Source organism: Campylobacter sp. BCW_6889, from assembly GCF_001762535.1.
In the GTDB taxonomy this organism is placed as follows: Bacteria; Campylobacterota; Campylobacteria; order Campylobacterales; family Campylobacteraceae; genus Campylobacter_D; species Campylobacter_D jejuni.
In genome coordinates this window covers 1-49421 of the sequence record NZ_MJWZ01000006.1, presented here as the reverse complement: position 1 = coordinate 49421, position 49421 = coordinate 1, and the positions used below count along the sequence as shown (strand labels likewise).

Annotated in this window: 47 protein-coding genes and 1 tRNA gene; 10 read left to right on the top strand and 38 right to left on the bottom strand. The window is 30.2% G+C overall.

Going from position 1 to position 49421, the window contains the following annotated elements; genetic code table 11:
• On the bottom strand, positions 1-541 hold a 541-nt coding region (locus AJ939_RS00565; protein ID WP_148124043.1), incomplete at its 3' end, for an AMP-binding protein.
• A 169-nt stretch (positions 542-710) separates the two neighbouring features.
• Here AJ939_RS00565 and AJ939_RS00560 point away from each other — a divergent pair.
• The 7 genes from AJ939_RS00560 to AJ939_RS00530 all read left to right on the top strand — a co-directional run bounded on the left by AJ939_RS00560 (position 711) and on the right by AJ939_RS00530 (position 6218).
• A complete protein-coding gene (locus tag AJ939_RS00560) occupies positions 711-1757 on the top strand; it encodes a flagellar basal body P-ring protein FlgI (RefSeq protein ID WP_002870893.1) in 1047 nt (348 codons plus the stop codon).
• Positions 1757-2098, top strand: coding sequence for a hypothetical protein (locus AJ939_RS00555; RefSeq protein ID WP_002862122.1), 342 nt, complete (start codon positions 1757-1759; stop codon positions 2096-2098). The genes AJ939_RS00560 and AJ939_RS00555 overlap by 1 nt, the downstream gene beginning before the upstream one ends.
• 62 nt (positions 2099-2160) lie before the next feature.
• Positions 2161-2358: a flagellar biosynthesis anti-sigma factor FlgM gene (gene flgM, locus AJ939_RS00550; protein WP_002779262.1), complete on the top strand. Its 198-nt coding sequence runs from the start codon at positions 2161-2163 to the stop codon at positions 2356-2358.
• 40 nt (positions 2359-2398) lie between these two features.
• Positions 2399-2833 carry a flagellar protein FlgN gene (locus AJ939_RS00545; protein ID WP_044778880.1) on the top strand — a complete coding sequence of 145 codons (435 nt, stop codon included), beginning with the start codon at positions 2399-2401 and terminating at the stop codon, positions 2831-2833.
• Positions 2834-2842: 9 nt separating this feature from the next.
• Positions 2843-4669 (top strand): flagellar hook-associated protein FlgK, encoded by a 1827-nt coding sequence (gene flgK, locus AJ939_RS00540; RefSeq protein ID WP_070252595.1) that lies wholly within the window; start codon positions 2843-2845, stop codon positions 4667-4669.
• Between the two features lie 16 nt (positions 4670-4685).
• A complete protein-coding gene (locus AJ939_RS00535; RefSeq protein WP_044778882.1) occupies positions 4686-5450 on the top strand; it encodes a TIGR02757 family protein in 765 nt (254 codons plus the stop codon).
• A 3-nt stretch (positions 5451-5453) separates the two neighbouring features.
• Positions 5454-6218 (top strand): TSUP family transporter, encoded by a 765-nt coding sequence (locus AJ939_RS00530; protein WP_002855301.1) that lies wholly within the window; start codon positions 5454-5456, stop codon positions 6216-6218.
• On the opposite strand, the gene AJ939_RS00525 is transcribed toward AJ939_RS00530, so the two are convergent.
• The 30 genes from AJ939_RS00525 to AJ939_RS00380 form a co-directional block, all read right to left on the bottom strand.
• Positions 6211-7392, bottom strand: coding sequence for a type II secretion system F family protein (locus tag AJ939_RS00525; protein ID WP_002870890.1), 1182 nt, complete (start codon positions 7390-7392; stop codon positions 6211-6213). The genes AJ939_RS00530 and AJ939_RS00525 overlap by 8 nt on opposite strands.
• Positions 7389-8948, bottom strand: a complete 1560-nt coding sequence (locus AJ939_RS00520) for a GspE/PulE family protein (protein ID WP_070275965.1) — start codon at positions 8946-8948, stop codon at positions 7389-7391. Before AJ939_RS00520 ends, AJ939_RS00525 begins: the two co-directional genes overlap by 4 nt.
• Positions 8938-9525, bottom strand: coding sequence for a hypothetical protein (locus tag AJ939_RS00515; protein ID WP_002921278.1), 588 nt, complete (start codon positions 9523-9525; stop codon positions 8938-8940). Before AJ939_RS00515 ends, AJ939_RS00520 begins: the two co-directional genes overlap by 11 nt.
• 3 nt (positions 9526-9528) lie before the next feature.
• Complete coding sequence (locus AJ939_RS00510) at positions 9529-10137, bottom strand: ATP-binding protein (protein WP_002921280.1); 609 nt, start codon at positions 10135-10137, stop codon at positions 9529-9531.
• Positions 10130-11542, bottom strand: coding sequence for a pilus (MSHA type) biogenesis protein MshL (gene mshL, locus AJ939_RS00505; RefSeq protein WP_044779973.1), 1413 nt, complete (start codon positions 11540-11542; stop codon positions 10130-10132). Before mshL ends, AJ939_RS00510 begins: the two co-directional genes overlap by 8 nt.
• A complete protein-coding gene (locus AJ939_RS00500; protein WP_002855438.1) occupies positions 11520-11831 on the bottom strand; it encodes a hypothetical protein in 312 nt (103 codons plus the stop codon). Before AJ939_RS00500 ends, mshL begins: the two co-directional genes overlap by 23 nt.
• A gap of 23 nt (positions 11832-11854) precedes the next feature.
• On the bottom strand, positions 11855-15415 hold the full coding sequence (gene nifJ, locus AJ939_RS00495) for a pyruvate:ferredoxin (flavodoxin) oxidoreductase (RefSeq protein ID WP_044779974.1): 3561 nt from the start codon (positions 15413-15415) through the stop codon (positions 11855-11857).
• Positions 15416-15507: 92 nt separating this feature from the next.
• Positions 15508-16149, bottom strand: coding sequence for an HAD family hydrolase (locus AJ939_RS00490; RefSeq protein ID WP_044779975.1), 642 nt, complete (start codon positions 16147-16149; stop codon positions 15508-15510).
• The gene (gene cadF / locus AJ939_RS00485) at positions 16149-17108 is read right to left on the bottom strand and encodes a fibronectin-binding outer membrane protein CadF (protein WP_070275964.1); all 960 of its coding nucleotides are present in this window, start codon (positions 17106-17108) and stop codon (positions 16149-16151) included. The genes AJ939_RS00490 and cadF overlap by 1 nt, the downstream gene beginning before the upstream one ends.
• Positions 17109-17232: 124 nt before the next feature.
• On the bottom strand, positions 17233-17622 hold the full coding sequence (gene rpsI, locus AJ939_RS00480; RefSeq protein WP_002851459.1) for a 30S ribosomal protein S9: 390 nt from the start codon (positions 17620-17622) through the stop codon (positions 17233-17235).
• Between the two features lie 2 nt (positions 17623-17624).
• On the bottom strand, positions 17625-18050 hold the full coding sequence (gene rplM, locus AJ939_RS00475; RefSeq protein ID WP_002779321.1) for a 50S ribosomal protein L13: 426 nt from the start codon (positions 18048-18050) through the stop codon (positions 17625-17627).
• An 83-nt stretch (positions 18051-18133) separates the two neighbouring features.
• The gene (locus AJ939_RS00470; RefSeq protein ID WP_070275963.1) at positions 18134-20899 is read right to left on the bottom strand and encodes a RecB-like helicase; all 2766 of its coding nucleotides are present in this window, start codon (positions 20897-20899) and stop codon (positions 18134-18136) included.
• The gene (locus tag AJ939_RS00465; protein ID WP_044779977.1) at positions 20896-23262 is read right to left on the bottom strand and encodes a PD-(D/E)XK nuclease family protein; all 2367 of its coding nucleotides are present in this window, start codon (positions 23260-23262) and stop codon (positions 20896-20898) included. Before AJ939_RS00465 ends, AJ939_RS00470 begins: the two co-directional genes overlap by 4 nt.
• Complete coding sequence (locus AJ939_RS00460) at positions 23259-23780, bottom strand: FixH family protein (protein WP_002862138.1); 522 nt, start codon at positions 23778-23780, stop codon at positions 23259-23261. Before AJ939_RS00460 ends, AJ939_RS00465 begins: the two co-directional genes overlap by 4 nt.
• Positions 23767-24369 carry a hypothetical protein gene (locus AJ939_RS00455; protein ID WP_002870878.1) on the bottom strand — a complete coding sequence of 201 codons (603 nt, stop codon included), beginning with the start codon at positions 24367-24369 and terminating at the stop codon, positions 23767-23769. Before AJ939_RS00455 ends, AJ939_RS00460 begins: the two co-directional genes overlap by 14 nt.
• Positions 24366-24467, bottom strand: a complete 102-nt coding sequence (locus AJ939_RS00450) for a hypothetical protein (RefSeq protein ID WP_002858872.1) — start codon at positions 24465-24467, stop codon at positions 24366-24368. Before AJ939_RS00450 ends, AJ939_RS00455 begins: the two co-directional genes overlap by 4 nt.
• Entirely contained in the window at positions 24464-24685 is a 222-nt protein-coding gene (locus AJ939_RS00445; RefSeq protein WP_072223679.1) for a DUF4006 family protein, read from the bottom strand. The genes AJ939_RS00450 and AJ939_RS00445 overlap by 4 nt, the downstream gene beginning before the upstream one ends.
• The gene (locus AJ939_RS00440; RefSeq protein ID WP_044779978.1) at positions 24682-25545 is read right to left on the bottom strand and encodes a cbb3-type cytochrome c oxidase N-terminal domain-containing protein; all 864 of its coding nucleotides are present in this window, start codon (positions 25543-25545) and stop codon (positions 24682-24684) included. The genes AJ939_RS00445 and AJ939_RS00440 overlap by 4 nt, the downstream gene beginning before the upstream one ends.
• Complete coding sequence (locus tag AJ939_RS00435) at positions 25545-25808, bottom strand: cytochrome c oxidase, cbb3-type, CcoQ subunit (RefSeq protein WP_002851307.1); 264 nt, start codon at positions 25806-25808, stop codon at positions 25545-25547. Before AJ939_RS00435 ends, AJ939_RS00440 begins: the two co-directional genes overlap by 1 nt.
• Positions 25809-25812: 4 nt before the next feature.
• On the bottom strand, positions 25813-26478 hold the full coding sequence (ccoO, locus tag AJ939_RS00430; RefSeq protein ID WP_002855439.1) for a cytochrome-c oxidase, cbb3-type subunit II: 666 nt from the start codon (positions 26476-26478) through the stop codon (positions 25813-25815).
• Between the two features lie 12 nt (positions 26479-26490).
• Complete coding sequence (gene ccoN / locus AJ939_RS00425) at positions 26491-27957, bottom strand: cytochrome-c oxidase, cbb3-type subunit I (RefSeq protein ID WP_044779979.1); 1467 nt, start codon at positions 27955-27957, stop codon at positions 26491-26493.
• 125 nt (positions 27958-28082) lie between these two features.
• The gene (gene bumR, locus AJ939_RS00420) at positions 28083-28763 is read right to left on the bottom strand and encodes a butyrate response regulator transcription factor BumR (RefSeq protein WP_070275962.1); all 681 of its coding nucleotides are present in this window, start codon (positions 28761-28763) and stop codon (positions 28083-28085) included.
• 2 nt (positions 28764-28765) lie between these two features.
• Positions 28766-29977, bottom strand: a complete 1212-nt coding sequence (gene bumS, locus AJ939_RS00415; RefSeq protein ID WP_002862144.1) for a butyrate sensor histidiine kinase-like phosphatase BumS — start codon at positions 29975-29977, stop codon at positions 28766-28768.
• Complete coding sequence (locus AJ939_RS00410; RefSeq protein WP_002870873.1) at positions 29974-30633, bottom strand: sulfite exporter TauE/SafE family protein; 660 nt, start codon at positions 30631-30633, stop codon at positions 29974-29976. The genes bumS and AJ939_RS00410 overlap by 4 nt, the downstream gene beginning before the upstream one ends.
• Positions 30630-31748 carry a glutamine-hydrolyzing carbamoyl-phosphate synthase small subunit gene (gene carA / locus AJ939_RS00405; RefSeq protein ID WP_002851156.1) on the bottom strand — a complete coding sequence of 373 codons (1119 nt, stop codon included), beginning with the start codon at positions 31746-31748 and terminating at the stop codon, positions 30630-30632. Before carA ends, AJ939_RS00410 begins: the two co-directional genes overlap by 4 nt.
• Positions 31748-32299 (bottom strand): DUF507 family protein, encoded by a 552-nt coding sequence (locus AJ939_RS00400; protein WP_002851269.1) that lies wholly within the window; start codon positions 32297-32299, stop codon positions 31748-31750. Before AJ939_RS00400 ends, carA begins: the two co-directional genes overlap by 1 nt.
• 93 nt (positions 32300-32392) lie before the next feature.
• The gene (locus tag AJ939_RS00395) at positions 32393-32911 is read right to left on the bottom strand and encodes a MotE family protein (protein ID WP_070275961.1); all 519 of its coding nucleotides are present in this window, start codon (positions 32909-32911) and stop codon (positions 32393-32395) included.
• The gene (locus AJ939_RS00390) at positions 32904-33332 is read right to left on the bottom strand and encodes a flagellar export protein FliJ (RefSeq protein ID WP_002880459.1); all 429 of its coding nucleotides are present in this window, start codon (positions 33330-33332) and stop codon (positions 32904-32906) included. Before AJ939_RS00390 ends, AJ939_RS00395 begins: the two co-directional genes overlap by 8 nt.
• On the bottom strand, positions 33329-34579 hold the full coding sequence (locus AJ939_RS00385; RefSeq protein WP_002862151.1) for an adenylosuccinate synthase: 1251 nt from the start codon (positions 34577-34579) through the stop codon (positions 33329-33331). The genes AJ939_RS00390 and AJ939_RS00385 overlap by 4 nt, the downstream gene beginning before the upstream one ends.
• Before the next feature lie 28 nt (positions 34580-34607).
• A tRNA-Sec gene (locus tag AJ939_RS00380) sits at positions 34608-34705 on the bottom strand.
• A 139-nt stretch (positions 34706-34844) separates the two neighbouring features.
• On the opposite strand from AJ939_RS00380, the gene yedE reads away from it, so the two are divergent.
• Together yedE and yedF (AJ939_RS00370) are read left to right on the top strand one after the other, a co-directional pair.
• A complete protein-coding gene (yedE, locus tag AJ939_RS00375; protein ID WP_070275960.1) occupies positions 34845-36053 on the top strand; it encodes a selenium metabolism membrane protein YedE/FdhT in 1209 nt (402 codons plus the stop codon).
• A gap of 3 nt (positions 36054-36056) precedes the next feature.
• Positions 36057-36284: a sulfurtransferase-like selenium metabolism protein YedF gene (gene yedF / locus AJ939_RS00370; RefSeq protein WP_002867050.1), complete on the top strand. Its 228-nt coding sequence runs from the start codon at positions 36057-36059 to the stop codon at positions 36282-36284.
• Between the two features lie 15 nt (positions 36285-36299).
• Here the strand turns inward: yedF (AJ939_RS00370) and putP are convergent, their stop codons facing one another.
• The 7 genes from putP to fdhD form a co-directional block, all read right to left on the bottom strand.
• Positions 36300-37769 (bottom strand): sodium/proline symporter PutP, encoded by a 1470-nt coding sequence (putP, locus tag AJ939_RS00365; protein WP_070275959.1) that lies wholly within the window; start codon positions 37767-37769, stop codon positions 36300-36302.
• A gap of 17 nt (positions 37770-37786) precedes the next feature.
• Entirely contained in the window at positions 37787-41275 is a 3489-nt protein-coding gene (locus AJ939_RS00360; RefSeq protein ID WP_070275958.1) for a proline dehydrogenase family protein, read from the bottom strand.
• A 130-nt stretch (positions 41276-41405) separates the two neighbouring features.
• Positions 41406-42428, bottom strand: coding sequence for a selenide, water dikinase SelD (gene selD / locus AJ939_RS00355; protein WP_079860378.1), 1023 nt, complete (start codon positions 42426-42428; stop codon positions 41406-41408).
• Between the two features lie 10 nt (positions 42429-42438).
• Positions 42439-43011: a sulfurtransferase-like selenium metabolism protein YedF gene (yedF, locus tag AJ939_RS00350; protein WP_070275957.1), complete on the bottom strand. Its 573-nt coding sequence runs from the start codon at positions 43009-43011 to the stop codon at positions 42439-42441.
• A 109-nt stretch (positions 43012-43120) separates the two neighbouring features.
• Positions 43121-45223, bottom strand: a complete 2103-nt coding sequence (gene ccaA, locus AJ939_RS00345) for an aspartate chemotaxis receptor CcaA (RefSeq protein WP_070275956.1) — start codon at positions 45221-45223, stop codon at positions 43121-43123.
• 107 nt (positions 45224-45330) lie between these two features.
• Entirely contained in the window at positions 45331-46068 is a 738-nt protein-coding gene (locus tag AJ939_RS00340) for a winged helix-turn-helix domain-containing protein (RefSeq protein WP_002870865.1), read from the bottom strand.
• Complete coding sequence (gene fdhD / locus AJ939_RS00335; protein WP_052794950.1) at positions 46061-46843, bottom strand: formate dehydrogenase accessory sulfurtransferase FdhD; 783 nt, start codon at positions 46841-46843, stop codon at positions 46061-46063. Before fdhD ends, AJ939_RS00340 begins: the two co-directional genes overlap by 8 nt.
• 660 nt (positions 46844-47503) lie before the next feature.
• On the opposite strand from fdhD, the gene AJ939_RS00330 reads away from it, so the two are divergent.
• Positions 47504-49414, top strand: coding sequence for an autotransporter outer membrane beta-barrel domain-containing protein (locus tag AJ939_RS00330; protein WP_410002381.1), 1911 nt, complete (start codon positions 47504-47506; stop codon positions 49412-49414).
• Positions 49415-49421: the final 7 nt, after the last annotated feature.

Sequence of the window (49421 nt, the reverse complement as noted above, 5' to 3'; positions counted from 1 at the left end):
AAGTATAATCAATCACACTCTTATGTGCTATGCTTACTCCTTTAGGAATGCCTGTACTCCCACTGGTAAAAAGAACATAGAGTAAATTAGTATCTATGTGTTTTTCTTTTGCAGTTTTTATTAAACTTTCATCTATATTAAAACTTTCAAAGTCTTGTGTATAAAGCGTAGGCAAATCTAAGTTAAATTCTAAATCTTTTGAAGTGATAAAAAGTTTAGGTTTTAAAACTTCTATAACTTTTTCTACTCTTTCTTTAGGACTTTTTTCATCTAAAAGGGTATAAAAATTTCCACTTAATGCCACTCCAAAAAATGAAATTAAACAATCAATCCCTTTAGGCAAGATGATTAAAACAGGAGCTTGAGTAGGGTTATCATTTCCTAAAGTTTTTAAAATTTCACTGGCTAGTTTTTTAGAAAAAAGATTAAAGTCTTTGTAAGTGATTTCTTTTCTTTCTTTGGCAAAAGGTTCAATAAAGGCAGTTTTTTTACTAAATTTGATTAAATTTTTTTCTAAAAAATCGTAGATATGGGTTGTCATTTATGGCTCCTTTTATTTAGTATAACATATTTATAACTAATTACAATTAAATAAATTATAAAAAAATAAAAAAGATTTAATTCAACAAACATTAAATTTTACGCTTCTTAACTTACTTGGAACACTTCTTGCTTGATCTATCATCAACAATAGATTAAAGGAAGAATCCATGAGAGTTTTAACGATATTTTTACTCTTTATGACAAGCATTTTTGCAGTACAAATCAAGGATGTAGCAAACACTGTAGGTGTAAGAGATAACCAACTTATAGGTTATGGACTTGTTGTAGGGCTTAATGGAAGCGGCGATGGAACAAGCTCTAAATTTACACTACAATCCATCTCAAACCTTTTGCAAGGTATGAATATCAAAGTAGATCCTAACGATATCAAATCAAAAAATACCGCAGCTGTTATGGTTACAGCCAAACTTCCAGCCTTTGCAAAAAGCGGAGATAAACTTGATATTACCGTTTCATCTATGGGTGATGCAAAATCTTTACAAGGCGGAACACTTTTACTGACTGCACTTCGTGGGATTGATGGTGAAATTTATGCTATAGCACAAGGCTCTATCTCAACAGGAGGTTTAACACCTAGACCAGGAGGAGCAGGTTCTCACTCAACTGCTGCAACCGTAATGGGCGGAGCTAATGTAGAAAGAGAAATTCCACAAAATTTTAGTCAAAATAATGATCTAACCTTAAGCTTAAAAGTAGCAGACTTTAAAACCGCAAACGATATAGAAAGAGTTTTAAATACTGTCTTTGGCGAAGAAGTGGCTAAAGCCATCGACTCTCGCACAGTAAAACTCAAAAAACCTGAAGATCTTTCAAATGTTGATTTTATGGCAAGAGTTTTAGAACAAGATATAGCTTATAAACCACAAAGCAAAGTTATCATTGATGAAAGAACAGGAACAGTGATCGCCGGAGTTGATGTAGAGGTAGAACCTGTTTTAATCACTCATAAAGATATCACCATAAAAATAGATCCAAATAATAACTCAGTAGCTAATCAAAATGAAATCGATATGAAAGACGGTGGTTTTGTAGATCCAAGTTCAAATACCTTAAGAATCAACAATGCAAAAAGCACAGTTGCAAATATAGCTAGAATGCTTAACAAACTTGGAGCAACCCCAAATGACATTATCGCTATTATGGAAAATTTAAAGCGTGCAGGTGCAATTAACGCGGATTTGGAGATCATCTAATGAAAATCGATAATTTTTTAAATACTTATAGTATGAATAGTGCTTTACTTGATCGTGCAGCTAAAGCAAGAAGTTTAGAATCAAGCATCAAAATAAATGATAATGATATAGTTACAAAGAGCAAAGAAGATGAAGCCTTAAAAGAACAAACGGATGCTTTTGAAGCATTTTTTTTAAAGCAAGTTTTAGATGTATCTTTAAAAAGTCAAAATTCACTCTTTGGAAAAGATGCCAGCGATGAAATATACTCTTCCATGTATAACGATACCATGAGTAAAGCTTTAAGTGGAGGTATGGGTTTTTCAAAATTATTATACGATTTTTTAAAAGAAAGGGGTTAAGTTTTTTAAATTTGGGTCGATATAGTTTGTAGAGGATTATAACTAAGATCAAGGAGGCAGAAATGATCAATCCTATACAACAAAGTTATGTGGCAAATACCGCATTAAATACAAATAGAATAGATAAAGAAACAAAAACAAACGATACTCAAAAAACGGAAAATGATAAAGCGAGTAAAATCGCAGAGCAGATTAAAAACGGTACTTATAAAATCGATACAAAAGCTACAGCTGCTGCGATTGCTGACTCTTTAATCTAAATTTTCATTCTCCTTTTTTTGAGAGAGAAAAGGAGAAAATATGCTTAAACAAAGACTTGATGAAGTAAATGCTATCTTAGCAAAACTTATTGCTTTAACCGAAGAAGATATAGAAAATATCAAAGTGGCTAAACATGAGAGTGTAACGCCAAGTGTAGAAGAAAAAAACAAACTTATCGCCGAATTTATTACAGCTAAAAAACAACTTGATGTTGCCTTGGTTGAGCTAAATAATAGCTCTACAAAAGGGCTTAGTGAACTCTTAGATAATGAAGATAAACAAAAACTAGATCTACTTAAAAAAAATCTTCAAAACCTTCATAGTAAAAACAAAGAGTATGCTAAATTTGTTCTTATTGTCAAAGATTTTCTTGATAGCTTAGTAAATAAAATGTTTGATATCAATGATGGAACAAATAATGCTTATGGAGATAAAAAGACAAATCCAGAGTCAATTTTCAAGATCAATGTATAAGGATTTATAATGGGTATTTTTGGAACATTATACACAGGTGTTACAGGCTTAAAGGCAAGCGAAGTTCAAATCGCAACAACTGGAAATAATATCTCAAATGCTAATGCAACTTTTTATACACGCCAAAGAGTAGTGCAAACTACAAATGGGTATATTACCACAGGTGGAGTTCAAGTAGGCACAGGAACTGCTATAGAAAGTATAGTGCGTTTGCATGATGAGTATTCTTACTATAAATTAAAAGGTGCATCAAACCAACTAGAATACACTAAATATATGGCTTCAACCTTACAAGAAATCGCTCAGCGTTTTCCAGACTTACAAAATACTGGAATTTTGAAAGATTTAGAAAATTATAACAAAGCTTGGAATGATTTTGCATCTAACCCCAATGAAAATGCCACAAAAATAGCCCTTGTAAAAGCTTCTCAAACCTTAACAGAAAGCGTTAATAACACTTTTGCAACCTTGGATAAAATCCAAAAAAAAGTAAATGATGATATTAAAAATACGGTTGATGAGATTAATAGAATCGGTGAAGAAATTGCCACTATAAATAAACAAATTTATGGACAAGAAGCCTTACCAACAGAACACGCAAATGAGCTTAGGGATAGAAGAGATGAGCTTGAGCTTACTCTTTCAAAGCTAGTTAGTGCAGTTGCAAGCAAAAATGAAATCAATCAAGACAATCGCCTTGATACAACCATCACTGATCCAGGACATCAATACAATCTAAGTATAGAAGGTTTTAGTATAGTAGATGGGATAAATTTTCATCCTTTAAAGCTTGATTATGATGATAAGAATAAATCTTATAGCATTTATTATGAAACTCCTGATGAAAAAGTTCGCGATCTTACTGCAAAGATTAACGGTGGACAGCTTGGTGCTCAACTTGACTTACGCGGTAGAAACTATAGCAAAAGCGAAGGAAAATATGAAGATGGAATTATCCAAGGTTATATGGATTCTTTAGATACTTTTGCTAAGACCATGATCAACGAAACTAACAATCTTTATGCGAGTTCTGCGAAAAGTTCTGTTACTTCTGATTATCTATCTGGACTTAAGGGAGATATTCCTTTAGTTAATTACGACAGAACCATACAACCAGGAAGTTTTGATATAGTCATTTATGATGATAAAGGCGATAAAAAACTCACCAAAACCATCACCATAGATGTAAATACAACCATGAATGATATCATGCGTCAAATCAATGCTAATACAGATGATAATAACGATCACAATGCAAATAATGATGTTGATGATCATATCAATGCAAGTTTTAGCTACGATGCAAAAACTGGAGATGGTTTATTTCAAATCAATGCAAAATCAGGTTTTAAAGTAGCCATTGAAGATAAGGGCACAAATTTCGCAGGTGCGTTTAGCATAGGTGGTTTTTTCAGTGGAACTGATGCAAGTGACATGAAAGTAAAAGATTCTATCTTAAATGATCCAAGCACAGTAAGAGCAAGCTCAAATGGGGTTGATAGTGGCAATGACATGGCAAATAAAATCATCCAACTTCAATATGAAAAAGTTAATTTTTATAATGAAGATGGTACTATCGATAATCTTACTATGGAAGAATATTACCGCAAACTTACAGGTAAAATAGCCTCAGATGGTGAAAATAACAATGTTGTAAATTCAAGCAATGAAACTCTTTATAATTCTGTTTATAGCGAATACCAATCTAAAAGTGGCGTAAATACAAATGAAGAATTAGCCGCTCTTATACAATACCAATCAAGTTACGGTGCTGCAGCAAAAATCGTCTCAACTGTAGATCAAATGCTTGATACCTTACTAGGACTTAAATCTTAAGCTCTAGTAATATCAAGTGAAAAATTTTATCCATCTTAAAGCCAAGCTTGATTTTTTAGCCAATCAAAAAAACACCAATCATTCCCTTTTTGAAACTCCAGATCCTTTGCAAATTGCTAAAATTCACAATGATGAATTTACTGCCTTAATTTGTGCTTTATTTGCCTATGGAAATGCTAAAAATATAGTAAATTTTCTAAAAAAACTTGATTTTTCTTTATTAAACCTTCAAGAAAAACAAATAAAAAAAGAACTTAAAAATTTAAAATACCGCTTCCAAAATGAGAAAGATATACAAGAAATTTTTATCACTCTTTCAAGACTTAAAAATGAAATTTCACTCTACGAACTTTTTTATCAAGCCTATCAAAAAAGAGAAAATACCACAGATGCCATCTTAGCTTTTATGCAAAAAATCAAAACCTTAAATTCATATTCAAGTTATGGGTATGATTTTTTCTTTGGAAAAATTTGGCAAAACACCCCTACTTCACCTCTTAAACGCTATAATATGTATCTAAGATGGATGGTTAGAAAAGATGAACTTGATCTTGGACTTTTTACCAAAATTCACACCAAAGATCTTTTAATTCCACTTGATACACATACACATAAAATTTCCTTGACTTTAGGACTTCTAAAGCGTAAAATATATGATTATAAAAGTGTTTTAGAACTCACGCAAAATTTAAAAAAATTAGATGCAAATGATCCCATAAAATATGACTTTGCACTCTATCGTTTAGGGCAAAGTAAGGAAATTGACAAATTTAAGGAGTGAAAAATGGGCTTTGAGCACTTAGATACAATTTATTATTTCATACTTTTTTTTGTAGCTCTTTTTGCTGGTTTTATAGATTCTATTGTAGGTGGAGGAGGGCTTATTACTCTACCAGCGCTCATAGCCTGTGGGATTCCTGCGCATTTATCTTTAGCAACAAACAAACTCCAAAGCGTCTTTGGTTCTTTTACGGCTACTTTAACTTATTTTAAATCCACCACTCTACCTCATCTTGCTTGGGGTGTTTTTTTTACAGCCTTAGGAGCAGCTATAGGAAGTTATAGCGTTCTTTTTGTAAAAGATGAGCAATTAAAGCTTATTATCTTAATCTTTTTAACTCTTACTTTCCTATATACAGCCTTGCGTCCTAACTTAGGTAAACACGAAAGCGAACCTAAAATAAAAAATATCAAAATTTTTCATTTAATTTGTGGCTTAACTTTAGGATTTTATGATGGATTTTTAGGGCCTGGAACGGGTTCATTTTGGATTTTTGCTTGTGTGATGCTACTAGGTTTTAATATGAGAAAAGCAAGCATTAATACTAAAATTTTAAATTTCACTAGTAATATCATTGCTCTTGCTATATTTTTATGGCAGTACGAACTTTTATGGGCTGTAGGTTTGCTTATGGGTGTAGGACAAGTTTTAGGAGCTTATTTAGGCTCAAAACTTGTGTTAAAAACTAATGGAAAGTTTATAAAAACTTTATTTTTAATCGTTGTAGGAGCTACTATCATTAAAGTAGCTTGGGATTATTTTAGTTAAAATTGACCCCTGAGCTAAGCTCCCACATAGGTAAGAATATACCTAAAGCCAAAAACAAAACTAAAAGCGCTACAAATAAAGTCATCATAGGTTCTAAAAAAACCAAAAATCTATCCATCAAATTTTCGCTTTTTTGTTGATAATATTTGGCAATTTCTTCACTTAATACTTCAAGTCTTCCACTTTTCATCGCGACACTAAGCATAGAAAATACCAAAGAATCAAAAATATCAATCTTTTTAAAAACCTGACTTAACTCAAGACCAGAATCTATAAAACTAAAAAGTTTTTTATACTGAAAAATTAAAAATTTATTTTCAAGCCCTATAATAGCTAAATCAAAAGCTTTAGATATTGAAATTCCATTTTTTAAAAGTAAAGAAAAAACCATAAAAAAATAATAATTTTGATTATAAATAATCAAACGAGAAATCAAAGGTATTTTTAAAAATAAAAAATCGCAAGAAAAAGCAAAAGAATGAAAATTTTTATAAGCTAAAATAAGCATAACAATAAAAATAACAAACAAAAATATGCAAAAAATTCCATAGCCATCTAAAAAATTATAAATTTCTAACATTACATGCGTGATAAAAGGCAAACTCGCGCCTAAATTTTCAAATAAATCTTTAAAATTAGGCACTACAAAAAGCATTAAAAACAAAAATGCTCCGATAATACTTAAAAAAACCAAAGTAGGATATCTAAAAGCCTTTTTTAATTGTTTTTGACTCTCTAAGCTTTTTTCTCGAAGTTTAGAAATTTGACTAAACACTTCGCTGATTTTTCCTGTCTTTTCAGCCGTTTTAATCAAGGCTAACTCCGCACGATTTAATCCAAAATTAGCATTTTCAAAAGCTTGATTTAGATTTTGAGCTAAAATTAAATTGTCTAATATTTTTTTCATAATCTTGCAAGAATGCATAAGATATAATTCTCTAATCGCTTCTTGAACACTTAATCCAACTTCACACAACAAAGCCAGCTCTTTAAAAAAGAGTATAAAATTTTCATCTTTTAATCTCTGAAAATTAGATTTTTGAATTTCTTTTATATCAATGATTTTCCAATTCTTTGATAAGGCTTTTGCTTGTGCTGTATTTAAATTTTCAGCTTTTATAGTTTTTGTATAATTTTGATTGTTTTTAAGAAATTCTACTTCATAAAATTTCATCTTACAACCCTTAAAAGCTCATCTATACTTGTAAGACCTTCTTTGGCTTTTTTTAAACCTTGTTCAAACATAGTTTGAAAGCCATATTTTTTTGCAAGCTCCATTAAAATCGTTTTATCTTGATTTTCCCTAATTGCACAAGCTAAATCTTCATTGATCTCTAAGCACTCAGCGATTAATTCTCTGCCAAAAAATCCACTATGATGACAACGCTCACATCCTTTTGGTTCAAAAAATTCACCTTCAAATTCAATATAATGTTTTTTGCTTTTTTGCTTACACCAAGGACAAAGTTTTCTAACCAAACGCTGTGCTATAACAAGACTTAAAGCCGATGCTATCAAGTAACTTTTTGCTTGCATATCCAAAAGCCTATCAATGGTACTAAGAGCATCATTAGTATGCAAGGTGCTTAAAAGCAAATGACCTGTTAAAGAAGCTTTAATTGCAATATCTAAACTTTCTTCATCGCGGATTTCTCCTATCATGATAATATCAGGATCTTGCCTTAAAATTGCTCTTAAAATACTATTAAACTCGACTCCAACTTTTGAATTAAGCAAAATTTGCTGCACTAAAGGAATTTTATATTCTATAGGATCTTCCGCTGAAATAATCTTTTTTTCAATACTTTTCAACTCATTTAAACACGCGTATAAAGTTGTACTTTTACCACTGCCAGTAGGGCCGGTTAATAAAATCATTCCATTGGGACGATGTAAAATCTTTTTTAAAATTTCTAAATTTTTATTTCCAAGATTTAGTTTATACAAATCCAAAATTTCTTTATCATGTTTTAAAATTCTTATAACAACACTTTCGCCATAAATCAAAGGCAAACATGAAACACGAAAATCATATCTTTCATTTTCAAAATCTAATTCAAAACTTCCATCTTGTGTTTTTCTTGATTCAGCTAAATTCAAACAAGCTAAAAATTTGACATGAAAAACCAAAGCTTCATAAACATCCTTCTCAAAAATAGCAAATTCACGCAAAATTCCATCAACCCTAAACCTAATCAAAGCATCATCATTCCTTGCTTCTATGTGAATATCACTCGCATGAAAAGATAAAATTTCATGTAATAAAAAATCAAAAATTTGACTGATGCAACTTTGATCATCTCTTTTTTGATTTTCTTGCCATTCAAGTCTAAGCTTAATGCTTAATCTTTTAATCTCCTCTTGAATACGAATTTGATTTAAAATTTTAGCTATCTTTAATTCATCGGCAATTGCAGTGACGATTTTTTCACAAATCATAAAAGTCTTAACTTGCTCTAAAAGCTCTAAAGAACAAGGTTTGGATCTAATAATCATAAAGCCGTCATTATTTTTAATAAGCAGAAATTTAAATTTTAAAAGTAAAGAAAAAGGTATACCTTCATAAATAAAATCATTATCTTCATCTAAATCAACAAAATGTAAATTACAAAAATTTGCTAATTTTTTAAAAAAATCCCAAGAAGTGATATTAAATTTAGTGCAAATTTCATCAAGACTTATTTCATTATCAATATAAGCTTGAAAAATTTTATCCATTCTACTTTCCATCTAATTCCATTAAACCATAATAATTTATATAAGCATCTAAAGCACTTTGAGCTTCTTTTTCTTCACCTAAAGCTCTTTTAGCCTGAGCAAAAATCAGCCAAGAATCTTGTTTTTGCTTGTCAAGTTCATTGGCTTTTAAAGCCCAAAATATTGTCTTTTGATAAGCTTTAATATCAAAATACTTCTTAGCTAAATTTAATGCCTTTTCATAGCTTGGATTTTGATAAAAAGATTTTTTTAAATCAGAAATATTTAAAATTTTAGAATCAATTTCTATCTTACTAATGTGTGTATTTTCCCGCACCGCTTTAACTTCTTCTAGTTCTTTATATAACTTTTCCCTAGAAATCTTATTTTTTTCTTGTAAAATTTGCGCTTGAAGAATCTTTTGCTCTAAATGCTTTTTATGTTCAATAGCTTGCAAATAAATATTTTTTTGCTTATTATATTTTTGCATTAGCACAAAAAAACAAAATGCTATCACTAAGATTAAAACAATTAAAAATAAATATTTTAAATATTTTTTAAGTAAAAAATATTTATACCTAAGCTCAAGTTCTTTAATTCTTTCTTGCATACCTTACCTTAATAAGCCATTCTCTAAAGCACTAAGCTTTAAAATATACTCTTGACTTTTGTTTGTATCAAAAAAACTATTTATCTCATAAAAACTTTTTAAAGTTTTATCAATATATCTTAAATTTCCTTGAGAAATTTTTTGTAAAAACTTAAGACATTTATTTGAAAAATTCATTCCGAATTTCAATTTAATATAATCATCAAGCTCTAAAAGACTAATATTTTTCAATTCAAAACAAGCACTTAAACGACTTTTAAAATGCTCTTTTTTAAGTATATTTAACTTTTTATGAGAACTTAAAACAAAACTTATAGAATCACTATAAATCCTAATGCTTTCTAGCATTGCATAATCATACATTCCTACTTCATCAAGAATGATTAAACTCTGACCTTGTGAAATCAAAAACTCAATTTTTTCTTTTAAGAAACTCTGATCTTTAAAATTTTCATTAATAAAATCAACATTATATTTTTTTGCCAATCTTTGCAACAATACACTTTTACCGCTACCACTTTTTCCCCATAAAAAAATAAAAGCTTTTTGGCTTTCTAAAATTTGATTGATTTGATGAAAAATTTCTTCTCTAAATGGAATAATTTTACTCATAATGCTTAAATCCTAGATCTTTAAGACTTGGAGCGTTTACACTATCTACTATACTTGGAGTGATAATAAAAACAATTTCGGTTGCTTTAGAATTTAAAACTTCTCCTTTAAACAAAGAACCTAGAATTGGAATTTTTGATAGAAAATTGATAGAATTTTTCTCATTAGATTTATCGTGAGAAATCAATCCACCTAAAATTAAAGTTTGATTATTCTCTACTTGCACAACACTAGAAAGCTTTTTTTGTATGGTATCAGGAGCAATAGTTCTTGGTTCTTTTTGTCGTTTATTATCTTCTGGATACTTAAAATCACTTAAGCTTGGATTAATTCTAAGCATTATTTTTCCATCATCAGAAATTTCAGGCAAGATATTGAGTAAAATGCCTATAAAAATAGAATAATTATTATAACTTTCACTAACAGTAGTCCCATTTTCAGTACCTTTAGAACTTTCTTTGACTTGATAATTTATAGTATCGCCTACAGAAATAATGGCTTGTTGGTTGTTTAAAGCCATAAGCTTTGGATTAGAAAGCACGCTAGTTTTTCCATTTTGAGAAAGAAAGTTAATAATAGAATCAAAATTTAAATTCGCCCTTAAACCCAAATTCTTAACAAAACCTTGCCCATTTTGAAACTGAATAAAAGAATTTTCATTATTTACTTGCGAATTTAAACCTATATTAAAATTTTGCCAATTAATCCCACTAGAATGGCTTTCATTTAAACTCACAGCAAGTATGCTAACATCGATAATAACTTGTTTTTTAAGACGATTTTCTAGTTTTTGCAAATAATTTTTCACACTTTTTAACTGAGAATTTGTTCCAGTTACTATAATAAGACCTGCATTGGGATTTATGATGGGAGTTTTAGCCTCATAATCTTCATGAGAATTTTTTAATAATACAATAATCTCTTTTTCTATATTTTGCCAAAAATCAAATTTTTCCATACTTTTAATCATATTGTCTTCTGCATCATCAAAACTACCGCTATATTCACTTTGCCTTGGTTTAGCGTCTACAGACGCTTTAGTTATGCTTTGTCCTTCTCTGATAGAAGTGATATAACTTATCTTAAAAATCTTCGTATTAATACCTGAAATTCTTAAAATTTTACCATCAAAATCATAGCTAAGATCATGCTCTTTGATAAAAAAATTAAAAATTTCGTCTAAACTCATTTGATGAATATTGACAGAATTTTGCAATGTTTCTAATTTTTCTTTGGCAATTTTATCTTTAACAATAATACTAAAAGAACAATATTTTGCAAGCTCATCAAGACTTTCTTGTATGCTTAATTTTTCATTAATACTGATATCAAAAAGACGCTTTTGACAATCTAAAGCATAAAGATAATGGCAAAAAAGAATGTTAATTAATATTAATCTTATCATTTTTATTTATTTGGATTGCAATTTCTAAATTATCATATTGGAATTTAATCTCTTTAGTATTTATTTCATATATTATAGCATCATCAATCATATCACCTTTTTTATACCATCGATCATAAATTTTTACTTTATCAAGCATAATTGCAGTAATTTTAATATGTCTTAATTTTTCAAAAGTAGGATTCACAAATGGGTTTTGAAGAGTATTAAAATTTATGCGATTTTCTTTATCTATAAGTTTAAAATACTCTTCAAAATTATCTTGTGCAAACAAAGTGCTAAAACACAATGTAGCACTAAAAATATATTTTATCAGCTTTCAACCTCATTGCTATAATCAGCCATAGCGATACGCTTAAGCTGTCTATAGCGACGTTGAGCGTCTTTTTTATTGCGTTCAAAAAGCTCAGCAGCGTGTTCAGGATTTGCTTTTTTAAGTGAATTATAACGCACTTCATTCATTAAAAATTGCTCATATAAATCCCAATCAGGCTCTTTTCCTGTTAGAGTTAAAGGATTTTTTCCTTGCTCTTCTAAACGAGGATCAAAGGTATAAAGTGGCCAATAACCACATTTTGTAGCAAGCTCACCTTGCTCTCCTGAGTAACCCAGCCCACCTTTAATACCATGAGCTATACAAGGAGAATAACAAATCACCAAAGATGGTCCATCATAGGCCTCAGCTGCAGTGATAGCTTTGATAAGATGAGTATAATTTGCCGTTGAATTTACTTGTGCTACAAAAATATAACCATAAGTCATAGCAATTTGACCTAGATCTTTTTTCTGTATAGGTTTACCTGCTGCTGCAAACTGTGCTACAGCTCCTGTTCTAGAAGATTTTGAACTTTGACCGCCTGTATTAGAATAAACTTCTGTATCAAGCACTAAAATATTTACATTTTCTCCACTTGCTAAAACATGATCAAGTCCGCCATAGCCTATATCATAAGCCCAACCATCACCACCAAAAATCCAGTGAGATTTTTTACTTAAATACTGTTTAAGCTCTAATATATCTTGCACAGCTTTGATATTTTTATTTTGATCTAAAATAGGGATCATTTTATCTTTAATTTCCACAGACATAGCACCATTGTCTTTATTTGCAATCCAATCTTTAAAAAGAGCTGATAAAGCATTTGGAACTTCTTGCATACTTTCATTCATGATATGTTCAATGCGGTGTCTTGTATTTTCAGTTGCAATTTTCATACCCAAACCAAACTCAGCATTGTCTTCAAAAAGTGAATTTCCCCAAGCAGGACCGTGTCCATTTTTCACACTTTTTCTATAAGGAGTTGATGGAGCTGAACCCCCATAAATAGAACTACAACCTGTAGCATTAGCCACAATCATTCTTTCACCGAACAATCTTGTAATTAAAGTAATATAAGGAGTTTCCCCACATCCAGGACATGCCCCATGAAATTCAAATAAAGGTTGGGCAAATTGCGCTCCTTTTGTGGTTTCTTTATTTAAAATATCATCTTTATAAGTAATTTCTTTAAATAAATAATCCGCATTTTCTTGCTCACCAAAATCCATCTCTTCTTGAAGTGGTACCATAACCAAAGATTTTTCTTTAGTAGGACACTCATGAACACAAAGCTCACAGCCTGTACAATCAAGTGGAGAAACTTGAATTTTAAAGCTTAATTTTTCTCCTTTGGTTCCTTTAGCTTCTAAAGCATGATCTTTTACACCGCGAGGTGCATTTGCCATTTCTTCATCATTAATCAAAAATGGCCTGATAACAGCATGCGGACAAACTGAAGCACATTGATTACATTGGATACAATTTGCCTCTATCCATCTTGGTACCATAACCCCAACACCGCGTTTTTCGTATTCGGTTGTGCCGTGTTCAAAACTTCCATCTTCATAACCTAAAAAGGCTGAAACAGGTAAATCATCACCCTTAGCCGCATTCATAGGTTTTACGATTTTTTCAACAAATTCAGTACCTTTATAGGCATTGGTTTGTTCTTTTTCTTTAAGCTCTAAATTTTTCCAATTTGGATCTACTTCAACTTTTACAAGTCCATCAGCACCCACATCAATAGCCTTGTAATTCATTTCTACAATAGCATCGCCTTTTTTACTATAAGATTTATACGCAAGCTCTTTCATGTATTTTTGTGCGTCTTCATAAGGAATGATTTTTGCAAGTTTGAAAAAGGCTGATTGCATAATGGTATTTGTACGATTTCCCAAACCTATATCACGAGCTAGTTTGGTTGCATTGATGATATAAAAATTTACTTCTTTTTCAGCTAAAGTTTTCTTTACTGCATCTGGAAGTTGTCTTATGGTTTCTTCAGCATTCCAAATACTATTTAAAAGGAAAGTTCCTCCTTTGCGAATTCCTGCTAAAACATCATAAATTTCCAAATAAGCCGCTACCGAACAAGCGATAAAATGCGGAGTTGAAACAAGATAAGTTGAACGGATAGGTTTTTTAGAAAATCTTAAATGGCTTCTTGTATAACCCCCTGATTTTTTAGAATCATAAGCAAAATAAGCTTGAGCGTAAAAATCCGTTTTATCTCCGATGATTTTAATCGAGTTTTTATTTGCGCCCACAGTTCCATCAGCACCAAGTCCGTAAAATAAACATTCGATCGTACTTTCATCTCCAAGTGAAATTTTCTCTCCAGTACTCAGTGAAGTATGAGTTACATCATCAACTATACCTACAGTAAAGCCATCTTTTGGATTATCAAGTTTAAGATTTTCAAATACTGCTATCATTTGAGCAGGATCAACATCCTTTGAAGAAAGTCCGTATCTTCCACCCACTATAACAGGAGCATTTTCTCTTCCATAGAAAGCTGATTTTACATCAAGATAAAGTGGTTCTCCAAGACTTCCTGGTTCTTTGGTTCTATCTAAAACCGCGATTTTTTTTACTGATTTTGGCATAACATCAAAGAAATATTTTAAACTAAATGGGCGATAAAGATAAACTTTTAAAATCCCTACCTTTTCACCCTTGGCATTAAGATAGTCCACCACTTCTTCAAGTGCTTGAGTTACAGAACCCATAGCAACAATCACACGCTCTGGCTCTTTGTGACCATAATAAGTAAATGGTTTGTATTCTCTACCTGTAATTTTTGAAATTTCTTGCATATATTCATTAACAACATCAGGTAAAGCATCATAAAAACGATTGCTTACTTCTCTAGTTTGAAAATAAATATCATCATTTTGTGCTGTTCCACGTGTTTTTGGATTTTCTGGATTTAAAGCATTATTTCTAAATTCAAGCAAAGCTTCTCTATCTAATAATCTATCAAAATGCGCATAATCCATTACTTCAACTTTTTGAATTTCATGGCTTGTTCTAAAACCATCAAAAAAATGTAAAAATGGCACTCTTCCCTTAATTGCAGCTAAATGTGCTACACCAGCTAAGTCCATGGTTTCTTGCACAGAATGCGAACAAAGCATAGCAAAACCAATTTGTCTTGCTGCATAAATATCTTGATGATCACCAAAGATAGACAAAGCTTGAGCAGCCAAAGAACGCGCTGCTACATGGATTACACAGGGGAGTAATTGACCTGCTATTTTATACATATTTGGAATTTTAAGGAGTAATCCTTGAGAAGCCGTATAAGTTGTAGTCAAAGCCCCGGCTTGTAAAGATCCATGCACACTACCTGCAGCTCCTGCTTCACTTTGCATTTCTACGATTTTTACAGGAACTCCAAAAAGATTTTTTTTTCCTGCAGCTGCCCACATATCGGTGTAATCAGCCATAGGAGAACTAGGTGTAATAGGATAAATTCCAGCAACTTCAGTAAAAGCATACGCAGCGTATGCAGCAGCCTCATTTCCATCCATAGTTTTCATAATTTTACCCATTGAGACCTTCCTTTATATTGATAATTTTTATAATTTTTTAGCTATCAATTTACTATAAATTCTCTTAAAAGGCGTTTAACGAAAACTTGAAATTAGTTTAATCTAGCTATATAATTAACAGCCTCATATGCATTTAAAAATACCATAGAATGGGCTTTTAATTCATTTTCATTGCCATAGCCGCAAGTTAAGGCCAAAGGAGTGATATTAGCAGAAATTGCAGCTTGAATATCTAGTATTGTATCGCCTATCATATAGGCATTTTCTTGAGTTTTATTGAGTCTTTTTAAGGCTAAAATTATAGGTTCAGAACTTGGCTTTGGATTCGTGGCATCTTCAAGAGTAATTAAAGTTTTAAAGAATTTTTTAACTCCCAAATAATCAAGTAGAATCGGAGTAAATTTACCTCCTTTTGTTGTAACTATACCAAGATCTGCAATTTCACTTCCAAGCTCTAATGCTTCTTTTGCTTTAGGTAAAAGAGTGGTTTGTTCTAAATAAATTTGTGCATAAATTTCACGATAAGCTAATACAAATTCTTTACTTAAAATTAATTTATCTGGATAAAGCATTCTAAACATTTGCTCTAAAGGATAACCTATGAGATTTTTGATTTCTTCATTATTTTTAGAAGTTAATCCAAGGGCTTTAAAAGCTCCTTGGAAAGAATTTAAAATAGCATCAGTAGAATCAATTAAAGTGCCATCTAAATCAAATAAAATAGTTTTATTCATTATCTTAAAATAAATTTAGCATCCACTCTTCTATTATCCGCTCTACCTTCTTTAGTATCATTGCTTGAGCGAGGATTATCTTGACCATAACCTACTGTTTTTATGCGACTTTTTTCTACACCATATTTTTCAAGTTCATTAGCAACACTTTTAGCACGTCTTTCTGAAAGCTTTTGATTATAAGCCCTTGAACCGATATTATCTGTATGTCCTTCAAGAATAGTATCATATCTTTCATTTTCATCTAAAACTTTTGCAATTTCTTTGATTTTTTCTTGAAAAGTTGGATTTATAGTAGTTTTATCAAAACCAAAATGACCTTCCAAAGAAATAGTTTTTTCGCAACCATTTTCATCTAACAAAGCACCTTCTTTTGGTTCTACAGGACATTTTGCTTGTGGAGCTGGACGAGTATCAGCAACTTCTTCTACAGCTTTTTCCTTTTTGCCACCAAAACCAAAACTAATACCTAAAGTTGAAACCCAATTATGGTTTGCATGATTAAAATTAATTTGATCTCTAGTTTCAAGTTTTAAAGCCAAAGAATCGCTAAGACGGAATTTTACACCCGCGCCATAATGCCCAAATCCACCGCTTTTATTATCATAAGCAGCATTTGAAAAATCCTCATATCCTCCACCTGCTAAACCATAGAAATAAAATTTCTCACCTACATCAATACCTTTAATAGCACTCAAATAAGTTCTTGTAATATCTGTAGTTTTATTTGTATTTGTATATTTAACATCAGAATAATGCTCTAACCCAAATTCTAATTGATCAAGCCAAAAATCGTCAAAATGATAACCAAGTCTAATCCCTGGTGCATAACGATTATCCATATCTAAATTACCCTCAAAGTAATTATAGTTTAAAGTTGGAGTGATTTCAAATTTTACATTGTTATCAGCACCAAATAAAACACTTGCCAAACCTAAACATAAGAATATTTTTTTCATAGAAAAAACCTTTCATTGTGTTATAAAATAAAAATTTAAATTTCGCAATTATAACATAAATGATAGAAAAAAGGATGAGTTTTATAAAAAATTGTAGAAAGGTGGGAAAATCCCACCAAAAATATTAACGTTTAGAGAATTGTGGGCTTCTTCTTGCTTTGCGGCGTCCATATTTTTTACGCTCAACAGTTCTACTATCTCTAGTAAGAAGTCCTTTAGGTTTTAATAAGGCTCTAAAATCAGCATCCATAGCTGCTAAAGCTCTTGAAATTCCATGTCTTAAAGCTTCAGCTTGAGCACTATAGCCCCCGCCTAAAGTAGTTGCTTTAATATCCATTGAAGTTTCTTGTTTAGTCACAAGTAAAGGTTGAACCACTTTAAGCTTAATCGCCTCGTGTCCACCAAGCCAAGTGTTTAAATCAACACCATTAACACTAATTTTACCACTACCTGGTTTTACCCATACCTTTGCGATAGCAGTTTTTCTCTTACCTGTTGCGTATGTTGTTGCCATGATTATTTTCCTTCTTTAGCAATTTGCGCAGTGTGTGGGTGCTCACTACCCGCATAGATTTTTAATTTTTTAAGCATAGCTCTGCCCAAATTTGTTTTAGGAAGCATACCTCTAACTGCTAATTTATATAATTTTGCAGGATTTTTTTCAAGTAAATCACCAAATTTTTCGCTTTTTACACTTCCAAAATATCCTGAATGTCTATGATAAAGCTTATCTTCTGCTTTATTAGCACCTGTAAATACAGCTTTTGAAGCATTGATGATAATTACATAATCACCACAATCAACATTTGGAGTAAAGCAAGGCTTGTTTTTACCTCTCAAAATTGTTGCTACTTCAGTTAAAAGACGACCAAAGCGTTTGCCTTCTGCGTCTAAAACAATCCATTCTCGTTTTACTTCGTTTGGCTTTGTTATCTTTGTCATAATTTTTACCTTTGCCAAAAATTTAAAATGTGATTGTATAAAAAATAATATTAATTTTTACTTAATTTAAGTAAAAATAAAGTTTATATTTCCAAAATTTGAATTTCATTTTCCAAACAATAAACTATAAAAGCACGCACTTTATCTTTTTTCAAAATTTCACTAATGGCGATCTTATAAGTTCTTACCTGCTCTTTATGTTTATCTTGCATAGCAAGACCTGTTTTATAATCAATTATGAAAGCTTCTTCATCTTTTAAGGCAAGCAAGTCTAATTGTTTAATTTCTCCATTAAAACTCAAAGCTTGTTCTTTTAAAAGCTTTCCATCACCAATCAAATTTTGAAATTGAGTATTTTTAAGTAAAATTTCAATTCTTTTAAAAAGCTTTTCAAAATCACTCTCATCTAAAAAATGTCTAAATTTGTTCTTGCATCTTTGAGTAAGCATTTGAAAATTTTCACCCTTAGGAAGTTTTAAATTTTGCATAAAAAAGTGAAAAGCATTTCCAAAATATAGCTCTTTACTATCAAGCTTTTCTTCGCTTTGAACTTCTTGTGGGCTAATTTTTTCAAATTTTTGTAAAGCTTGAATACTTTCTTTTTTAACACTTAAAATTTGTTCTTTGCTTTCTAAAAAACCTCTCTCTTGAGAGTGTATATTTAAAAATCCCCCCTTAAAATAACTTGGATAATTTCCATTTACACTTTCTTCATTTCTTTTTATGATAATCAAACTTTCCTTAGCTCTTGTAAAAGCCACATAAAGTTTATTAATATCATCTTCATAATTTGCTCTTATAATATTTTCTTTAAAAAGAGTATAAATAGGCTCTTTAGTAAGCTCTCGAATTTTATCTTTAATATAGAGTTGCCAACCTTGATTGATATCATATTCAAGCATGATATCTTCATTGTTTGAATTGTTTTTAGATAAACTATCAAGCAAAATCACATGATCAAATTCCAAACCCTTAGATTTATGCACACTCATAATACTAATACCCATATTTTGTTCGCTTACTATTTTCAAAGTACAAGGCTCAAATAAAAGCTTTAAAAAATTCTCCTTAGTTTTAGCATATTCGATAAATTGTATTAAAGCGATATCATTTAAATCAAGTTTTAATTCCTTTATTAAAAAAAGTACATTTTCCATAGCATTTTTTGAAAAATCAAGGGTGATTTTTCTCGGCTCAAAACCTAAAAGTTCTTTTAAAAATACCAAGTAAAATTCATCACCAAAAATACAATATTTAGCATATTCTAAAACAAGTCTTACGCTTGCTTTATTTTCAAGCAAAACATTGCTTTGAGTAAACGCAGGAATTTTTTGCTCTCTTAAAAAATCCAAAACCATATCTGCATCGCTATTTTTCCAACACAAAATACAAATATCATCATAAGAAATATTTTTAGATCTTAAAAAATTAATTTGCTCAAATAAAGTTTCTAAAGTCTTTTCCTTGATTTCTTGGGCTTGGTTTTTAACCTTTTGTTCTTTAGATTCCACAATACGCACAAAACCACCTTTTTTACTTTCTAAGGCAAATTGCTCTTTATAATCTTTGATTTTTTCTTTAAAAGTTTCATTAACAAAATCAACCAAAAGCTCTTTAGAACGATAGTTAGTATTTAAACTATCACTTTTAATTTGACTAAATTCTTGTTTTAACAAATCAAATAATTCTTTTTTTCCTTTACGAAAGCGATAAATACTTTGTTTTTTATCTCCTACGTAAAAAAAAGTGCGATTTTTCTTAACTCCTTCTCCTGAAACAAGCTCAGCGATCAAAGGGCGTAAAATTTGATATTGAATCACGCTTGTATCTTGAAATTCATCAATAAGCAAATGCGAAATAAAACCATCTAAACGAAAATAAATCATATCCTTAAATTCACTGGTTATTAGCTCATAAACTTTTTTACTCACATCTTGAAAATTTAAGGTATTTTTATCTTTATGAAATATATTTTTAGCTTCACTATAATGATTTAAAAGATTCATTAAATTAGCAATTTTATAATTTTCAAGCTCTATGGCATAGGTATTTAAAGCATTTATAAGCTCGATTCTTTTTGTACTAAAATGCAAGTTAGTACTTTCTAAATCTTGTAAATATTTTGTACTTTCAAATTTTGTCATAAAACTTGATTGCATAAACACGGATAAATCTAAAACTTCACTTTTGAAATTGTCGCACAAATTTTTATAATTTTTTACATGAGTAAGACCCAAACAATAACTTCTTAACTCACTATAAGCTTTATTGATATAAGCTTTAGATGGATTTGGAATTTTAGGACGATTTTGAAAATAAGCATTCTCATAAAATTTTTCAAGCTCGTTAAAAAAATTTTCTTTCTCATCAACTAAATTAATATAATAAGCCAAATCTTTTAATTCATCTTTTTTAAGAAGTTTTAAAAAAATCTCTCTTACATCAAGCTTCTCTTCACTCATTGTAAAATCACTACTTAAGCCCAAATTTAAAGCAAAAACACGCAAAATTTTTCCGAAAAAAGCATCAAAAGTACTGATTTTTAACTCTGTTCTTAAAAATTCTTCTTTTTTAGCATCTCTTAAAGAAATAAGCTCTTCTTTATCTTTACCTAAAAGCTTGCAAAGTTCATTGCATTCACTGGTTTTATTTTCTTTTTCTAAATTTAAAAAAGTCTCAATAATTCTTTTTTGCATTTCATTAGCAGCTTTTTTGGTAAAAGTTAAAGCTAAAATTTCATTAATCCTAGCTCCTTTTAAAATAAGTGCTACAAAACGCACACTCAAGGCAAAGGTTTTTCCGCTTCCCGCACTCGCTTCTAATGCCAAAAAAGGCTCAAATTGACTCATTTTAATTCCTTTTTATAAATGAGTTTATAAGGACAGTACTCATCTTGTTCATTTTCAAACTCTATTTCTTCCTTGCTCATAAGAACTAAGTCTTTAAGTCTTTCTCTCAGCTCATCTAAACTTTTAGCTTTTTGGTGCAATATTTGCATACTATTTAAATCATAAAAACCTACGCTTGCATTTTCATCATATAAGGCTTGGTAAAAAGCAAGTTGATAAGAATTACTTGGTACTTTTCCACTTTTATAATCAATGACCAAATTACCTTCTTTTGAACTATCGATACGATCTATAGTGCCCTTAAGTTTTATACTATCTGCTCCAAGCTTTAAAATATTGTTTAACTCAAGCTCTGTATGTGCGACATAAAAGCCTTTTGAAAAATGCTCTTTTTCGTTTTTAGCAAATTGTATAAATTTTAATTTAAATACTTCAAGATCAAGTTCACTGATATTGTATTTTTGATATTCTTTATCCAATAAATTTGTAAAAACTTTTATATCAAAATCATTATTTGCATAATTTTTATAATAAATTTCAAGCATTTTATGGATGAAATTTCCTTGATTTTTCGCTTTGCTTTCCTCGCTTAAAACCCTAGGTTCTGCTAAATTTAAAATATAACGATAATAATAAGTTCTTTTTTGATTTTCCAATAAATTAAAACGACTAAAAGAAAGCGAAAACTCGAAAGGATTATGCTTTAAAATAGGAGCTTTTATAGGAGTTAGATTAGGTTTTATACCTTCATAGTCTAATTTTAAAGCATTAAGATAAGCTTTTTGGTGGATATGAGTTTCATAAAAAAAGTCAAAATCAAGTTCATCTAAAAAACGTGATTTGCTTTTTTCTTCATTTTCCACAAAGCAAATACTTACTTCTAAAGCATTCTTCATCAAGCTTTCATAATAAAATCTTTGTAAATTTTCTCTTCTATCATAGCTAATCAATCCTGCTTTTTTACGCACTTCATTGTTTAAAAAAAGTTCATTAACACTTCTTTTGGGAATAAATTCTTCATTAAAATCAACCAAAATCACCCCATCAAAACAAAGCCCACGACTTTCTAAAAGTCCCATTACCGTAACCTTACCTCCACCTACATCACTAAGGGAAAGTTGTGAAATTTGCATGAAAAAAAGATGAATCAACTCTTTAAGAGTTAAAGACTGATTTTTTAATAAATCTTTAATAAAATAAAGTTCTTTTCGTATCAAATAAATAAGTTCTTGCTTTTCATTTTCTAAAAATAAAGCAAGTAATTTTTCAAAATATTCAAAATCACATTTCTCATCAAAATACTTTTTAAACTCTATAAAATCAAGCTTTAAAGAATGTAAAAGTGTATTGTGATAATCAAAAATCATCTGCGTATCTTCAAAATAATCCTCTTGATTTTTATAAACAAAAGAAGCACTACTAGCACTTTCATAAAGTGCTTGAAATTTTTGATAAAATAAACTTTCTTTAATACTAATCCCACTTGCAAAATTAAGCATATTGTCTTTATCAAAAAGCCTTAAAAACTCACAAAAACTTTCATCTGGAGTTATAACTACAATATTTTCAGGCTTTAAACCTTTGCGTACAAAATGCGAAATTTCATCCATAACAAAGGCGCATTGTAAAGCCCTTAATTCAAAAGATTTGAGTTTAATTTTTGAATTTTTTGTTTTAAAAATTTCTTCTTTTAAGATCTCTTGTTTTGAAAGATTGATTTCATAATGAGTGTTTATTTTTAAATCAAATGTTTTTAAAAAATCAAGTTTTAAAAGATATTCGAGATTAAATTTACTTGTTTTAAAACTTAAAACCACTTCTTTAATCTGAGAAATTTCACTTAATAAATTTTCTTCAAATTTACTCAAAAAACCTTGCAAATCATAAACTATAGCTTCATACTCATCTAAAAAATCTTTATTAAGAGTGTAATTTTTAGGCAAAGAAAGATCATCATAAAAAGAATTCTTTTCAAGCAAAACAAGATAATTCTTATATACCTCATCTAAAATTTCCAAATGTTCATTATAGGTGGCATAATAATCATTATTTTTAAGATCTTCTATGCTTTTTTTTTCTAAACTAAGTTCTTTGAAAAAGGAAAAAAGATATTCGTTATTTTTCAAAAAAGCAAAAAATTCTACCGAAATTCCTAGTTTTTTTTCTAAATCCTTACTTTTTAGACAAGCTTCTTGCATTAAAAGTAAGCTTTCATAAGAACTTGCCTTATGAAAATTACTCAAACAAACTTTATCTAAAAATTCACCTATATGAATAGCACTATCTAATAAAGCATTTTGCTGTTTTTTTTGGTTATAATACTCTCTAATTTGTCTTGAAGAACTAAAAATTCTTAATTTCATTGAGCATTTAATTCGTAGCTAAAAAAACCCACTGTTTCTTGATTTGCATAAAACTTTAGCTTAAGCTCCCATCTACCTTTATCTAATTTAGGTAAAGCGATACTTAAAATTCCATTTTTAACTTGTCCTTCTAACTTTTGATCAAAATTTTTAGTGAATGGTCTTGTAAGAAGAACTTGAACTTTTAAATCATCAGAATTTATATTTTGTAATGCAGAAATTTTAAAATTTGCAACATAGGAATTTTGATCCACTTCATAACTAGGAATTTTTCTTTTACCTATAAAAGTGATTTTATCATTTTGAAAATTTACTTTAAAAAATTTATCAAAATTTACTTGTTGTTTTTGTATTTGATTGTAATTATTTTCAACATTTTGATAAGAGTCAAAATAAAAATCATCCTCATATACAGGATGGTGACTTGCTATAAAAATCGTTACAATACAAGCAATAATTATAGCCAAAAGTGAAAGCAAAATACCATAAGGCCAAAAACTTCTTTTAGTTTCTAACATTTTTTTTCCTCTTTATTCTTCTTTGTGCATAGTATAACAATGCAAAGCAAATAAATCCATAGATAAGTATTCTTAAGATATTGATAGTATCACGATTTGCATTGCCTATAGAATGTTCTAATTGTAATCCCAAGGATTTTGCCACACGATCTACAATATCTGCATAACCATTAAGTATAGCAGCATTATAAATATCACCTTTATTTGTAGCTAATATCGGCAAAATAGATCCTGTTCCAGGATAAGGACTAAGCACGGATTCTTTATCAATCAAAGCTAAAGCACCTTTTGAGCCCACTATATCAACTTTGTGAGAATTTTTTGACAAAAGAAGCAATATATAAGATTGAGGAAGTTCTTTTTGTTTATTTAATAAAGTTTCAATTTCAGTTTCATCACCAACCATAACGCCGATAAAAATATTACTTTTTTGGTAAAGCTCTTTTCCTATAAGATTAATCTCATTACTTACTTTTTGACTTAAAATATTTTCATTAAAAAGTACAGCATCAAGAGCAAAAACCCTAGAAGGCAATAAAACAAAGAAGAAGATGGCTAAAAAAAAGCCATCTTGTAATATTTTTTTCATCCTATATGAAGATGATTTACAGTTAAAACCGACCAAGCGGTGATTGCAGCAGCAACAACTAAACCAATAACAATTAAATATTCCAAAGCCTTACTCATTGTGCTTCCTTTATACTTCTATGATCTTGTTCTTTTGAACCAAACATCTTTACACTTTGTGCATCTTTAAGACTATATGGCTTTTGCATCACTTCTTGCTGAGCTTTAAGACCCCAAATAGTTAAAACTACTAAGATAGCAAGTAATAAAACCGTAGCAATTAACATACCTGTAACACCTGAAAGAGAAAACACGCATCTATTATTATTTTCCATCATTCACCCCTTGAAAGAGAAATTACATACTCGCCAACAGCTTCTTTTTGAATATCATTAAGTGTTGGAAAACTCGGCATTGTTCCTATAAAACCAGCCTTACCACTATGTAAAACATCTACTACAAAAGCTGCAGAACCGTATTTTGTAAGATCTGGGAACATTCCATCTTGACCTTTTCCATCTTCTCCATGGCATGCTGCACAAGTTGCATAAGCTTCTTTACCTTTTGCTACTAAATTTTCATTTGCAGTTTTCTTAATAGCTGAAAGATCTTTTGCTACATAAGCAGCAATAGCAGGAATATCTTCTTCTGCCACACCTAAATCAGCAGCACCAAGCATTTCTCCACCTGGAAAATTCATACCTTTTGAACCATGTTTAATTACATTGATTATACCTTCTTCGCTACCCCAAATATTTAAATTTTGAGCTTTACCATTGATACCATCGCCTGTAATTCCATGACAAGCTGAACACTGAACTAAAAAGATATTTTGACCCATTGCTATTTTATCTTCAGGAGATAAATTTTTAAATTTTTCTTCGAATTTTGTATTATGAGTTGCTACTTCTTCATTGTATTGACCTATACTTGAAAAAGAATTTAAAGGATATCCCCATAGAAAATACCAAATAGCCCAAACAATAGTCAGGAAAAATACCACAGCCCAACCAATAGGAACAGCATTTTTATACTCTCCTATTCCATCCCAACTATGTTCACTAAGCTCTGACTCGCCCTTTTTTTCTTTCATTTGCTTAAACATTCTACTCACAATAACTAGTGTGATTAAAATGATAAGAATAGCTCCAATTAAAGATAAGAGATTAACATTGTCTTCTAAATTTAACCATTGCATTAAGCACTCCTTTTACTTTCTAATACACTATCATCAATATCATCTTTTAAGGCAAGGTTTGCATAATTTTCATAATTTCTCTCACCTTTTTTTTCTGTTCTATATAAATGATACCAATACGCATATAATACTATTGACAAAAACATCACGAGTGCAAAAAAACCATAACCTTGAAAAATCTCCCACTCATGTTTTTGAACTGTTGCTAAATCAAATGTGATTAAATTTTTAATCACATCAAAAACTATTGATAAATGTTCCATCATCTTACTTTAAGCTATTTAAATAAGCGATCAAAGCAACTATTTCTTTGATTTCACCTTTAGCAAAAGCATCTTTTACTTCTTGATTTTTCATTTGATCAACTATAGCCTGAGCTTCAGCTTTTACTTCAGCTTGCGCATCCTCCCAAGAACCAAGTTTTGTTCCATTTTCTGTATCATAAGGAACATTGAAAACTTTTTTCACGGTTAAAGCCTCAGCATAAGCAGTTTCAATATCTGCATTATTTTTAAACATATGCTTATATGAAGGCATAATAGAATCTGGAACAACAGAAGTAGGATCCCACATATGATTTTCATGCCAATCAGCTGTTCTATAATTTCCTACACGAGCAAGATCAGGTCCTGTTCTTTTTGAACCCCAAAGAAAAGGTCTATCATAAGCAAATTCACCACTTACAGAATACATACCATAACGATCTGTTTCTGATTTAAATGGACGAATAAGCTGTGAATGACAAGCATTACAACTATCTTTAATATATACTGCACGCCCTGCAAGTTGTAAAACCGTATAAGGTTTTTTACCTTCAATTGGTCTTGCATTTTCTGCAAAATTTGGTAAAACTTCAACTATGCCTGCATAAGCAATCACTACAAAAACAGCTACAGCAAAAAAGAATGGATTTTTTTCTAACCAACTAAACATATTTTCTCCTTTTTATGCTGCCATAGGCGAAGCGCTTTTTGGTTCTTTATCAAGCACTCTTCCACAAGCAATTGTTTTGTAAATATTATAAGTAAACATAAAGAAACCGATAAGATACAACAATCCACCAATCGCTCTAATCCAATAATAAGGAATAATAGCCACAACAGTATCAATAAAGCTATAAAGCAAGTTACCATACTCATCTGTCGCTCTCCACATCATACCTTGAGTAATACCCGCAATCCACATTGAAGCAAAATAAAGAACTATACCTGTGGTTTGGATCCAAAATTGAGCTTCCATTAAAGATTTACTATAAAGCTCTCTTTTGAAAACTCTAGGAGTCATATGATAAAGAGCAGCCATAGTCATAAATCCTACCCAACCTAATGTTCCATCATGAACATGTCCTGGAATCCAATCTGTAAAGTGTGCTAAAGCATTAACAGACTTAATTGAAAGAATTGGCCCTTCAAGTGTTGAGAACATATAGAAAGTTGATGCCAGAATCATAAATTTAATCAATGGACTCTCGCGAAGCTGGCTCCACTCACCTTTCATAGTAAGTAAGATATTAATCGCTGAACCCCAAGAAGGTAAAATCAATACTATAGAGAAAACCGAACCCATAGTTTGCATCCAATCAGGTACAGTTGAATAAATCAAATGGTGACCACCTGCCCAAAGATAAACAAACATTAAGCCCCAAAATGCAAATAAAGAGAGTTTATAAGAGAAAATCGGCTGACCACTTTCTTTTGGCAAGAAGTAATAAATTTGGGCAATAATACCCACAGTAAATACAAATGCCACAGCATTATGTCCATACCACCATTGTACTAAAGCATCATTTGTTCCTGCATACATTGATACACTATGCCACCATTTACCCATTCCAGTAACAAAATAAGTTGGTACTTCCATGTTGTTAAAAAGATAAAGCATAGCTATACCTAAAAATGTAGCTATATAATACCATAAAGAAATATAAAGAGTTTTTTCACGGCGAATTCCAATAAGTCCAAAAATACTTACACCCCATAAAACCCAAACAAGAACAACAAGAATATCTAAAGGCCACTCAAGCTCTGCATATTCTTTAGATGTAGTCACACCCATAAACAAAGATATAACAGCTAAAACCATAGTAAGCATATAAAGCCAAAAATGAAGCTTACCAACAGCCATTAAAAATCTTGACTCAGCCATACTTACCTTAAGAACACGCTGACCTATATAATACCAAGTTGCCCAAATCCCTGAAAGCATAAAACCAAAAATCACACCTGAAGTATGAAGTGGTCTAAGTCTTGAAAAAGTAGCATATTCTCCTGCTAAATAATTTAAGTTAGGATATGCCATTTGAAAAGCTATAAGAGTTCCTATAGCCATACCAACAATGCCAAACAATACGGTTGTAAACATAAAATATCTTGCAACCGTATAGTCGTAATTTAATACATTACCTGGATGCATCGACTTTCTCCTTAAAATTTTTGATAACAAGAGAATATTATAGAATATTAATTATACATTTTTTCTTAAAAATGATAATTTTGTTAATCATTTGTTATGCTTTATATTTTAAGGCTAAATCAGTCTTATTTATTGATATTTATCTTATAACCTAAACTTGGTACATTTTTTATAAAATCTTCACCCACTTTATCTCTTACTCTTTTAATAAAAGTTCTAACAGCAGTATCACTTACATGTTCACCTATCCAAACATTTTTCTTTATATCTTCATGCAAAACCAAAGCTCCAGGTTGCTTTAAAAGCAAAGAAATAAAAGCTAATTCTTTTTTAGTTAAAACAATTTCTTCACCATTGTAAATCAAAGTTCTTTTAGTTTTGTTAAATTGATATTCTTCAGAAATTTTTACAAGCATATTTGCTTCAATTTTTTCGCCTATCAGATAATCTAAAACTTTAAACAACTCTTCTATATCAACAGGTTTGATCAAATATTTATCTATACCAATATCAATAGAACGCAAAAGTCTCTCTTTCTCTGAATGCGCACTAAGAACAACAATTGGGACATCATCTGAAATTTCCTTAATCTCTCTTGCCATATCAAGCCCATCCATAATAGGCATAGCAATATCTGTGATAACTAAATCCGGCTTAAATTTTTTAAATTTTTTAAGCCCCTCATCTCCATTTTGAGCTCCGATTACTTTACTAAAGCGTTCGCTTAATACATTAATCAATGATTCTCTAGTCTTAATTTCATCTTCAACTACTAATATTATCAATTCTTTACATTCTTGTGACATTTCTACTCTACCCTCTCTTTTAGTTTTAAAAATACCTCAAAACAAGCCCCATCTTTTCCATTCTTAACTTTTATTTTTCCTTGGAAACTTTCAATAATTTGTCTACTTATATAAAGTCCTACTCCTATACCCTGACTGGGATGTTTTGTTGTAAAATAAGGTTGAAAAATTTTATCTAAATTTTCTTTATCAATCCCACCAGCATTATCTTTTATTGTAATTTTCAGATAGTTTTTTCCAAATTTTGAAAAATTTATTGTTATGATTTTCCTTTTTTTGTTTTTAAATGCCTCTATTGAATTTAAAATCAAATTAAGAAAAACTCTTATTAAACCATTCTCATACGCTAAAACTTCATAATCACTTTTCGAAACAATATTAATATTTACATGATTTTTTTCTATAGTTTCAAAAGCAATTTCTAAGGCTTTATTTAAAGTCTCTTTTATAAATACACACTGCTCTACTCCTTTGTTAAACAAAGTTCTAAACACATCAATTGTTTCTGACATATTTTTAATCATATCTTTTGATTGTGAATAAATTTCAGCAAATCCTTTTTCATCTTTAAGATTTTGCTTCATTTGAAACATGGCAATACCAAGCTCATTTAACGGTTGTCTCCATTGATGTGCTATATCACTAATCATTTGTTCTAATGAAGATTTCAAAATCTCTTCATATGCTATTTTAATATCTTTTTCATTTTTTTCCAAGGCAATTTTCATTTTTTTCTCAAATTTTTTACCTAACTGTATAAATTCTTGTTGGTGATTTTTAACTGTATTTTCAAGATTAATACTTAATTCTCTTAATTTAGCGTGATTTAGAGCAAGCTCTTCATTAAGCTTAAAAGAATTACTGACATCATGAGAAAGTGCTACTATTTCTATTAATTCATTATTTTTATCCAATATAGGGATTAACAAAGTTTCAAGATAGAAGGTTTTGCCTAATTTATCAATATTTTTAAAAATAACCTGATAAGGCTTTTTATATGAAAGATCTTTTAAAAGCTTCTCAACATAACATTCATCAACATCTGGATGTTTAAATATTGAATGTTTTTTTCCTATAAGCTCTTTTTTGCTATATCCACTTATTTGACAAAGCTTATCACTGACAAAAATTAAATTTCCTTGCACATCAGCTCTTGAAAAAATTGTATTTTTTTCCAGAGCTTTAAAAAACTGATCTTTAAAAAAATCTTTCATTGAAAAGCCTTAAAACCTATATAGGCAAGATTTATACCGTAACAAACAATAATGCCATACGATAAATAATTAAACAAATTTTTCAAAAAATCACTAAAAAATTGTGAAATTTTAGAAAAAAATAACATCGCAGGTAAAGTTGATATTCCAAAAATCATCATTACTAAAATACCTTCAAAAATATTTTGCTTACTTATTGCATTGGCTATAAAAAAATACACCAATCCACAAGGAACAAAACCATTTGAAAATCCTAAAAATATAGCTGATTTTAATCCTTTAAAATTTTTAGATTTTTTAATAATTTTCTTTACAAAACTATCAAAAAAAACATTATTTTCAATAAAAGATAACATATTGCCTCTAAAAATAAGAGCAAAACCCAAAATCATCATAAATATACCAAGAATAAAAAATGACAAACTTTGAACCTTAGCATTGATTGCCAAGATATTCCCAAAAGTCCCAAAAATTATCCCTAAAACAATATAAGCAAAAATTCTAAACAAATGATAAATAAAAGTTAATAAAAATAAATTATTGCTTTTTGAATTTAAATTTATAAAAAGTAAATTAAAACCACCACACATAGAATAGCAGTGTCCAAAACTAGATAAAAAAGCAACGCTGATAATAGCTAAAAAATCTATACTCACATCAAATTCATAAATTCTTTAAAAATGTACTTACTTTCATGAGGACCTGAAGAACTTTCCGGGTGATGTTGCACTGAAATAATAGGATAGTCTTTATATCTTACTCCTTCAACATTATCGCCAAATAAATTTCTATGAGTGATATGAGCCACTTGAGCTAATTCTTCTGGAACATTATAATTATGATTTTGTGCGGTAATTTCTACCGTTTTTGTATCAAGATTGATCACAGGATGATTTGCTCCATGTTGTCCAAATTTCATTTTATAAGTTTCATATCCAAAAGCATTACTTAAAAGCTGGTGACCTAAGCAAATTCCAAGCATAGGAATTTTAGCTTCTGCAAGTTTTTTAATCTCTGCAATCTCTTGTTTTAAAATCCTTGGCTCACCTGGACCATTAGAAAGAAACACGCCTTGAATTTCACCTTTTTTATACAGAGTAATCAACTCATCTGCTTTAACATTATATGGATAAACTTCTACTTCAAAACCTACTTCTACAAGTTCATTTAGGATATTTGTTTTAACACCATAGTCTATAACAGCAACTTTTTTCTCACTTCTTTTAGCATCATTAAATTTTTGAAAACTAGCGTTCCAAACACCTTGTTTATGAGAATAATTTTTCTTAGTGCTAACTTCTTTTACAAAATTTACTTCATCAATTTTTGCTGATTTTTCTAAGGCGATTTTTAAATCTTCTTTATTTGAAATTTCAGTTGAAATTACAGCTCTTAAATTGCCATTATTTCTTATCATTTTTACTAGATATCTCGTATCAAGTTCATAAATTCCTATTTTTCCATGTTTTTCAAGATAATCTTGCAGACTTTCTTTAGCGCGAAAATTTGAAAAACTGGAACTTAATTCACGCATTAAAACACCGCTTGCAAAAATTTCCTTACTTTCATTATCATTTTCATTGGTTCCCACTATACCAATTTCTGGCATGGAAAATACGATAAATTGCCCTGCATAAGAAGGATCTGAAATAATTTCTTGATACCCTGTTAAAGAAGTATTAAATACAAGCTCTCCAAAAAAAGTACCACTCTTCCCAAAAGCCTTAGCACTTAAAAAAATATCATTTTCTAAATAAATATAAGCCTTCATTAAAACATACCTTTTTTTCTAAGCTCTTCTTGATAGAGTTTTTCAAAGATAAGATCGTATTCTTCGCTACCTGGAATAGGTTTTGTTTTATAATTACTAATTTTCTCATAAACCTCATCTTCAAGTTTTTCATAAATTTTAAGATAAGACTCTATGCTTGAAAAGATTAAATTTTTAACTCTATTTTCACTCACTATAAAATTAATATAATCATTCTCTACAAGTTCTTCTAAAATTTGATGCGCTAGATGATTATGTCTATCTTCAGAATCTAAAATCACATTAAATTCAGGAGCTAACTTTTTCTTCACAAGCCAAAACATATTTTTACGATCTACTTGCATAAGCTCCATTTCATCTTCTTGTTGCTCTAAAAGCTCTTTGACTCTTTCATCTAATTTTCTTTCATTTAGAATATCTTTCTCTAAAACTTCTATTATACATACCTTAAGCTTTTCTAACTGATCTTTAATTTCTACAAAAGAAGAATTAGCTATATCTAACATCATTTTATTTGCGATATAAGGAATATGTGGTAATTTTATACGCATCTTAAAAACCTTTTATTTAATAATATTTAAAATAATAGCTTATTTTTGGTAAAAGAATGTTAAAAATGAAAAATTTTCATTTTTTTTAATCACCTAATTACTAGCATTATTATCTAAATTTTTCAAAAGTAAAGTAAGCTCGCTGGCTTTTTTTGGATCCATTTTAGATAAAACACCTGAAATTTTACGCGATTCCAAAGAAAGCATTATTTTGCTTGCATCCTCTGCATCCATTTGACTTAAAACATCTGCAATGGCTGCATCTTTCATTTGGGAGTAAATTTCTTTAACCCTACCTTGAGTTTTATCATTGATTGAATTTAAAATCTTTTGTTGTTCTTCTACAAGCCTTGCGTTTTCAAGTTTTAATTCTTCAATTTTTACCAAAGTCGCATTAACCTCAGCCTCTTTTTTTTCTAAATTTTCAAGCCTTTCTTTTTGCAAAGCTTCAAAAGAGGCTTTATAAGCTTCTAAAGATTGTCTTGCTTCATCAAATTCTCTAGTTTGCAATTCAATTTGAGCTTTTCTAGCTTCAAAATACTGCTCACAATCTTGTTCAGCTCCAAAAACTACACTTGAAATAAAAACTAACAATATAAATTTTTTAATCATCTTTTTCCCCTTTGAAAAAACGACTGATTGCAATTTCATCTAAAAATTTTTCTTCAGCCTTCGCAAGTTCTTTTTGTTTTTGTTTAATTTCTTCAGTTTCCAAAGCCTTCATTTTTTCATAATCTAAATGCGCTTTTTGATATAAAAACTGATAATGGTTCATTTCTTTTTTAGAAAGTTCTACTTTCTCCTTAGCTCTTGCCAAAGCCTCGCGTCCTACTTGCGCCATACTTAAATTTGATCTTAACTCTGCTATAGATCCTGATTTTGGCAATACGCCTAAACTTTCACACTCTTGGCGTGAAAGTTCATAAGCTTTTTCATGTTCAAGCTGTCTTTGTTTGGCTTGATTAAGATTTGATTCTGCTTTATCAAGTTGTTGTTTTCTTACTTTTACAACAGAATTATATTTACTTTTCATAAGATGATAGTATCATCTCTTTCAGGGCTAGTGGAAATATACTTTACTTTAACCCCTGCAAGCTCTTCAAGTCTTGCTATATATTTTTTAGCATTTTCTGGCAATAAATCATAATCTTTTATACCAAAAACTTTATCCCAACCATCCATTTCTTCATAAATAGGTTGAACATTTTCTAAATCACTTGGTATATAGTCGATTTCCATGCCCTTATATTCATAAGCACGACAAATTTTTATCTTTTCAAAACCATCTAAAACATCAAGCTTCATCAAAGATAAAGCATCAAGACCATTAAGCCTTGCTGTATATCTTACAGCAACCGCATCAAACCATCCACAGCGTCTTTTACGTCCTGTGCTTACGCCAATTTCTTTTCCAATTTGTGCAATTTTTTCTCCATCTTCGCCCTTATCCTCAGTAGGAAAAGCTCCATTTCCCACACGCGTTGCATAAGCTTTTACAATACCTATAATATTTCCCGCTTCTTTAGGATTTAACCCAAGTCCTGTTAAAGCGCCTGCTGAAATAGTACTTGAACTTGTAACATAAGGATAAGTTCCATGATCAATATCAAGCATAGAACCCTGAGCTCCTTCTAAAAGTACTCTTTTATCTTCATCTAAAGCCTTCCAAAGCATTCTTGTAGTATCTGTAATATAAGGAGTTAAAATTTCATTAAAGCGTTTTAAATCAGCAAGCAATTCTTCAGCACTTGGAATTTCAATTTCAAGCATTTCAAAAAAAGTTTTATTAGCTTCAAAATCTTTCATCAAAGCCTCACAAAGTCTTTGTGGTTCTAAAAGCTCTCCAACTCTATGTCCTGTACGATTAATCTTATCTGCATAAGAAGGTCCTATACCCTTACCTGTTGTTCCTATGGCATTTTTGCCTTTGAGTTTTTCTTTTGCAATGTCTATTAAAGAATGATGTTTTAAATTTAAATGAGCTCTATCACTGATATATAATCTACCTTTTAAATTTTCAAATTGAGCCATTTCAGCAATCAATACTTCAGGAGAAACCACAACTCCATTTCCGATAATATTAATACATCTTGGATGCAAAACTCCACTTGGCATAAGATGAAGCGCATATCTTACACCATTTACCCAAATCGTATGTCCTGCATTGTGTCCACCTGCACTTCTGCAAACAAAATCATAATTTTCACATAATTTATCAACTACCTTACCTTTTCCTTCATCGCCCCATTGAATGCCGACAATAATATCTGCTTTGCTCATAAAAATTTCCTTGATTTTACTTTAATATTGGCGAGAAGATGAGAGAATCGAACTCCCCAAAGAATAGTCAACTATCCTTTCATCTGATTTGAAGTCAGTGGCGATCACCAGATACGCTAATCTTCCAAAGCGATAATTATAGCGATTTTTAATGAAAAACAAAATAAATTTATCAATATTCTTTTTGACTTCATATTAAATTTAAGCTATAATCTCACTCTTTTTTAGCATCAAGTTTTGATGATTACATTATTAGGATCTTTCTTTGAATTCTTTTAAACAAAAATATTTAATCAATTTTTGGGACAATTCCCATTCTATGATTGCACTTGGAATTTTAAGTGCAGTGTATTTTGGGATTTTTGGTGGCGTTTGGGCTGTTACTGGAGAAATGACGCGTTGGGGCGGTGAATTTCTAGAACTTTTAGGTATGAATTTAGATGGATATTCTTATTACCAAAAGCAAAATTTAAATGGAACCCCTTTAACAAGAACTGATGGTATTATGCTCATAGGTATGTTTATAGGTTGTTTAGTAGCCGCACTTTTAGCTAACAAAGTCAAATTTCGTCTACCTGCTAGCAATATAAGAATTTTTCAAGCAATAGTAGGTGGAATTCTTTCAGGATATGGAGCAAGACTTGCGTTTGGATGTAATTTAGCTAATTTTTTTACAGGTTTACCTTATTTTTCTTTACACACTTGGCTTTTTACTGTTTTTATGGTTTTAGGAATTTATCTAGGAGTGAAAATTTGCAACACTTCCTTTTTTAAACCTAAAGCTAAATTAGAACGGGTAAATAAAGAAAATTTGCCGTTAAACAAGCAAAGTTTGCGTACAAAATTATATTTTAACTTAGGCATATTGCTTTTCATGGCCTTTTTAGTTTGGGTGTTTTATCTTGTTTTTACAAATGACAATATCAGCACACAAAACAAACAAAGTCTTCTAGCTTTGGCACTGATTTTTGGTTTTGTTTTTGGCTTTATTATTTCTAGAGGGCAAATTTGTTTTACTTCTTGCTTTAGAGATTTGTTTTTATTTGGTAGAGATAATGCTATAAAAGGCGCATTAATCAGTATGATTATCGCCTCTTTAATCGCTTTTGCTTTTATCTTGCAAGGTCATACTAGCAAACTCATAGAACTTTCTCCTGCTGTAGCTGTAGGAGCATTTTTGTTTGGTTTTGGTATAGTTTTTGCCGGAGGTTGTGAGTGTGGTTGGGCTTATCGTGCCTTTGAAGGACAAAGTCATTTTATGATAGTAGGAATTGCAAATATAATAGGAACTATGATTTTAGCCTTAAGTTATGACTTTTTACCAAAGGTTCTTAAAGAAGGTGTAAAAATCAATCTTTTAACTGAATTTGGAAATTTAAATGGATTTTTTATCAACCTTATTTTATTCATCTTAATGTTTGCTTTTGTGGTATTTTATAAAAAACACTTCTTTAAAAATCAACTTAAAGGATAAACAATGAAAATTACTTATAGTTTAAATTTGCAAGGTGAAGCTTGCCCTTATCCTGCTATAGCAACACTTGATGTCTTACCTAAGCTTCAAAGTGGAGAAATTTTAGAAGTGCTTTGCGATTGTCCACAAAGTATCAATTCCATACCTCAAGATGCAAAAAACCGTGGTTTTAAAGTGCTTGAAATCGATCAAAGTGGACCCACGCTAAGATTTTTAATACAAAAGCCTTAAAAAAGGCTTTTGTTCTCAAAGCTCTTTTAACATCTTTTCATAAGCTGCTTTAGTTCCAGATCTTACATTTGTAAACAAACTTGCAATAATAATTACCACCGAAGCTGCTAAAAACCCTGGAACTATTTCATAAAGACCCGAATTTGCAAAATTCTTCCAAAGTACCACAGTAGCAGCTCCTGTTATCATACCTAAAATCGCTCCTACTCTTGTCATCCTACTCCAAAATAAAGAAAAAAGCATTACAGAACCAAAAGAAGCTCCAAATCCAGCCCATGCATAAGAAACTATACTCAAAACACTTGAATTTTTATCAGTAGAAATCAAAAACGCTATTACAGCTACCAGTAAAACACCTAATTTACCTAAATTTAATACAACATGACTTGGCGCATCTTCTCTAAAAATCTTTTTATAAAAATCTTCTGCTATAGTAGAACTTGAAACCAGCAATTGTGAACTTGCCGTACTCATAATAGCCGCCAAAATAGCACTGAGTAAAATACCTGCTATCCAAGGATTAAATAAAAGTTGCGACATCACGATGAAAATCTTTTCAGGATCTTGCAAACTTAATTCAAATTTATGCACATAAGCTATGCCCAAAACACCTATCATACAAGCACTTAAAAGACAAACCGCCATCCAAGCAATACCTATAAAAGTGGCCATAGGAATATCTTTAGTAGAACGAATCGACATAAAACGCACTAAAATATGTGGTTGACCAAAATAACCCAAACCCCAAGCAAGTGCAGATATAATGCTTATAACTCCTACTCCTTCGCCCATAGATAAAGCTTGTGGCTTTATTTCTCTTACTATATTCATCGCTTCACCAAAGCCACCTAAATGATAAAGCATAACCAAAGGCACAATGATTAAAGCCATCATCATTAAAAGCCCTTGTATCATATCCGTCCAACAAACTGCCTTATATCCACCTAAAAAAGTATAAGCAACAATAATAATCGTTCCGGTAGTTAAAGCATAATCATATCTGATACCAAAAGTACTTTCAAAAAGTTTTGCTCCACTTACAAGTCCTGATGAAACATAAAAGGTAAAAAATATCAAAATTACCACCGCACATATGATGCGCAGTATATGTTTATCATCATCAAAACGAGTTTCAAAATAATCAGGAATAGTCAAAGAATTTGCAATCACGCTGGTATAAATTCTAAGTCTTTTTGCCACAAAAATCCAATTTAAACTAGCTCCTATAGTAAGCCCAATTGCAATATAAGAATCTATAAAACCACTTACATATAAAGCTCCTGGTAATCCCATTAAAAGCCAACCACTCATATCAGAAGCCCCTGCACTAAGTGCAGATATCACAGGCCCCATAGTACGCCCACCTAAAAAATAATCTTCTGAATTTTTATTTTGTTTATAAAAATAAAAACCTATATAAAGCATCAATAAGGCATAAACTACAAACATCACTGCTATTGGGGTATTAATTTGAACTACTTCCATCAATCTCTCCTTAATTATTAAGATATTGCTCTAATGCCTAAATTTCCATAGCGATGAAAAGATATACTTAAAGCTTTTTCATTAAAATAATTTAAAAGTTCAAAACGACCATTTAACAATGGCTTTTCTCTTATGATGATTTTAGCAAGCTTTGCAGCCTCTTTATAAATCTCATCATTTACATCTGGCTTTGCCAAATAACGCACTCTTTCATATTCTTTAATACTCTTGATAAAATTTTCTTTATTTTCTTTTAAAAATAATACTTTTGCTCCTATGCTTTGAACAATTCGTTCTATCATACTAATATCTTGTTCATCATAACTGATACTTAGATCAATATTTGCAATATTTGCACCTAAAACCACCCCTAAAACATCTTTTAAGCTTTCATTTCCACAAAGTCTTAAAACCATATTCTTTATTTTAGTATAAGAAAAAAGATTATCTTCTCCACGAATATTGACATAATCTTTTGAAACACTAAATTCATTTTTATAATGATAAGCATAAGATTGAGACATTTTAATTAAATTGTTCATAAAATCTTGTGATTCTTTTAAATCTATTTGTGCTAATTTTTTTGAAAATTTATCTTCAATTAAATGATCATCAAAATCTTCTTGCTTAATCTCTAAAAATTGAGTGATATAATTATAAATTCCCACTTTTCTACCCAAACCTATGGCAGATTTTTTAATCCCACCAAAAGGTTGACGCAGAACTATAGCCCCTGTGGTTGGTTTGTTGATATAAATATTTCCTGCTTCTATATGAGTGTGAAAATACTCCCATTCTCTTTCATCTAAGCTTTCAAAACCTGCAGTTAAACCATAACCTGTGGAATTTACTATATCAATAGCTTCTTTTAAGTCTTTAGCCTTCATCACACTTAAAATCGGCACAAAAAGTTCATTCATATGAGTAAAATCACCCTTTTTAGTGCCGTATTTTATGCCTGGAGTCATCAAATAAGGATTATCCTCTAAAAACTTAGGTTTTAATGCCCATTCTTCATAAGGTTGTAATTCATCTAAAGCCTTTTGAACTTTAGAACTTGGCTTATCAGCTAAAGCACCTAATTTATTTTTAAATTCAAAAGGGTTGCCCACTGCCATAGAACTTGCAGCATCCACTAAAGTCTTTTTAAATTCTTCATCATTATAAACCTCTTCTTCTAAGACTAGCAAAGAAGTAGCTGAACATTTTTGACCGCTATTGCTAAAAGCAGAATGAATGATATTTTTAATCGCGCTATCACGATCAGCAAATTTAGAAACTATAGTCGCATTCTTTCCGCCCGTTTCAGCGCTTAAAAGCAAGGTTGGATTAGCTTTTAACATAGCATAAGCAGTATCCTCTCCCCCTGTAAGAATTGAAAATTTAATCGCTTCATCAACAAGTAAATATTTAGAAACATCGCTTCCTTTTGAAGGTAAGAAAATCAAAGCATCTTTTGGAATACCTGCATCCCAAAAACACTTACAAAGCATATAACCTGTTAAGGTTGAAAGTGAAGAAGGTTTGTAAATCACCACATTACCTGCAGCTAATGGTGCAGCTATGGTGCCCACTGAAATCCCTACAGGAAAATTCCAAGGAGCTATCGTAACCCCTATGCCTTTGGGTGTGAATTTAACTTTTGGATTTTGTTTTTTAAGCTCTTCTAAAGAGTGCGGATAAAACTCTATAAAATCAATAGCCTCACTTACTTCAGGATCGATCTCTAAAAAGGTTTTGCCCACTTCTAAAGCTGCCAAACCTATCAAATCCCCTCTTCTTTCTCTCATAAGTTTTGCACTTTTGGCTAAAATTTGATAAATTTCATCATGACTTTTTTGTGTAAATTTGGAATTTTTAGCTATTTCTAAAGCTTGTTTGATTTCTTTTTCTCCTGCTAAATAAGCCTTTCCTATCACTCTATCTTCAATCTTATCTTTAACTTCTAAAACATTTAAATTTTCTGCTTTAAAATCAAACTCACCTATAACAGGATAAACATCATAATCTTTTAAATTTTCATACTTAGCTTTAATTTCTTTAGCCCACGCTCTATTTTGCGCTAAAATAAAATCCGTATCACTTTCGTTGCTAAATTTTTTACTTTCATAAGAACTCATGATATTTGATTCTTTATTTCTATCTTGCTTACGATGCGTAGTGTTATCAAGAGTTCTTATGCCTTCTAAAGATTTTAAAAAAAGTTCTTTTTGGATATTCCAGTTTTTATCTCCTACTTTAAGATTAAAAAAATAACGCATAAAATTATCTTCACTTGTATTTTCATCAAGGCGTCTTACAAGATAAGCAATGGCATTATTAAAATGTGCTTCATCGCAAACTGGAGCATAAAGGATTAAATCATGCATTTTAGATAATTCATAAGAACATTGTAAGCTCATACCTTCAAGCATTTCAAAAGTAAAAGAATCTAAAGCACCCACTTCACTTATGCGTGTATAAGCATAAGCAATCTCAAAGATATTATGACTTGCAATTCCTATGTTGATGTATTTATAATTATCTCCTTCAAGAATAAAATCAAGCATTTTATTATAATTGCTATCAGTATCTATTTTTTTGTCAAAAGTAGGAAGTTCCCAGCCTTTTTGAGATGCAATAGTTTCTTCACTTTCCATATTAGCACCCTTAACAAAACGGATCTTAATAGGCTTCATACCTTTTAAAACTCTCTCTTTTGAAAAATCAAAAAGTTTTTTAAGATACTCATAAGAATCAGGAATATAAGCTTGCAAAACAATCCCTGCTTTAATATCAAATTTAGCCACACTTTCCATAAAAGCTGCAACGGTGAGTTCTAAATCCCTAAATTCTTCCATATCCAGATTGATAAATTTAGATACACCTTGTTTTTTCTCTTCTTCTAAGGCTAAAGCATAAAGATAATCTAGTCTTTTTACTACCTCTTCTTTAGAATAATCAAAATCTATAATATTAATTTGTGAAAAAATAGTAGTAATTTTTATGGAAATATAAGTGATATAACTTGATTTTAAGGCTTCTTCGTATTTTTGCATACGATATTTACTCTCAGCTTCGCCTAAAACCTCTTCGCCGATTAAATTCACATTTAAGGTAATTTTATCTTGCTCTTTTCTTTTCTTAATATGTGGTTCTAAAACACTAGGATTTGCATCTAGAACCATGGCTTTAGTATCTTCTCTTAAATGTTTGACAAAAAAAGGTACACTTAAATTAGGAGCAAATTTACCAAAATTTAAAAAACTAAAAAGTAGGAATTTTTCAAAGGTGCTAAAAAAATCCGCTATACCATATTTATTCAAAGTATATTCTATAAGCTCAAAACTTGCATTTTTATCTTTACATCTAAAAGAACGATCTAGCAGTTCTATAAGCATAACTTTATTTTTGGGATTATTAAGAAGTTTTTGCATTTTTGAGTGAAATTCTTTTTCAGAATTTAAAATATTAGCTTCTATTTGTCCTTGCAATTCTTCAGCTAAGGCTAAAGCTTTTTGTATCATTTCGTATCTCCTAAGATAAAATAAATTTTAATAAATAATATATAAATAAGATAAAAAATAATATTTTAAATCATAGAAAATGTATAAAAAATGATAAAAAAAATTTTAATGGGTATATAAGTAACAAAAATTAAGAAATGATAATATCATTTTCTTGCTTATTTGCAACCTTAGCAATAATTTTAGCTTGAATATTTTCATCTTCTAGTTTTTTTAAACATTCTAAGGATTCTTTTTCACTTATAGAAATTAAAAGTCCTCCTGAAGTTTGCGGATCACAAAGTAATAATTTTTCTTCATTTAAATCAGGGATAAATTCTTTTATAAATTCTAAATTTTTATAAGCTCCAGCAGGAATTAAACCCATATTAAAATACTCTTTTACTCCATCTAAAAAAGGAAGTTCACTTTCAAAAATTTCAAAAGAAATATTTTTATTTAGCATTTCTTTTAAATGACCTAAAAGTCCAAAACCTGTGACATCACTCATGGCGCTTGGGTGAAATTTAAGAGCAATTTGACTGGCTTTATAATTTAACTCCATCATACTTTTAAGCATTATATCTAAATGTTTTTGATTTAGCATTTGTGCCTTTAAAGCTGTACTTAAAATTCCTGTTCCTAAAGGCTTGGTTAAAATGATACAATCTCCAACTTTAGAAGTATTATTAGCAATAAATTTACTAGGATGTACTTTTCCTGTAACACTAAGTCCAAAAAAAAGCTCAGTGCTTTCTATAGTATGGCCACCCACAACTAAAGCATTGCATTCTTGAACCTTATCATTTGCACCTTCTAAAAGCTCTTTTAAGATATTTAAATCATGATTACAAGTATCAAAACCTACTATATTTAAGGCATTAATCACCTCTGCACCCATAGCAAAAACATCGCTTAAAGCATTTGCTGCGGCAATAGCACCAAAATGATAAGCACTATCTACTATAGGAGTGATAAAATCAAGCGTTTGCACCAAAGCTAAATCGCGGCTGATTTGATATACACTTGCATCTTCATTATTTCCAATATCGCTAAGTAAGGCAGGGGTTTTTTGCATGAAATTTAAAATTGTTTTAAGACCACCCGGGCTTAATTTCGCTGCTCAGCCTGCTGCTTTAACAAAATGCGTTAAATTTTGATTTTTATATTGCAGTGTTTTTCCTTTACAAAGTAATAATCTTTGCTTTACCAAAAAGCTCGTTTAAAATTTCATAAGCATTGCCTATATTTCCTATTTTAAGTTCTTTGCTTTTATTAAAAAATTCCAAACAAGCTCCGCAACTTATGATCTCAATACCTAAATTTTCAAGTTCTTTCATAGCTAAATGTGCTTTATGATTTTCATCAACATTGATTAAAACACTTTCATTTACGCAAAGAATTTTACTTGGAGCATGATCTAAATTTTTTAAGGTACTTAAAAATCCTACAAGTAAATTTTGTCCCAATTCACCCTCACCCACTTTGTCGGTTTTTAAAAATAAAACATTATAATCGTGAATATTTACTTCACTAGAATTAAAATTCTTTTTTTGCACTTTGATGCAAAACTCTTGTGCATTTTCATCTATAATAGGATTTAAATTTAAAGAGTTAAGAAATTTTACAACATTATTTTTTGAAATAATAGAATTTAAAACAATTTCTAAAATTTCATTTTCTTGAAGTTTTTCAAGAGCGTTTTTTGTTTCAACTATAGGCTGAGGACAAGAAAGATTGCAACAATCAATTTTCATTATTTTTCCTTGATATTAGCTTTGAAAAATAATATTATTTTATTACTTGTTTTGTGTTTAAAAATTTTAAACAATATGGAAAAAATTCAAAAGCTCAAAATGAGCTTTTTTAAAATCTTTTTTTATTCACATCTTCAAGAATTGCCGCAGCAATTTGATTGACTTCATTTGTTATATTATTGGTAACATTTGCAACTTCGACATTTTCCTTAGTTACAGTTTCAAGTTGTGCTATAGCATCGTTAATCTGTGTGATTCCTGCTGTTTGTTCTTTTACAGATTCTGCTACTTCATTTACGCTTTGAACAAGTATATTAATATTTGCCTCTATTTCAGATAAGGATTTTCCTGTTCTTTCCGCAAGCTGTCTTACCTCATCTGCAACAACTGCAAAACCACGCCCATGTTCTCCAGCACGTGCAGCTTCAATAGCTGCATTTAAAGCAAGAAGATTCGTTTGCTCAGCGATATCTTTAATCACATTGACAATATTTTTTATATCATCAGCTTGCGAAGCAACCTCAACTGTTTTTCCACTTACATTTTGCATAGAAGAATTAATCTCCTCTACAGCTGCAGCCGATTGTTCTAAAGAACTCGCTTGTGCATTAGAGCCATCAGCAAGTTTTTGCATAGAATTTTTTAACTCTTCTGACTGATTGGCTAAATCTTTAGCAAAATTTGAAGAAGCTACAAGCATCTTTTTAATTTCTTTACCTAAAATATTAGTTGTAATCTCAACTTCGCCTTTAGCATCAAGCACCTCTGTGCTAAAATCAAGCGCTTTATAACTATCAAAAACTCTATTAATTTCATTCATATTAGAACCAATTTTACTTTGCAAAACATCAAGCATTCTATTAAGAACATTTTTAAGTTCTACTAATTGAGGGTTTATAGGATTTTTAGTAATTCTTGCAGTTAAATTACCTTTTTCGATTTCTCTAGCAGTTTGCACTGATTCATCTACAGCATTTTGATCTTGTTCTAAAGATATTTGAATCTTTTCAATATTTTCATTTATGATTCTACCCATTGCCCCTAGCTCATCATTGGCACGAATTTCAATAGCCTTAGGTTCAATTTTTTCATGGTTTAAAAAACGGAAAAATGATTCTAAAGAACTAAGAATCACAGGCAATCTAGATGCGACAATTTTTCTTACGCAATAATAAACCACTCCTAAAACAACAAAAATAAAAATAAAAGATGCGCTAATAATAATTAATTGTAATTTTTTCAAAGGTTCAAAAACTGAATATTTAGGAGCAGTTACCAAAACCGTCCAAGAACTATCTTGCACTTTAAAACTATTAATCGCAGCATAGGAATCATCACCATCAAAAGCTATATAGTTAAAAACTCCATTTTTTCCTTCACTCATAGCCTTATAAGTCTCTTGTGCACCTTTGTTAGGATTGACATCTTTTAAATTTTTTAAAACCAAATTTTTATTAGGATGAATTGCAACAAGACCATCTGAATTTAAAAGAATTCTTAATTCTCCATTATATTTTTGGCTCTTAGGGTCTAAAAGATAAGTAGCAATAGCCGAAAAATCCAAAGTCATACCGATAACACCTACAACTTGATTTTTTCGGTCAAATATAGGCATAGCAATATTTACAGCATCAAAATTTTGACCTTCTAAATTCATTTTAATAGGACGGCCTATATATACTTTATTTTCCCCATATTTTGCTTTTTTTAATATATCTTGCACAACTTGCAAATTAGCTATTTCATCACTAGCTTGTATTGCTTTTATTCCGCCTTTATTATCCTTTTCTTCATCGGCGTAAAGCATGACAAATTTTCCACTTTGAGTATTGAAAAATTTACTCTCTTCTTTAAAGTATTCTGGCGGATCGATAAGATACAAATAAGTAAAATTAGAATAAGCGCTATTATCAAAAGTATTGGTTATAATATTTGTTATATTATCTATATCTAAATCTTCTTTGGAGGTTGATCTAAACATTTCTGTTAAAGTACCTGAAATACTTTTATTTAAAGCGATCATTTCCCCAAAAATTCCTTGAGTTTGGGTAGCATATTCTTTCGTGATAGAAGCAAGAATATCTTCTGTATTTTTGGTAATATTTTGACTTACTTGTTTTGTGATTAATGAAATTAAAATAACAAGTCCAATAACAACAACAGTTGCCACAGAAAAAATAAGTTTTAAACCTATATTTAAAGATTTAAACATCTTACAACTCCTAAAAAAATTTAGTTTCTAATTTTAACATATTTTTTTAAAAAATAATATTAATTAATTATAAAAATATTATGTATTAGTATTTTTTGATAGAAGATTTATTTTTTTCCTTTTAAAAACAATTCTTTAAAACGTTTATTAGCGTATTCTTCTATGTCCTTTTGCAAAATAGAGTAATTTTCCATTAATTCCAAAGCTCTAGGAGTAAGTTTTGTTCCTGATTCTTTAGAGCGTCCTTGTCGTGTGCTAACTAAAATTTCTTGAGAATTTTTTTGTAAGGTTTGTAAATGCATCCAAGCTTTTTTATAATTAATCCCCATAAGTTTAGAAGCATGCAATAAACTACCTGTTTGTCCGATAAGCTCTAAAAGTTCTGTTTTTCCTCGTCCAAAAAGCAAATCTCCATCCGCATTTTCAATCCAAGTTTTTGTTCTTACTATAAATTGCTTACCTTTTTTTTCTTTAAAACAACCAAGTTGACAATACTTTACATCAACCTTATAAGCTTTTAAAGCTGAACGCATACTTTTAAGTCCACAACCTTCTTTAGCAATATCTCTTGCATCTTTACAAAAAATTCTACGCTTTTCATCTAAACTAGGTTCTATTTTTTTAAGCACTTCAATCTTTGCTTTTTCAAAATCTAAATATCCAAATTGCCCCAACTCGCAATTATCAATTCTCATGTGATTTTCATCGGCTAATTGTCCGATTTTTTCTATATTTACATTAAATTTCTTTGCAATTTTAAAAGCCGTACCACAATCTAATTTTTCATTACTATTTAACAATTCTCTCATGTATGAGATGATTTCTTTTTCTTGGTTTTTATCCATGAATTCTAAATTCTCCACTATAAATATTAATCTTATTTTCTCTAGCAAAACCACAAAGCGTTAAATCAAATTTTCTTGCTATCATAACTCCTAAACAAGTAGGAGCCGTGCGTGAAACAAGGACTGGAATTTTATGCATAACTGCTTTAGCTACCATTTCAGAACTTAGCCTTCCACTAACCATTAAAAAACATTGACTTAAATCAACCCCAGCTAAACGTGCTTTTCCTAAAGCTTTATCTATGGTATTATGTTGAGCTATATCTTCACCTATAAAAAAAGTTTTCTCATTTACAAAAAGCTTAGCCGTATGTACACAGCCTGTTTTCTCATAAAGCTCACATTGAGTATAAAAAGTACTCATTTGTTTTAAAATTTCATCTTTGCTAAATTTTACATCAGAACTAATTTTACTTGCTTCAATGGCTTCTAAATCGATATTTGCAGTATGTGCTCTACCACAACCACTTATAACTACGCCTTCAGCATTAAGCTTTGCTAAATTTTCTTTATCAATCTTTGCTTTGATATGCACACTCATACCATCATCTTTTGTTTCTATGTTCTCAATATCGCTTACTTTCGCAATGATATTTTCGCTCATTAAATACCCTATTGCTAATGCCTGTTCATCTACAGGAGTTGCCATTAAAGCACCTACTCTTTCATCATTAATAAAAATTTCAAGCTTAATTTCACGCACTAAAGTATCATCGCATGTAAAAGATTCATCACCTTTATATTTTAAAATTTGAGTTGTAAATAAGGGTTCCATAAGCTTTCTCTTTTCGCGTTATTTTAAAAATTTAATTATATCAAAAAAACATAATTAAAAGTAATACTGATAAAAAAATAGGGATTTAATTTATAATTTTTAAGAATTTTAAAGCATTTTATATCAAAAAAACATAAATTTACTCTTTAAACTCTTCAAGTGAAAATATACTAACAATTTGAAATTTAAAAACAAAAATAAAATTTTCTCTTTATAAAATTACTTCTTAAGCTCTTTTTTATGGGGGGGGGTATAATGGTTTTTTTATTTTTTGTATAAGGAGAATTTATGAAGCTTTCGTTTTCGGCGAGTAAAGTTTTAGTGGGTTTTGGCTTAGGTGCTGCACTTTGTAGCAATGTAATGGCAGTAGATTTAAATTCTAAAAATACCTTAGTTGAAACTCAGACAACACCAACTGAAATAGAACTAGATGGGATTAGCGGAAAAAATCTGCAAGATTATTTTGAAGTTAAAGGGCAAGATGTAGTTTTAATAAATAGAGATAGTTTAAAAGGCAATGATTTAACCATAAAATCAAACATTCCTAGATTTGATGATGAAAGCTTTTTAAATCCAGATGATAAAGATATCGATACTGATGAATTTAAGTATGTCTTTGATTTGGGTGATAAAAATACTTTAAATATCGAAAATGTTGGTATGGAAAGTTCTTACATTGCAAATCTTTATGTAAATGCTAAAGAAACCATACTTAAAGATATGAATTTATATGTCAATCAAAGCGGCTCGGTGTTCAATGGAGATTTAAGCCTTAGCGGAACTAATTTAGTAGAAGATGATACACAAAAAGGCTCAAGAGTATCTGTATATGGAAATAACCTTGTCGTAAATGGAAATTTAAATGCAGACAAAACCTTTTTTGAATTTGGCAATCCTTATGCAGTGCAAAATTATTCTATAAAAGTTGCTAATAATGCGAATATCACTAATTCTAAATTTAGCGTAAATGGTACATCTTTTAGAGATTTGCTTGCTAAAAACACACTTTTAATCCAAGCACAAGGATTTAATAAGGATATAAGCACATCAAATACAGCTGAAGCTTCATATGGCAAATTTGCAAGTGATTATATCGATATAGATAAAAATCAAGACACCTTTCAAAGTATAACACTTGATAAAAATTTGCTGGATATGGAATTAGTAGATTACAATTTAAAAGAAGTAAATTGCGGATCTAGCAAATGCTTGGTAGCAAATGGAACAGCAACTGAGCATTTAAAAAATACTCTAACTCAATTAAAAATTGACTTAAAAATGCTAGAAAAACTAATAAAACAATTTAATGATAATGAACAAATAAAAAAACAGCTTGAAGACCAAAAAAATAAATTAAATGAAATAATACAAAAAGGCGAAAACAATCCAAACTTAGACAAAGAAGTAGTAAAATTATACAACCTTAAAGAAGGAAGTGCTGAATATAATGCTGTACTTAATCTTAGAGAAATCGCAGACAAACTTGTAGATCAAGGTTTAGGACTAGATTTAAAAAGTTTTAGCGGTGTAAAACTAGCCCTACAAATCAAAAAAGACACAGACAATACAGGTAAATCTGTATCCAATCTCAATTCAGCTTCTAGTGCAGTAAATACCACTATGAATATTTCTAATGATGTTTCTATAGGTTCTCGTGTAGCAATGCTAAACAATCCTTTTGGAACTTATGCTTCTAAAATGAATGGCCTTAAATTTGCTGCTTTAGATAGTGATATGAGACCAAGCTATGTAAATGAATATACCAATAGTATTTGGGCTAATGCTTTTGGTGGTGCTAACATTATCGATGGAGATAGTGGTGCAATGTATGGTGCTACCGTAGGGGTAGATAAACAAGCTAATGATAATGTTTTATGGGGTGCTTATTTTACTTATGCAAATGCTAAAATCAAAGACAATAATTTAGAACAAAAAAGCGATAACTTCCAATTAGGTATGTATTCTACTATCAATATAGCTCCACAATGGGAACTTAATCTTAAAGCTTATGCTCAAGTTTCTCCAACTAAACAAGACAATATTCAAACAGATGGTGCATATAACTCAGATTATACAAGCAAATTCTTAGGATTTAGTGCTAATGTAGGTCGTGTGTTTGACTTTAGTGATAATACTTTATTTATTAAACCTTTTGCAGGGATAAATTATTATTTTAGTTATACTCCATCTCATACAGAAAATGGTGCTATTGCTAAAGATATTGATTCTATGAAAAACAATTCTGTAAGTGTTGAAATGGGTGCTGAATTTAGAAAATATATGAATGAAAACTCTTATATTTTTGTAACTCCAAAAATAGAACAATTTGTTATCAATAGTGGTGATGATTACACAGCTAACCTAGCTGTAAATAATGCTTTCTTTACTAGCGTAGAAGCTAACAACAAGAAAAAAACATACGGACAAATTATCGTAGGGGGTAATGTAGATTTTACAAATCAACTCAGTATAAATCTTGGCTTTGGTGCTAAACAAATACTAGCAGGTAAAGTAGATAATAAAAATGAAACTTACTTAAGTGGTCAAGTAGGACTTAAGTATAAATTTTAATCTTAAA

Coding starts and splice junctions, on each gene's coding strand:
- AJ939_RS00560 (WP_002870893.1), top strand. CDS start 711: ATGAGAGTTTTAACGATATTTTTACTCTTTATGACAAGCATTTTTGCA.
- AJ939_RS00555 (WP_002862122.1), top strand. CDS start 1,757: ATGAAAATCGATAATTTTTTAAATACTTATAGTATGAATAGTGCTTTA.
- flgM (WP_002779262.1), top strand. CDS start 2,161: ATGATCAATCCTATACAACAAAGTTATGTGGCAAATACCGCATTAAAT.
- AJ939_RS00545 (WP_044778880.1), top strand. CDS start 2,399: ATGCTTAAACAAAGACTTGATGAAGTAAATGCTATCTTAGCAAAACTT.
- flgK (WP_070252595.1), top strand. CDS start 2,843: ATGGGTATTTTTGGAACATTATACACAGGTGTTACAGGCTTAAAGGCA.
- AJ939_RS00530 (WP_002855301.1), top strand. CDS start 5,454: ATGGGCTTTGAGCACTTAGATACAATTTATTATTTCATACTTTTTTTT.
- AJ939_RS00525 (WP_002870890.1), bottom strand. CDS start 7,392: ATGAAATTTTATGAAGTAGAATTTCTTAAAAACAATCAAAATTATACA.
- AJ939_RS00520 (WP_070275965.1), bottom strand. CDS start 8,948: ATGGAAAGTAGAATGGATAAAATTTTTCAAGCTTATATTGATAATGAA.
- AJ939_RS00515 (WP_002921278.1), bottom strand. CDS start 9,525: ATGCAAGAAAGAATTAAAGAACTTGAGCTTAGGTATAAATATTTTTTA.
- AJ939_RS00510 (WP_002921280.1), bottom strand. CDS start 10,137: ATGAGTAAAATTATTCCATTTAGAGAAGAAATTTTTCATCAAATCAAT.
- mshL (WP_044779973.1), bottom strand. CDS start 11,542: ATGATAAGATTAATATTAATTAACATTCTTTTTTGCCATTATCTTTAT.
- nifJ (WP_044779974.1), bottom strand. CDS start 15,415: ATGGGTAAAATTATGAAAACTATGGATGGAAATGAGGCTGCTGCATAC.
- AJ939_RS00490 (WP_044779975.1), bottom strand. CDS start 16,149: ATGAATAAAACTATTTTATTTGATTTAGATGGCACTTTAATTGATTCT.
- cadF (WP_070275964.1), bottom strand. CDS start 17,108: ATGAAAAAAATATTCTTATGTTTAGGTTTGGCAAGTGTTTTATTTGGT.
- rpsI (WP_002851459.1), bottom strand. CDS start 17,622: ATGGCAACAACATACGCAACAGGTAAGAGAAAAACTGCTATCGCAAAG.
- rplM (WP_002779321.1), bottom strand. CDS start 18,050: ATGACAAAGATAACAAAGCCAAACGAAGTAAAACGAGAATGGATTGTT.
- AJ939_RS00470 (WP_070275963.1), bottom strand. CDS start 20,899: ATGAGTCAATTTGAGCCTTTTTTGGCATTAGAAGCGAGTGCGGGAAGC.
- AJ939_RS00465 (WP_044779977.1), bottom strand. CDS start 23,262: ATGAAATTAAGAATTTTTAGTTCTTCAAGACAAATTAGAGAGTATTAT.
- AJ939_RS00460 (WP_002862138.1), bottom strand. CDS start 23,780: ATGTTAGAAACTAAAAGAAGTTTTTGGCCTTATGGTATTTTGCTTTCA.
- AJ939_RS00455 (WP_002870878.1), bottom strand. CDS start 24,369: ATGAAAAAAATATTACAAGATGGCTTTTTTTTAGCCATCTTCTTCTTT.
- AJ939_RS00450 (WP_002858872.1), bottom strand. CDS start 24,467: ATGAGTAAGGCTTTGGAATATTTAATTGTTATTGGTTTAGTTGTTGCT.
- AJ939_RS00445 (WP_072223679.1), bottom strand. CDS start 24,685: ATGATGGAAAATAATAATAGATGCGTGTTTTCTCTTTCAGGTGTTACA.
- AJ939_RS00440 (WP_044779978.1), bottom strand. CDS start 25,545: ATGCAATGGTTAAATTTAGAAGACAATGTTAATCTCTTATCTTTAATT.
- AJ939_RS00435 (WP_002851307.1), bottom strand. CDS start 25,808: ATGGAACATTTATCAATAGTTTTTGATGTGATTAAAAATTTAATCACA.
- ccoO (WP_002855439.1), bottom strand. CDS start 26,478: ATGTTTAGTTGGTTAGAAAAAAATCCATTCTTTTTTGCTGTAGCTGTT.
- ccoN (WP_044779979.1), bottom strand. CDS start 27,957: ATGCATCCAGGTAATGTATTAAATTACGACTATACGGTTGCAAGATAT.
- bumR (WP_070275962.1), bottom strand. CDS start 28,763: ATGTCACAAGAATGTAAAGAATTGATAATATTAGTAGTTGAAGATGAA.
- bumS (WP_002862144.1), bottom strand. CDS start 29,977: ATGAAAGATTTTTTTAAAGATCAGTTTTTTAAAGCTCTGGAAAAAAAT.
- carA (WP_002851156.1), bottom strand. CDS start 31,748: ATGAAGGCTTATATTTATTTAGAAAATGATATTTTTTTAAGTGCTAAG.
- AJ939_RS00400 (WP_002851269.1), bottom strand. CDS start 32,299: ATGCGTATAAAATTACCACATATTCCTTATATCGCAAATAAAATGATG.
- AJ939_RS00395 (WP_070275961.1), bottom strand. CDS start 32,911: ATGATTAAAAAATTTATATTGTTAGTTTTTATTTCAAGTGTAGTTTTT.
- AJ939_RS00390 (WP_002880459.1), bottom strand. CDS start 33,332: ATGAAAAGTAAATATAATTCTGTTGTAAAAGTAAGAAAACAACAACTT.
- AJ939_RS00385 (WP_002862151.1), bottom strand. CDS start 34,579: ATGAGCAAAGCAGATATTATTGTCGGCATTCAATGGGGCGATGAAGGA.
- yedF (WP_002867050.1), top strand. CDS start 36,057: ATGAAAATTACTTATAGTTTAAATTTGCAAGGTGAAGCTTGCCCTTAT.
- putP (WP_070275959.1), bottom strand. CDS start 37,769: ATGGAAGTAGTTCAAATTAATACCCCAATAGCAGTGATGTTTGTAGTT.
- AJ939_RS00360 (WP_070275958.1), bottom strand. CDS start 41,275: ATGATACAAAAAGCTTTAGCCTTAGCTGAAGAATTGCAAGGACAAATA.
- yedF (WP_070275957.1), bottom strand. CDS start 43,011: ATGAAAATTGATTGTTGCAATCTTTCTTGTCCTCAGCCTATAGTTGAA.
- ccaA (WP_070275956.1), bottom strand. CDS start 45,223: ATGTTTAAATCTTTAAATATAGGTTTAAAACTTATTTTTTCTGTGGCA.
- AJ939_RS00340 (WP_002870865.1), bottom strand. CDS start 46,068: ATGGATAAAAACCAAGAAAAAGAAATCATCTCATACATGAGAGAATTG.
- fdhD (WP_052794950.1), bottom strand. CDS start 46,843: ATGGAACCCTTATTTACAACTCAAATTTTAAAATATAAAGGTGATGAA.
- AJ939_RS00330 (WP_410002381.1), top strand. CDS start 47,504: ATGGAAAGTTCTTACATTGCAAATCTTTATGTAAATGCTAAAGAAACC.